Here is a 54,655-nt window from a genome sequence, read left to right as displayed (position 1 = left end):
GTCGAAGATGTACAGCCGCGGCCGCATAGCCAGGACCGCGGCTAATGCGGTACGCTGCCGCTGCCCGCCGGACAGGCTCCGCACCGGATCAGATCGACGGTCCGACAGCTTGACCGCCGCCAAAGACTGCACGACCCGCTCCTCAATCTCCTCTTGCGGGACGCGCATATTCTCAGGGCCGAACGCCGCCTCATCCTCAACGATCCCCTGCACCAGTTGGGCATCGGGGTCCTGCAGCAGCACGCATACCGCCGCCGCTACCTCAGATAGCGGAGCGACGGCCGGATCGAACCCAGCCAACAGTACTTGCCCGGATCGGTGCCCGCCCCCACTTCGTGGAAGCAGGCCGCACAGTAGCTGGCACAGCGTAGACTTGCCGCTTCCGCTGGCACCTACGATTGCTACACGCTCGCCGGCCCTCACTTGCAAATCAATTTCATGAATGATCGGCTCTTCTTCCTCGTCGTACCGATAACCAAGCTCTATGCATGACAGCATGGATTGTTGCATCGGATTATGCCTTCGTTCCAACGGCAAAGCGCCGCAGCAAGCCCGTCTTCACGAGCGCATCGCCCAGCACTTTCGTTAACAGCCCGCACAGCACCACGCCACTCAGAATCCGGACGATGAGCGCAATGACCAGCACGGACGGTGCCCAGGCGGTGTAACCAAACATATTGGCGGCGAACAAGAACCAGAGCGGCACCATCGCACCGCCGACCAGCATCATGACCCCTGCATTCCATCGCTTGTGACGGTATAGCGCGAAAATTCCTTCTGCGATAACCATATAACATGCTGCGGCGACAAAACACGCCGCAATCCCGTATACCGGACCGCTTAAGGCTTGAATCGTTCCGCCGATCGCGAAGGTGACAACCGCCGTACCCGGCTTGCGAATAATGTAATAAGCTAGTAGGCCATAAATCATATATACGCCCGTCGTGGTCGATGTAGCAATCGGACCGCCAACACTGCTAAGCATCTTGTTGATCGGACTAATGTAAATGGTAATTACAGCATTTACCGCAGCCAGCATGGCCATCAATATAATCTCCTGGGTCGTAAAAGCAAACCATTTTCGTGTCGATGATGAATTCAATGTAGTCCTCCCTCTCTATTTAAAGCCTAACGCTTGAACTATGTATGCGCGCGACGCTTCATTTATATTGACATACTTCATTCACAATCGTCAACCAAAATATATTTGGTTTCGGTTGACAATCTAGACAACCCACCACACCCATAGCGTGAACAAGGCGTACATAATCGCTGATATTAGACACCAGCGCGGAATAATCACTTCCAGACGATACGTCCGATCTGGATATGCGCCAAATCCCTTCGACTCCATCGCCCCCGCCGTCTGCTGTACGCGCCGGAGCGCATTGAGGAGAACGGCTGTTATGAACTTCAGCCCATACCGTACACGGTTTGCCAGCCCGCGGGGAGGCCGATGTCCTCTAACTTGTTGTGCTGCCTTAATATTACGGCCCTCTTCTTCCAGGAGCGGTATGAACGTCAGCGCTGCCGATAGACCAAAAGCAAATCTGTAGGGGACTCGCAGGCGACGGGTTAATTCGGCCACCAGCTCCCTCGGGTCCGTGGTCACGATGTAGATCAACGACGACAGGAACAACGTAAACATACGGAGCGTCATGACCGCCGCCGCCTGAATGGCTTCAACTTTCAAAGAGAGCAAGCCCCACTTGAACCAGACGGTATCTCCTGTAGCCGTCAAACTTGTCAGAATAAAATAAGGCACGGCTACAACGGTAATGATTCTCAAGCCCTTCAGCAGCTTGCTCCACGCCATCCTTGCTCCAAGCAGAGCAACTGCGGCACACAACAACAATAACGCCGCCTGCTGCCAGACCTGGTTCAGTACCATCGCAATGATGGCGGTACTGAACAGCATCATGAGTTTGCTCAGAGGGTCATAGCGATGCACCAACGTCCGCCCTTTTTCATATTGAATCAGCATATGATGAATCCTGCTCCTCTCTTGCCTGCTCCCATTCTCTTCTCAACAAAGCGTAAGAATTGACGCTCACGAACCCCTCCAAGGTGTGCCGGTAATCGCGCAACAAACCTTCCCGTGAATATCCTAGTCGTTCGAACAAGCGGGAGGCTCGTTCATTCCTGGGGTCCACGAGTGCTTCGATCCGATTTAACCCCATCACTTCAAAACCAAAGGCTGCTACCACGCCAGCCGCTTCCGTCATATAACCATAACCGGAATGTTTGCTGGATAGCTCACAACCGAATTCGCCTCGAAAGGCTCCTTCCAGTTGCCAGAAATTAAAGCCACAGCTGCCCAGCAGTTCGCTTGTGTCAATGCGTTCAATTCCCCAGCGGATGGTTTCTTCATGCAGTGCCATGTCATTGAGTCTCTGGATCAAGTGCCCGGCATCACGTACAGACTGAACGACGGGGATGTCGGCGAAAGCTCTGGACGCAGGTTCCATCCAACAACGAGACATCGCATAAGCGTCTTCGGCGTCCATTCTCCGAAGCCGAATTCTTCGTCCTGCCAAGTTAGGAATCTCACCTTTACAGACGTACATAGTTAACTCATCCTTTACAAAAAAATGGACTGAAATTCATGGTTTTCGGTGATACTACCTACGTGTAATTAATGTATATCACATAAACTTTTGGTGATCATCGACTCCATCAAAACCTTAAAAGCCCTTAGCAGTTGGTTGTCTATATATTGATGGATTCATCAGTGTCCCGTCAATATCGGACTCCGCTCCCTTGCACAGCACTGAAGAAGGAGGAACGATACTGCAGTATGTATATTACGATGATTATTCTCTTAGCAGCCGTTGTTATGGCCGTCGCTATTACGCAAGTTGGTTACCTGCAGATCACAAGGATGCCAGTCAAAAAAGACTTTAAACTGTTTAGCGTGTTGGAGCAAGCTGGCCTATACAGCCGCGAACGCTATGAATCCTTGCCGAAACAGGAAATTGTCATCAAAAGCTTCGATGGATTGAAGCTGTGCGGCGCTGCGATCGAGTCCAATTCAGGTTCTAATCAGTGGATGTTGCTCGTCCATGGTTATACAGGTTCACGTGCGATTTCCACGCAGTTCATTGATATGTTTACCGATAAGGGTTACAACGTGCTGCTCATCGATCAGCGTCGACATGGGCAGAGTGAAGGACGCTATACCACCTACGGTTATTACGAAAAGCATGATGTGGCTGCCTGGGTGAACTGGATTACCCAGCAATATGGCTCGGACGTATCGATCGGCCTGCATGGGCAGTCCTTGGGAGGCGGGACGGTACTTGAGTATTTATCGATCGCGAAGCCACAAGTCAAGCTGGTCATTGCAGATTGCCCTTATTCGGATTTAACGGAGCTTATGAGGCATCAACTCTCCCGCCTGAACAAGATTCCCTCTGTCCCCTTCCTATCCTGGGTCAATGCCCGTATCCGCCGTAAAGCTGGCTTCAGCCTCCATCAGGTGAGCCCGATCCGCGCGGTTCGCGGCAGTTCACTGCCGATCTTATTCATCCATGGTACGAGAGATAATTATGTGCCCACACGGATGAGTATTGACATGTTCGAGGCCAAACCGGAGCCGAAGCGACTACTGCTAATCGAGGGTGCTATCCATGCGAATGCATATCATATCGATCCCAAACACTATAAGCAAGGCGTACATGATTTTCTGCTGGAATATATGGGTGAGCCTGTTGAATCCCCGCAACCGGAGCAGGCAGAGCCCATCAGTTTGAGTCCGCTCCAACTCGATAGAAGTCCTTTCTGAACAACGCAAAAAAGCAGCCCCGATCCGCACTTGACTGGGTGCAGATTTATGGGGCTGCTTTTATATTTCAGGGCATTAAGCGATGGTGTTCGCCTTCTTCGGTTTCACCGGGTCTAGCACTTCGTTGCAGAGATCCCTAAGCTTGCCCTGAATCTCCTTGAACTCCTGTATTCCGGCTCCGGTCAAGCTGTAGCCTTCTCCATGCGCCGTCAGGAAATTCTCTTCTGTCAAACGCTCAAGCTCTTGCTTCACCTCGCGGTCACCCACCCTGTAGCCGTGGCGTTCCAGTTCGGGCTGCATCTCACTAATGGTAAGATCCCGCTCATGGGCGTGATAAAGCATATGAATACCGATGAATAGATTCTGTACGTCTGCCCGCATTCCAATCACTCCCTCCACTCGTCAGGCGTAAACCTGTTCTTGTCCATTCATTACCCTTGCATCTGGAAGAGGAATCAGTAGTTTGCCTGTATATAGATGGGAGACCGCCACTTGACGTATCTCCCGCACCTATAATAAGGTGAAGAAACGAATGACAGCTCAAGTCAAATGAACAACCATATAGAAACGTCACAGAAAGGGGATCTCCATGTTTGAGAACATCGCCTACGAAGGTACTCGAAGCGAGCAGCAGGCCCAAGTCCTCGCGCAGTTAAAAGCACTTATACATGACGAGCCTAATGCGATTGCCAATCTGGCTAACGCGTCGGCATTATTGAAATTCTACATGCAGGATACAAATTGGGTTGGCTTCTATCTATACGACGGCCAGGAACTCGTTCTTGGCCCGTTCCAGGGGCTTCCCGCCTGCATTCGCATCCCCATGAACCGCGGAGTGTGCGGTACAGCAGCCTCCAAGCAAACTACGCTGCTAGTTGAGGATGTCCATGCCTTCCCTGGACATATCGCATGCGACGCTGCCTCCAACAGCGAAATTGTCGTGCCTATGATCGTGGACGGGGCACTATACGGCGTGCTGGACATTGACAGTCCACTGAAAGCGCGGTTCGATCGTCAAGATCAGGAATTTCTGGAGGAGTTCGTCCGGATTTTGGAAGGCAGCCTCTCCCTCTAGCCCTACCGCACGACAACCAGATAAAGGCTCCTACGGTAAAATCATTCACCGTAGGAGCCTTTATGGATTACGTCTGTAAGCTTTTACTTCACCGCAAATGTGATTTCAGCTTCGATCTTGTAGCGTTCTGTCTCTGTGTCGCTACGTTCTTGGTCTGGATATGACGAAGGATCAATGACAAAATCAGCTGATCCGTACACTACATATTCGCCGGTTGGATAACCTTCGCTCAATTCGTGGACGAACTCCTTGAATTTCTTGTCGTCGTGCTCGCTATAACCGCCCGCACGGCCACTTTGCTCGCGCAAGGGTTCACCTTTTTTCAGGGTGGTCGTAATGTAGGGTTCATTCATTCCATAACTAATATTATAACCCCTAGTCAGTTCCTTCATCGGGAAATAAAACGCCGAGGACGCATGTCCAATCGTAATTTCCCCCAGTTCGCCTACGTATTCGAGTTCAGCGTAAACATTAACGTTATTTCCGGACTCATACGTCTCGCTCTCGCTTACCAAACGGTATACGAAATCCCCTTGTGCCACTTCTGCATGATTCGCTCTTGGGGCATGATCTGATGCAACAGCAGGCTGATCGGCTCCCGTAGCTTCTTGCCCCCCGCAACCGGTCAACATCAACATCAATATAAAACCCATATACAGGTATTTGCTCATCTTGATTATCACCTCATTCTCCAGACGCTCTTGGAGATGACGAAGTTGCATGCTTACGCAAAAAAAGTTGCCTGCAGCGGTCTCATTACAGCGAGCCGCCGGTCAACTTCATTTCATGCAGATCCAGTATGTACAATAAGCGTATCTTACTGTTCGCTGAGGATGTTCTGTACCCGCCCAACCTGGCCATCTTGAAGACGCACCTTAATTCCGTGCGGATGGTTCGGGGAATTCGTCAGAATATCCTTCACGATCCCGCGGGTAAGCTTCCCGGTTCGCTGATCCTGCTTCAATACAATATCCACGGTAAGCCCCGGCTTGATATTTGCGCGTTGTCCGCCATTCATCGATAATCCCCCCTTGTCGTTATGATGATCGTCTTACCATACATAAATCCGTTGTCAAAAGCAAATCGAAGCAGCAGGGGCTGTCCCATCAACGCAAACACGAAGTTACGTTGACAGAACAGCCCCTGCTAAGTATCATTAATCTTTTTGTGAAATACTTATGAATTACAATGCACTTCCGCCATACAGGAAGCGATGCTTCCAGGAGTTCCCGAACTCACCTACGAGCACACCGCCGGACTGCTTCGAGTAAGTATGCAGCAGCTTGTTGTCGCCCAAGTAGATGGCAACGTGCGTAATGCGTTGATTCGCTTTGTTGATACCGGCGTAAGCCGATGCAGAATTCCCTCTGTAACTCATGAAGAATACTAGATCCCCACGCTTCAACTGGTTGATGTTCGTGACGGCGTTTCCTTTATTCTTCACAAACTGGCCTTGAGCTCTGGAATCACTAGGCAACGTGATGCCCGCACCATCCAGGAATGCACGGCGAACGAAAGCCGAACAGTCAAAGGTTCTCGTTGAATTGCGGTTAGAACCGAATTCATACGGGGTTCCCAAGTACTTCATGCCTGCTGCGATTACTTTCTCTACAGAAGCATTCGTCGAAGGCGTCTGGCTGCCAGAGTTGTTAGAAGAGCTGTTGCTTTGGGTAATAAACTTTGATGAAGCATATCCTTGTTTGCCACTGGATGTCTTGATCTTGTACCAGCCGGAGCTGCTGCCCAGGATTTGGACCCGGTCTCCTTTATATACGCGTTCAACGACTTTGCCAGAAGTCGAAGCTTGACTGCGCATGTTTACATTGGAATTGGCCACTCCGTTTTGTACAGATTGTACGCTTGCTGCAGCAACTTCATTCACAGAACCATATCCGAAAGAACCAAGAACAGCTGTGGATAGAAGCGCTCCGGCCATCAATTTTTTCATGCTTGTCTTCGAGAAAATATAAATCTCTCCCATCAGATGATTGTAGATTACGAAATTGTCATTTTTCGTGATCCCGCAATCATTATAGACAGGCTGCGTCTCGGGACGCATGCTACTATGATCATGAAAATACATGCCAATGATTGGTAACAAGAAGGACTTTAGTCTCTTTTTATCACTCGATTTAGTATAAATAGATTATTTTAGTAAATATAAAAACCAAAATAACCCAACTCGTCCGATGTTAGCAAGTCCGGAATCCGAGATTGGGCCTATCTGCTTATGAATAAAAAAGCCTGTACAGGAAATTCTCCTCCTGACAGACTCAGTTTATCTCACTTCTTAAAGTGCATTCCACTACAATATTGTCATAATTTCAGCTCAAGGTCGCTTGGAATACAGCGGATATCCAGGGTTTACCGGAACATCGATCAGAAGAATTCTGACATTCTCTTGTGCATCAAGGGTCAGCGTCTCCCCCGACTCCGTATCGATTACCATAAAGTCCCGATGCCCAAATGACAATGCGTCCCCTCCACTGCGGAAACTGCCTGAACCTCTGACCGCAAGCGCCGCTGCACGTCGACCTGATTCCAACTCATAAGTCGCCTGATTGCCGGCTAAAACCTGATAATCCAGCATTCTGACGTCCACAGACAGATCCGGGGGGGCTCCATGGCCTATTACCGTTTTGATCAAACCGCCCAATACCCGGCTTACCGGAAAAGAATCCGGACGATACTGACGAAAGGCAGGATTCTGCTTTAAGGAATCGCGGAGATACGGTTCGAACCAGATTTGAAATCCTTCCACGTCAGGCCCTGTCATCCGTTCTTCATGCGTAACGCCCGAACCTGCTCTCAACAATTGCAGACCGCCTGGCCCCACATCACTCTGGGTACCGTGGGAGTCTTTGTATGCACTCTTGCCTTGAATAATATAGGTCACAATCTCAAAGCCTTGATGGGGATGAGGGGCGATGTATCCTTCTACAGAAGAGCGGAACCATGACCAGTAAAAGAGAGGTCCTACCCGTGTCACAGCTGATCCTTCCCCCGACAAACCAATCGGCTTCTGCTCCGTTATCCTTCCTCCATCCAGTACGCTGCTGCTCTGTGATTCAGGTGAATGCAACGTTCCTATCATGTCCGGCCTCCTCCTTTCATCCATCCCGGATACAACCTCAGGTTATGCAGTTCTTCCGTAATGGTCTTTCGACTTTCAAATAGTATTGACGATAACAGAATATATATCAACATCCTTATTTTCCCTATTTGTATATTCGTATTTACGAACTGCATTCAGCTAATTTTCAGCCAGCATTCAGTTGTCATTCAGTTATGGGTTGTATGATAGAATTCTTGGAAAATAACGAATAATGTCTTAACCAATTCATGAGCGTTGAGGAGAGTTACGGATAATGGAGCTTACGAAAGGGATTCGCATATTGCTGGTGGATGACGAACCGCATATTTTGCAGTTTCTTCAATTGGGATTAATGAATGAAGGGTTTGAGGTACAGACAGCAGTTGATGGAGAGCAAGCTACCGCTGTCGCTGCCTCCTTCTTCCCTCATATCATCATACTGGATGTCATGATGCCAGGGATGAACGGCATGGAAGTATGCAGAGTATTCAAGGACTCCGGGCAAGATATGGCCATTATTATGCTGACGGCTAAAGATGATGTCGACCATCGGGTGAAGGGGCTGCGGATCGGGGCCGACGATTATATGGTCAAGCCGTTCAGCTTCGAGGAACTGCTGGCTCGCATTCAGGCGCGGCTGCGCAATCAATTCCCGGGGCTGCTTGGTGAAATCCGTTTGGGCCATTTCACGATTGATGACCGTAAGAAAGAGATCACCTATATGGAGACAGCCCTTGAGTTATCACCAACCGAATATAAGCTGCTCAAGCTGCTCATTACGAAGCATGGGACCGTACTCAGTAAGTCCAACATACTGAACATCGTGTGGGATTATGATTTTGGCGGTGAAGATAACATCGTTGAGGTGTACATTCGATCTTTGCGTGAGAAGCTTGGCGATAAGGAACACCGCATTATTCGAACGCTGCGCGGTGCTGGCTATCGGGTGGATCTGTGATGAAATTCAATCCGCTAATATCCTTATCTCCAACCTCCAAGCGTTCGTTGCGAACGCAGCTGCTGGCCCGTTCACTGCTCGTATTGGCGATTCTGTTGATCTTGATCGGCGCGTTTCAGTATGTGTTAATGAAGAATGCCCTCTTCCGTAATCAAGCCGAAACCCTGCAGCTTCAGCTGCGCTCCATGCCAAGGGAATTGTGGGCGCCTGAACACGCACGCCGAGGTGATCCGCCTTCAATGGTTGGCGTAATGCCGCCAGCCGGCAACAGCAAGGAAGGGCTCAATGGACCAGGAGAACGTCCCGTGTTCTTTCTGCCGAACATGTCGCTTGCGACGATCGATGCGAACGGAGAATTCGTCGATCTTGCAGTCGAGAATAATACTGCCGCTCCGCAGCTTTCTGCTGACGCTTATACAAAGATTATGGAGCAGTTAAAGCTGAGACAGCCCGGGAACTATGAGGTAGTAGATAATCGGAACGGCACAGAGCAATTAATCGTCTTCCGTCCATCCGGCAGTCCGGACAACCCTACCGGGCTGCTGCAGCTCGGAGTAAATACGGAATCGCTGCATGCAGTATTGTCGCGGCAACTGCTCATATTCGCGGCGCTCGCCTTACTGGCTATGGCCGGTGGAATCGCCCTGTATTTGCCTTTGCTTCGGCAAACGCTCAACCCATTGAACAGGATGGTGGAAACCGTCAAGAAGATCGATGCCGGTAATCTGGGTAATCGTTTCCCTTCTGTGCAAGGACAACTGGAGATCGACCGCTTGAGTGTTTCCTTCAATGGGATGCTCGAACGGTTGGAAGACGCATTCGAAGCCGAGCGTGAGGCCAAGGAGCAGATGCGGCGTTTTATCGCTGATGCTTCGCACGAGCTGCGGACGCCACTTACCTCCATCCACGGCTTCCTCGAAGTGCTGCAACGTGGGGCAGCGAGCCATCCCGAGCAGCTCCAATCAGCCTTATTCAGCATGCATGGCGAGTCTACTCGCATGAAGAAATTAGTAGAGGACCTGCTCCTGCTCGCCAAGCTGGATCGCAAGCCTGAACTCCAACTTGAGGTTATCCGTCTCGATCTGCTGCTGTCAGAGATGGAGCCCCATCTACGCATGCTTGCCCAGGACCGGGACGTAACGTTTCATGCTATGCAGATCCAGTGCCTGTGTGATCCTGACAAGATCAAGCAGGTCATCTACAACCTCTTCCATAACGCGGTACAACATACCAATGGTACAACAGGCTATGTCACTGTCGCACTCCATACAAATCAGCACGGCCAATGGGCCGTGCTGTCGGTTGAGGATAACGGCTCCGGCATCTCAGAGGCCCATCTTCCCCATCTATTCGAGCGCTTCTATCGCGTTGATGAATCTCGCGGCAGGCAGCAAGGCGGTTCAGGTCTTGGACTGGCTATCGCCCAGTCGATCCTCTCTGCTCATGGCGGCAATATCAGCGTGGTCAGCAAGCTTCAGGAGGGCACTGTATTCCATGCCGAATGGCCTGTCGGGATCATATCATAAGCGGAGCATGATCTATTCTTGCGCCCCGAACACACCATTATGCACCAACTCGTTTAAGGGCAGGCGTCCTGTAGGAATATCTCGCTCCCGAAGCGAGTCGGGCAATGACGATGGATCCCCCCGGTAACCAAGCGCAATGACTGCATGCAGATCGTATTCCACGGGAATGCCAAGGGCTTGGCGGGCCGCTTCCCGATCGAAGCCGCCAAGCGCGCGCGTGTTGAGTCCAAGCAAGGCTGCTTGGGCTGCGATGGTCCCCCAGGCCGTTCCCGCATCAAAGGCATGGCTGCCGCTTGGCTCGCCCTTTGCGTTCAGGTTATATGAGATCAGCAGAATAAGTGCAGGAGCATGGTCACTCCATCCGCGATTGCCGGGAAGAATAAACGTCTGAAACCGTTCGCGCTCTGCTTGCGTCCTTGCCACGACGAACCGCCATGGCTGTCCGTTGCCCGAGGACGGTGCCCATCTTGCTGCTTCCAATACCGTGAACAGCACCTCTTCCTCAACCGGGCGCGAAGCAAAGCTTCGTGATGACCATCGGTTCACAAAATGAGCGTGTACGGGGTATCCGGGCTGTCGTATATGTTCCACTTCTGCAGCAAGTGACTTCGTAACGATTACGGATGGATCGGGCTTTGTCATATCTCAATCTCTCCTTACCTTTTAGGAATGATAATGGTGCCGATTATGGTTGGATCAACCAGTCTTTCAACTCAAAATCTGTATCCGCCAATTTCTCTTCGATCAGAAAGGCCTTCGTTCCTTCCAGGAGCTGCAATCCTTCGTCCGTGAAAGGAACCTCCTTGATTGTTTTGATCGGGCTGCTCTGCTTCACATACTCAACCTTTGCATTCTGAACCTCGGATAAGAACGCATAGTATTCGTCAGGATGTTCCTTCACATCTTCAAGAGCTTTGGATCTCGCCTCGTTCCACACCTTGGCGAAGTCCGGATACTTGGCCAGATACTCCTCGGAAACAACGGTCACGCTCGTACCGTACAATTCAGGATGCTTCGTCGCATCATCGAGCAAAACATAATCCCCTTCCAGTTGCTTCAGCGTGTAGACGCCCGTGTTCGTCATGGCGTCGATCTCCCCGCGTGCCAGCGCCGCTTCCGCATCTACCCTAAGCAGATGAATGACTTTAACGTCATCGGTTAACCCCTCCTGCTTGAGCAGACCGGCCAAATAACGATGATGGAAGGAGCCCTTCTGCGTAGCGACGGTCTTGCCTTTCAATTCAGCAAGCGTTGCAGGGCCGCCCTTCTTGGCAACGAGATAACCGATGCTGTCCGTAGATCCCTGTGTAATCACCTTCGTCTTCGCTCCCGTTGAACGAGCCAAGATGGCTGGCGTATCCCCTAGGCTGCCGAAATCCAATCGACCGCTAATGAGCGATTCGCTCAGATCCGGGCCGTTCGGAAAGCCCGTCAGGTTAATCGTCTCGATTCCGTGCTTCTTAAGCTCTGCTTGAATAATGCCTTTATGGAATCCCCACCCTTCTGCACCCGCTGGCAGATTCAACGCATTCGTACCAATATAGCCGTAGTTTAGCACTTTTGGAATACCGCTTCCCGAAGCTTCCGACGTCTGCTCATTGGCCGCGCACCCTTGCGCGAACATCAATGCTGCCGTTACTAGCGTAAGCAGGATGGCATATCGCTTGCGTTTGTGTCTCCTGATCTTTGCATTCTCCATTCATTCTTCTCCCTCGTATCTTCTTTCTCTTTATTGGCAATCGGTGCGGCATTCATGTGCTATATTTTCGCCCTTTAAGGCACCACTCGCTTCGCCAGTTCTGCCAGATATACGTGGCTCGATACCGGGGTTCTCCCGGCTCCCCATCCGACCTTCTCACGGTATCCGCCGAGCAGCTCCGCCTGCTCCAGTTCATGTTCGCTCTGTCCGCTGAGTCGGTCGGGATGCGGTGCCACATACATCGCATCTGCAGGACAATACAATTCACACATAAAGCAGGTCTGGCAGTCGCTCTGACGGGCAATGACCGGCACTCCGCCCGGAACCTTATCAAATACATTGGTTGGACATACCGAAACGCACAGATTGCATTGCACACACTTGGTGTCGCTAATCAGTTCAATCAATGGGACACCGCCTCCTCATGAACCCTCTGCGCGCGCACCGAAATCTCATCCAATCCCGATGTAATCAGTCGGTAGCGCTGGCTAGCATCCAAATCGGGATAGTCGATGCGCTTATGCATCCCCCGCGTCTCCGTTCTTGCCTGCGCCGAGCGGTACATCCAGCGGGCTGTAGCAAGCATCGCCTGCGCTTCGCGGCGCTTCACTGCCGTGACCTCTCTGCCGATCGGCCCCTGACGAATTGCTTGCCACAGCTCATCCAATCTGGATAGTGAATCTCTTAAGCCTTGGTCCGTTCGGAATAAATTACGATCATAAGGCATGACCTCGGCTTGCACAGCCCGAATATATTCCTCCGTGGCAAGGCTGTCCTTGGCCTCATTCGCTCCGGCTATCCCTGTCGCCATTGACGCAAACCCCTGCACATCTCTTCTGGTCCCACTAGGGCCTAGCGATTGCGCATAAGCAGCCGCACCCTCACCCGCGAAGCTGCCCGAGGACATCGCCCAAGCCGCATTATGACTGCCGCCTCCGGTAAATCCGCCGCATATTAGTTCTCTTGTCGCCGCGTCGCCTGCGGCATACAGTCCCGGCACTCTGGTGGCACATGTGTCGTCAATGATGTGAACCCCCCCCGTACCGCGAACGGTCCCCTCTAGTCTCAAGGTGATCGGGAACATCTCCTTAAACGGATCGATCCCCATGCGATCAAAGGGAAGAAAAAAATTGGTCTGACCGACACGCAGAAGCGGCTGCAAATCAGCCGGAGCCTGATCTAAACGAGCATACACTTGCCGGTTCTCCAACAGTTTCCTTGCAATGACCGATCGTCCCTTGGTCGAGCCCGCGCCTTCCACGACTGAACCATCCTCGTAATAAAAGCTGGCATAACGGTAGTACGCTGTCTTGGTAACGGAAGAGAAGGTAGGCGAAATCGCATAGGCGTTGGAAAATTCCATTCCTGACATTTCGGCGCCCGCCTCTGCCGCCATCAAATACCCGTCGCCCGTCAAGACGTTGCACCCCAGTGCCTTGCTCAGGAATGCACATCCCCCGGTGGCGATTACGACTGCGCCTGCCTTAACTCGCCACGGATCGCCGCCCTGTGTGCTTACTCCGGCTGCCCCGCCGACGCCATCGGCATCGCCGATGAGTTCCAGCGCGGGGCTGTGATCCAGAATTTTGACTCCTGCTCTCTTGACCAATTTGCGCATTAAGCGCATATACTCCGGACCCTGCAAGCCTCGCCGGAATAACCCCCCTTCCTGGTCAACAGGAAATGAATAGCCGAGACGACCCAAGCGGTTCATATTCTCATAAGTCTGATCCAGCACCCGGTCCATCCACTCATTCTCCGCCAGCTTGCCCCCCATCGCATATCGGCTTAGCTTAGCCTCCTGCCGCTGCTTCGCTTCAGGCTCGACATACCATACGCCCGTTCCCGACGGTGCCGTAGCTCCGCTTGATCCGCAAAATCCCTTATCCGCCAGCACTACCTTGCTCCCTTTCGCAGCAGCCGCTAGCGCAGCCCAAGTGCCAGCCGGCCCGCCGCCAAGGACGAGCACATCCGCCTCCAACTGCAGCGTGTTGCCCGTTTCATTCGTCGTCATGGCTATTCCCTCCTCAAATAAGTAACCATATGAATGAGACATCCACTTCCACTAATTCAAACTAGCCTTTATAGTTATCCCGCCATTTCAATAGTCTTCGTTCCAGATAACGCACAAACTGATCGACGATCATGCCAACGATGGCAAAAACGATGACGCCTACAAAGATCTGCTCTGTTAAAGAAGACTGTTTAGCCAAATTAATCAGAAAGCCTACGCCCGATTGCGAACCGATCAATTCCGCTACAACAAGTCCGAGCCATGATACCGCCAGTGACAGGCGAAGCCCCATTAATATGTTCGGCAATGCCGACGGAAGCACAAGCTGAATGATCTGTTGCAGCCGACTGAATTGCAGCAATCTGGACACTTCGAACAGCTTTTTGTCCACTCGCCGAATACCGAGAAACGTGTTGACATACAGCGGAAAAAAGGCTCCCTTCGCAATAATCAGCACCTTCGACGTTTCGCCGAAGCCGAACCACAAGATAATCAGCGGTGCAATCGCCAGGTGCGGTATCATCCGCAGCATCTGAACGGTCGGATCAAGCACTAGCTCCGATTTGCGAGAAAATCCTGTCAGCAGTCCGAAGATCAATCCCAGACTACCGCCCAGAGCGAAGCCCGCAGCAGCGCGGTTGATGCTGATCCAAAGATGGGTGGCCATATCACCCGAAGCTACCAGCCCGCGCAGCGACTCCCAGATCGCAATCGGCGTAGGCAGGAAGAAGGTATCGATCCATCCGCGATATCCTGCGATCTGCCATAAGACGAGAACCAGAATCGGTAGGGCTGAGCCAAACCCGAGAAGACGTAAATACGTCAGCCATCGCTGAGTTGCCACACTATTGGCTGAATTGGACACCACACGAACGGAAGATAGGGATCGCAGCTTAACCTTCATAACTATCACTCCATCTCATCAGCCGACGTTCCATGAAACGGACGACCGCATCGGCCGTTTTGCCAATCACAGCAAACAGAATGATGCATACGAAGACGGTGGACGTCTTGCTGAATTGTCTGGCATCGGTCATAAGATAACCGATACCCGAAGTCGAGCCCATAATCTCTGCAACGACAAGCCCAAGCCAGGCAAGACCAAGCGATAACCGGATCCCTAGAAAAATATAGGGCAGTGACGAAGGAATGATCAGCTTGAATATTTGCTGCATTCGGGTAAATCCGAGTACCTTCGCTACCTCAAACCACTTATTATCCACGCCACGTATGCCAAGATAGGTCTGTATATACAGCGGGAAGAACGCTCCCTTGGCAATGAGCAGGATTTTGGACGATTCTCCGATACCGAACCACAGCACGAATAAGGGTGCAACTGCCAAATGCGGGATCATCCGAATCATCTGAATCGAAGGATCAAGCACCTGCTCGGACAAGCGGAACAGCCCGACCAGTATGCCGAATATCAGCCCCAGCGTCCCTCCGAGAATAAATCCGGCTGCCGCCCGAAGCAGACTGATCTGTATGTGCCCGCCTAGGTCGCCTGAGCCGGCCAGTGCTATGAACGCATCAACGATTCGCAACGGCGTCGGGAACAACAAGGGAGAAATATAGCCCAGATCACCGAGAAGCTGCCATCCTGCAAGCAAGAAAACAGGTAAAATCGCGCCTACGGCAAACGTCGCCAGTGATTTTCTCCATATACCAGCCGCCTTCCTTCCCACGAATGGACCCGGTAATTCTTCCGCAGGCAATAGAGCCGGCCCCTTATCCTTGGGCGTTACCACGGTATCCTGTCGGTATATTCTTACGGGGTCGCTCATGAGCACCTCTCCTTTGATAACAAAAAAAGACATCCCCTGGAAGCGTACGCTTCGGAATGTCTCCATTAGAATGGTTGACAATATAAGTGCTATCAACAGTTTCCAGACGCATTCATGAGCTTGGAAGAATACGGTCGATGAACGGCGTTTCATCGATCTTCGCCAAGGTCGTCCTCCCCTTGCCCCAACCAATCGTTTTTCTCCAGCTTCCAAGCAGGCCGACAGCCTCAAGCTCCTGTTCCGTAACATCTTGCTCCATATCGGCAAACGGGGATACATATAACGCATCCACCGGACAATAGGCTTCGCATATGAAACAGGTCTGACAATCTTCCTGCCTAGCTATCACAGGGAGTCCGCTCGCTATCTGGTCGAATACGTTCGTGGGACAGACTTTGACGCACAATCCACATGCAATGCACCGCTGCTCGCTCACAAGCTCAATCAAGCTTCCTCCTCCTCTCCAACTGTGGCTGCCCTTCTGGAAACACCTCGATCTCATCCACACCGCTCACGGTCAGTCGATGTTGTAAAGCAGGATTCTGCGTCTTATACTCCAGCAAGGTATGCATGCCCCGCGTTTCCCGCCTGGCTAGCGCAGCGGAATACATCCATCTTGCAACCGCAGTCATAGCAGCCGCTTCCCTGGACCTCACCCGCTCCCTCGCACTGCTAGGTGCCAGCGTGTATACGTCGGGCCACATGCTGTTCAGTCGCTGCAGAGAACCCTGGATGATCGGCTCGCTGCGAAAATAATTAATATCTAGCGGAAATACTTCACGCTGCACGGACTGGATCAGCTGGTTCGCTTCCAGCGACCCGGACTGCCCATCGCCATGCGACTCGCCCATCATACCCGCCCGTCCAGCGCCATGCAGGCGGCGGTTCTCCACAGATGAACGCAAACCATTGGCATGCTGCGCCGCCGCTTCTCCAGCCCAGGTTCCTGAGCAGATTGCCCAGGAAGCATTGAAGGCACCTCCGCCCGATTTGGCTCCAGTAACCCGCTCCCGAGTAGCAGCATCACCCGCAGCATAGAGTCCCGGAACGGTTGTTGCGCAATCCGGGCCCGTGATACGGATGCCTCCTGTTCCGCGGACCGTTCCTTCATAACGAAGCGTTAGCGGAAACCGTTCCGTAAACGGATCGATTCCTGCCCGATCATAGGGTACGAAGAATATCGCGTGGGATTGTCTTAATATCCGCCGCTTCTCCGGTGTATCGGCATGATTCAGCATGGCGTATACCGGACCCTTGCGGAGCATCGTCGGCAGAAAATCATGCGGTCTTGGACCTCCCGGACTATGCAGAATCCGTCCATCCTCATCGTAATACGTCGCCCAGTTCAGCAGTCTCCCGCGGGTAACGGTGCCAAATGCGGCACTCGGCGCATATTGTCTGCTGAACTCCATGCCGGATAACTCTGCCCCGAGTTCGGCAGCCATGAGTAGCCCCTCACCTGTCAGCACATTACAGCCAAGCCCCTTGCTCAGAAACGCGCATCCACCTGTAGCGATAACAACCGCCTTGGCGCGCACTTCCCAATTCTTGTTCTTTTGTCGCGATATGCCACGAGCGCCGCCTACCCCATACTCGTCAGTCAGCAGCTCGAGCGCCGGTGATTGATCCAGTATCCGAACACCCGCTCGGCTTACCGCACTGCGCATCAGCTTCATGTATTCCGGACCTTGCAGATGGTCCCTCATCGGCGTTCCGTTCTCATCGCGCCGGAACGGGTATCCCCAGTCTTCAACCCGCTGCAGATTGACGTACACCTGATCCAATACCCGATGAATCCACGCCGGCTCCGATAAGTAGCCGCCTTCCTTCATCCTTTGCTGCACCGCTTGCTCGCGCAGCTTATCATCCGGTGGCAAATACAGCAGGTTCGTTCCGCCCGGAGCGGTTGCTCCGCTGGAACCAAGGAATCCTTTGTCCGCCAGGACCACCTTCGCGCCTTGTGAGGCTGCGCTCCAGGCAGCCCAAGCCCCAGCCGGTCCGCCGCCAATGACAAGGACATCCGTCGTCAAAGTGATTTCATCATTCGCAATCATCTGGTGCCCCCCGCTATCCGAATAGGTCCTATCAACAACAAAAGGAGATCACAAGCAGCTAGGCTCATGATCTCCAGTGGACTGGTCGATTGCATTTATCATAGTTATTCGATTGGAATTATCAGTATACTATCAGCTACTTGTTCTACCGTCAAGATTTTTTTCATTGGATTTATGCTCGTCCTCCGTCTGCTTTTCCTTATTCTTCACCAATTTGGTACAATACAATCGGCAATAAAATGTCATGTAGAAGGGACTTGTCACGCTATGTTTAGAATCTTCATTGTTGAGGATGATACCGCTCTTGTCGGCTTGCTAAAGGATCATCTCCATAAATTCGAATATATAACACAATCCGTATACGACTTCGAGACGGTACGCAATCAGTTTGAAGCCTTCGACCCGCATCTGGTACTACTCGACATCAACCTGCCGAAGTATGACGGTTATTATTGGTGTCGTCAATTCCGCAGCATGTCGACCTGCCCGATTATCTTTATATCCGCTCGCGACGGGAAAATGGATCAGTCATGGCGCTGGAGAATGGCGCCGACGATTATATTACGAAGCCCTTCGACTACGAGATCGTGATGGCAAAGGTGAAGAGTCAACTTCGCCGTGCTTACGGGTCCTACGCATCCGCTCAACAGGAACATTCGCCCAGCCTTGCCGGGCTTACGCTGGACATCCAGCGTTTATCGCTCACCCTTCATCAGAGCCAGACGGAAATCAGCCATACGGAGGCGATTATTCTTGATGAACTTATCAAGAAACCGGAACAGGTTATCAGCCGTGACCGGTTACTGGAGAAAATCTGGGACGATCAGGCTTTTGTAGACGATAATACGCTGAACGTGTACATCACCCGTGTGCGCAAGAAGCTCGCCGTGCTTGGCATCGAAGACGGACTTCAGACCGTACGTGGACGCGGCTACCGACTTATGCCAACCTGGGGGGAGAAACCATGAAGCTGTTCCTGCAAGAACAACGGCCACTCATCTTTATCTATATCGCACAGTTGCTGCTCATTACGCTGATTTACAGACTCGACGGCTTCCGTAATCTCACGGTCAGCCTCTATGCCGGAGTCGTCAGCCTCTTGCTTCTGCTCGGCTACTTGGCGTTCCGTTATGTCGCTAACCGCTCTTTCTATAAGCGGCTCGAGCAGCCTGAGCCCCATGATACGCTCACCGGTGAATCCTCGGCAGAATCCTCCCATACTCCGCTTGCCGAAGCGCTGCATCAGCTGCTCAAAACCCAATTTCGCCACTACTCAACAGATCTGCATAATTACAAAAATAAGATCGAAAGCCATCTTCAATTCGTCAATCAATGGGCACACCAGATGAAGACCCCCATCTCGGTCATTCACCTGATTGTGCAGAAAGAGGACGACCCTCGTTTTGCAGCGATTGGGGATGAACTGGACCGACTGAAGAAAGGACTGGATCTTGTGCTATATACCGCGCGGCTTGATATGTTCGAGCAGGATTTCCATGTCGAGCAGTTGTCCCTGGAACAGGTTGTCCGAAACGTGACCTCCGAACAGAAACGGCTGTTTATCCGCCGTAGAATCTATCCTGCCCTCCAGATCGAATCAGGTCTAACCGTGGCCTCAGATGAGAAATGGCTGACATTCGTCATCACGCAGTTGTTGACGAATGCAATCCGTTATACGTTGAAAGAACAGGGAACCCTGTATTTTAACGGTTATACGACAGCGGATCAGATCGTGCTGGAAATTCGCGATGAGGGCATCGGCATTCCTTCGGGAGATCTACCGCGCGTATTCGATCCTTATTTCACCGGCGAGAATGGCCGAAAGTTCCACGAATCGACAGGAATGGGACTCTTCCTTGTGAAACAAATATGTGACAAACTCGGACATGCCTTTGAGATTGAATCGAGGGTAAATGAAGGAACAACCGTACGGATCAAGTTCGCAAGGTAGGGAAGGAACCTTACAACGTTGTAAGGTAACTGTAAGCTAAGCATGTGGCAACGGTCCGGGCAGATTAACTACAATGAGATCAAGGTCGAAGGAGGAGTAAGGTTATGTCCATCTTGAGCGTCAAGCATTTATCCAAAATCTACGAGGGCAGCGTGGCGTTTCAAGCTTTAAATAATATTAACTTCTCTGCGAACAAAGGAGAATTTGTCGGGATAATGGGTCCTTCCGGCAGCGGCAAAACCACGCTGCTCAACCTGATCGCCACCATCGACCAGCCCACGGCCGGCGAGGTCATCATTAACGGAGTTAATCCGCATCTTCTGAACCGAAATGACACCGCCCTGTTCCGTCGCCGAGAGCTCGGATTTGTCTTCCAGCATTTCAACCTGCTGGATACCCTTACGGTGGAAGAGAACATCGTGCTTCCATTAACGCTGGATCGCATCCCGCTAACCGAGATGGAGCGCAGGCTGCAACGTGTCACGGACCAGCTCGGCATCCAGTCGCTGCTGCGTCGACGTACATATGAAATCTCCGGCGGACAACTGCAGCGGACAGCTATCGCAAGGGCTCTCATTCAGGAACCAGCTTTAATTCTGGCGGACGAACCTACGGGTAACCTGGACTCCGCAGCTTCCAAGGAAGTGATGCAGACCCTCTCTACATCCAGCAAAGAGGATGCCGCAACTGTCTTGATGGTAACACATGACCCGGTTGCAGCCAGCTATTGCGATCGCGTTCTGTTTATTAAAGATGGTCAGCTATACAATGAGATGCACTGCGGCGACAACCGCCAAGCTTTCTTTCAGAAGATCATCGATATGCTTGCTCTGCTGGGAGGAAGAAGCATGATCTTTCGACAATTCGTTTTTAGGAACGTAGTGCGCAACAAGCGGACATACGCAGCGTACTTCTTAAGCAGCTCGTTCTCGGTAATGATATTTTTCGTGTGCGCTCTGTTCCTGTTCCATCCGGATCTAAAGGGGATGCTGTTCTATCCGGCTGTCTTTCAGGCGATGGCGGGCGCGGAAGTGATCATGTATTTGTTCTCGCTGTTCTTCGTCTTGTATTCCGTCAGCGCCTTCCTGAAGACGCGTAAGCGGGAGTTCGGCATTTTGTTCATGCACGGCATGACGGACCGCCAGTTCAACAAGATGGTCTTCTTGGAAAATATGATGATCGGTATCAGCGCTATTATCACCGGTATCCTGTTCGGAATTGTCACCGGCAAGCTGTTCCTGATGGCAGGGTCCGCATTCCTCGGCATCCCGCCGCTATCCTTCAGGCTGACCCTGCAAGCACTCGGCATGACTGCAGCAAGTTACATGCTGCTATTCATTATCATATCATTCAGCACTTCGTGGTTGCTGCGGCCCAAGGCGTTAATCGAGCTGTTCCAATCCGGACAACAGCCTAAAAAGGAACCGCGGACTTCGCCCTGGTTATCCCTGACAGCAGCCATTCTGCTGTTATCCAGTTACAGTCTGGCTGCGACCACGACCGCAACCAGCTTGATGATTCGCATGTTCCCCGTTACGATCATGACGATCATCGGCACTTATCTGCTCTACTCGCAGCTTAGCGGTCTGCTCGTACGCCGGTTGAAGCAGCGTCGCCGCCATACCTGGAGCCGGACAAGGCTGGTTACCTTGTCCAGCTTGCTCTACCGCTTGCGGGACAATGCGCAGATGTTCTCCATGGTCACCGTCGTGCTCGCCGTATCTTTCTGCTCCGTGGGGGTCTTCGCTTCGATTCCGGTGTTAGCCAAACAATTCAATGAAGATTTTCCGGCCGCGATTGGATATATGTCTAAGGAAGGAAACTCATCTGAGGAGCAGCACCTCGCTGAAATCGGTCAAGAACTGACGGACAAGGGCATCCCGTACAAGACATTGTCCCTCTTCGTTAAATACGTGGAAGTGGCATCTGCTTCTTCAGAGGAGATGAACGGTTTCCCTCTGGCCCTGATATCCTTCACGGATTATCGAAACGCTGTTGTGGCCGCGGGGCTGCCGTTCGAAGAGCAGCCGCTTGTCGGCGAACAGGCCCTCGTGATGATCGCATCGCAAAATGACAGGACGTATATCGGTCAACGATCTGCCGTTCATTACCAATTGCAGTCCCCCCCTGCTGCACTGCACGAAATCGGTTATTCTCTGCATGCAGGTGTGCCGGAGTACCTACTGCCGGAAGTAAATGATCATATTCGCTTCGGAAGAATGATTGTCAGCGACGAAATGTTCAACTCGATCACGGACCCGCTTCGTCAGGAACGATATACAGGGTTCTACGTCGACGACTTCACGACGACCGAGGGGATCGCTTCCCACCTGACAACGAACGGCACGATTCGTTATGACATCGATCGCTCTTATGCTCTAACGGTTAGCGGCTCCATATTCACCTTTCGGGCCAGCTTGTACAGCATGCTGCTGTTCGCTGCCCTTCTCGTCGGAACCGTCTTCTTCATCGCAGCCGGAAGCTTCCTTTACTTTCGTTTATATGCCGATCTGGATTATGATCGGAGGCATTATGCCACCCTTTCGCGCATGGGTATGACCGACCGGGAGTTTAGGCGGATTGTGACGGGGCAGCTCGCGCTTCTGTTTTTCGTACCGATCGGCCTGGCGATCACCCACAGCATCTTTGCCTTTATCGCGCTGCAGAGTTACTTCTACTTATCGATTGCCGCCGAGATGGGGATCGTGCTGATCAGTTTCCTCATGATGCAAGTGCTGTACTTCTTCTTCATCCGCAGCCAATATTTGCGAAAATTAAAACAAAGCTTAGTTTGAATTATTGCACACAACATTTATCAATCATGTAAAGAGGTGCACCAACATGGAAAACTGGATTACGGATATTATGGAGCGGTTTGGTTATTTCGGCATCATGCTCATGATCGCCATCGAGAACGTGTTTCCACCGATTCCGTCCGAAGTGATTCTGACCTTTGGCGGATTCATGACCACCTACAGCAGCCTCACGGTGCCAGGCGTTATTATTGCAGCTACCATCGGTTCGATTGTCGGAGCCGTCATCCTGTACGGAATCGGACGTATGCTCGACGTAGAGCGGCTGGAGAAAATCGTTGAGCGCTATGGACATATCCTGCGTGTGAAAAAGGAGGATATTCGCAGAGCCGATGCCTGGTTTGATAAATACGGCTATTGGACGGTGCTCTTCTGCCGTATGGTTCCGCTAATCCGCAGTCTCATCTCGATCCCAGCGGGCATGTCCAACATGAAATTCGGCATGTTCCTGCTCTTTACGACGATCGGCACCCTGATCTGGAACGTCATTCTTGTGTGCGTCGGAGCTGCTGTCGGGGATTCGTGGGAGAGCATCGTAGCCTTTATGGACGTGTATTCCAACATTGCCTATGCCTTGATCGCCATTGCGGCCATCGCGTTCCTGTTCTTCTTTTTCCGTAAGCGAAGAAAATCAGCGTAAATTGGGTTAAGGCCATACATCATTCAGAATATTAATTTATATTTTATGTAGGGGAGAGAGGCTAGGTCATGGATTTTTTAACCATCCTCAAAGCTATCATTCTGGGAATCGTCGAGGGATTGACCGAGTTCGCCCCGGTTTCCTCCACCGGACATATGATTATCGTAGATGACATGTGGCTAAGATCCGAAGAGTTCCTTGGTAAATATGTGGCTAACACATTCAAGGTTGTTATTCAACTGGGCTCCATACTCGCTGTTGTCGTAGTGTTCAAGGATCGGTTCCTCGATCTGCTCGGACTCAAGCGCAAGAAACCTGAAGCCGGCGTTCCTGTTAGTACGGGCCGACTGAAGCTGAGCCAAGTTATCGTTGGCTTGATACCAGCCGGGGTTCTGGGACTCTTGTTCGAGGATGTTATAGATGAATACTTGTTCTCCATCGAGACGGTGCTGATCGGTCTTGTGATCGGAGCCATCTTCATGATCATCGCGGATCGGGTCGGTTCAAAGCAGCCACCCAAGGTCATCTCCGTTGATCAGATTACGTATATGCAAGCGTTCAATGTGGGGCTTATTCAATGCTTATCCCTCTGGCCAGGGTTCTCCCGCTCGGGCTCAACGATCTCCGGCGGTGTCATGCTCGGCATGAGCCACCGTGCCGCGGCGGACTTCACGTTCATCATGCAGTCCCGATTATGTTCGGCGCGAGCTTCCTGTCCCTAATTAAGAATTGGGAGTATTTCACGATGGAGCTCTGCCGTTCTTCATCGCCGGGTTCATCGCGGCCTTCGTATTCGCCCTGGTCTCGATCCGCTTCTTCCTGAAGCTGATCAACCGCATCAAACTCGTGCCGTTCGCGATCTATCGAATCGTATTGGCGGCAGTTATCGCACTTGTAATATATATATAAGTTGTAATGCAACCGTTAAATTATACTTATAGCAAGACGCAAAGAAACCGCTCTTTAGTAAGAGGGAGATGTCGCCCCAACCCTTTACGAAAAGAACGGTTTTTTTGTCTATTCCATACACCTGTTATTCAAGCGAATCTCTTGAGTAATACCGCACCTTTTTCCCTAGCTGCAGCGTATACTCGATTTCCGCCCTCGTGCTATCTCCAATATAACCATTTACGTCAATGACAAAAATCTCGTCCGCCATATCGATTTTGCGAAAATGCAGCGCTTTGAGCAAGCGTTCCTGTGCTGCTGTTAGCTCAAAACCATCACTCTGTTCAAAGAAACCAACGCTAAGTACGATATGACCCTGCAGCGTAAAGGCTGCCTCAGCTTCACGAAATTGTGGTTTAAACTTTGTCGAACCGCATAATGTAATGACAGCCATAATCAGTGCTCCTTTATAATGCCACCTATTGGTTTACTCTTCAAAAGACAAGTTGGCCGGTTCCTCAAGCAGTTCGTAGTGAAGATCCAGGTTCGTGGTGGGTACGCTAAGATCGACCTCTTCAAACCGGAAGCTGTCCACCCATACCATACCCGTCCCCATAAGCAGGACCCCGATCGAAATCGTATCGCCGGCTTCAGGCACGTCCAGGACGATGGAATAATGATTCCAGTGCGTCGTTCCCTCAATCCGCCGATTATGCATGTTATCGAACTGAAGCACGTCCTGCGCACGATTGTCGACACGCATCCACAGTCCGCAAAATTCCTTCACCTGCTCGGTTTTGACAAATCCGGAGAATCTCATCCGTTTGCCTGTATATTGGTCCGCCTTAAACTGCTGCATCATCGTCGCAAAAGCTCCATCCGTCATCGGAGTGAGCGCTTTGAGGTATCCCGACGTGCTACCTTGATGAACGGTCGTCCGATCGACGTCGATTTCATAATCCTGCGGATGGCTTCCGCTCAGAAACCAGCCTTTCAATGATGAATTCGTTTCTTTATGCATGAGATCATCTCCCTTGGAATCACTGGATTTTGTATGAAGGGCGAAGACCTTCCTGTAGCGCCCAGGGGGCATGCCGTACATTTTCTTGAACGCTCTCGTAAAAGCTTCCTGACTCTCGAAGTGACCGTCAAAGGCAATATCAATAATGGCAGCCTCGGTGTAGAGCAGCCGCTGCGCTGCATGGCACAGTCTCCGCGTTCTCAGGTAATCCGCGATGTTCATCCCGACTTCCTTGCGAAACAATCGGTGAAAATGAAATCTGGAAAAACCGGCCTGGGAAGCAATATCCGCAAGGGTTAGCTGCTCATCCAGATGCTGTTCCATATACGTAATACTATTTTGAATGATGCGATGCTTGCTCAAGATGTCCTCCTCCTTCCTACACATTCAGGATACCAAAGGGACTCGTCACGTTTTTGATCTGTTTTGCCATCATAAAAGCCTCCCCGAATGGAACTCAACAATCGAAGAGGCTTGTTTCATTATTTAAAACTGGCACTGCGGCTAAGGCTGCAGCTTCAACTTCACGGCACGTTTGGTGCTTGCCGACTCGTAGGCTGCGATAGCGACCCGGGCTGAATTATAACCGTCCTCACCCGTGATCTCCACGGGCTTACCGTCACGAATACTGTTTACGAAGCTGTTCACCAGTCCGCCATCCATATCATCGCCCCAGAAGCTCCACGCTGCCGCCTTACCTGCAACGTCACTGAAGACGTCGTTCTTCTGTGCAAAAGAATCGATGTTCAGCACCCCCTTCGTGCCGACGATCTCCAGCGTCACATCGCCCCAGGTCGGGAAGTTACGGTTACGGGACCAGCTTGGGTCGAGCACACCGACAACACCGTTCGCGAACCTGACGTGAACCATTCCCGCATCATCAATATCCGTATCGTGATACAAGGTCTCCGCGTGGGCGTATACTTCCTCCACTTTGCTGCCAGTTAGCCAGTGCATCAGATCCATTACGTGAACGGTATGGTCCAGCACGGCCCCGCCACCGGATTGTTCACGGTCGATAAACCAGCCGCCTGGCATCGTGCCCCGGTTCGTGCCTTTCATCGCCAGAATGTCACCAATCGCTCCGGCATCAATCGCCTGCTTCGCCTGCTGAACCGACGTGATGTAGCGACAAGGAAAGGCCGTCATAAGCTGAACCCCATGGTCCTTACATGCCTGAATCATCTCCAGCATCTCAGACTCGGTTAGCCCCAGCGGCTTCTCGCACAGAATGTGCTTGCCAGCTTGTGCGGCGCGCTTCGTGATCTCTGCATGGCGGGCATTCTCCGAGCAGATGACCACTGCATCGAGCGGTTCTGACAAGAGCGCATGATAATCGGCATAATACGGAATGCCCCGATCAACGGAGAAGGGGCGTACGCGCTCTGCATCTTCATCGGCAATACCGACCACCTCAACATCTTCACGGTCTAGCATGACCTTAAGATAACTTGCGGCATGCATATGCGCAAAGCTGATAAATCCAACCTTGATCTTGTTCATGACACTGTCCCTCCCATCATTACGGGTTGTCCGGTTTGAGCCGACTGCTCGGCCGCGCGTGCGATGGTTACAGCATAGGCAGCATCGTCGATGCTGACGAGAGGCTCGCCGCCGCTGCGAATGCATTCGATGAAATGTTCCACCTCATAATAATACGGATCATGAAGGCTCGGACTTGAAGGGACCTGCACGGCGGATGCTTGCTCATCCGCTGCCCCGGCAGCCAGCTTGATATCCAGGGATTGGGCCTGGTTACTGTCAAATCGAACGATACCTTGATCGCCTGATACTTCGAATTGCGTCGTAAACGAACCGGGATAACCCCAGTATCCGGTCAGATTGGCAATGGCCCGATTCTTAAACTGAATCGTTACCTGTGCATACTCGACGGCAGGCTCTCCCCGTTCCACTAATGTGGCGTATACCGATTCGGCCGCGCCGAACAACCAGCAGGCAAAATCAATATCGTGGATCATGAGGTCTAGAATCACACCACCGCTTCGACTGGCATCATGATACCAGGCATCCATTCCCTTCGGATAAGAGCCGTATCGCTTCAAGTGGGCCATCCGAGGGATTCCAATCTGCCCGGAATTCGCCTTCGCGTAAGCATCCTGATAGTTCGGGAAGAAACGAACGACGTGACCGATAAAGAGCCGGACGCCGTGCTTCTCACAAGCTTCTTTCATCTCTAGTGCGTCCTCCGAACTTAGGGCTGCCGGCTTCTCGCATATGACATGCAATCCTCGCTCCGCGAGTTTCAATACAAATGGCTTATGCAGATCGGTAGGTACGCAAACCAGCACCGTTTCCAACTGCTCCGCTTCTAGCAGAGCATCCACGTCGGTATACCATCTCGCTCCTGTGCGTGCCGCCGCTCGCTCCGCACGTTGGACATTAGTATCCACCACAGCCGTTAACGTTACCCCCGGCAGCTTCGCCAGGTTTAACGCATGCGTCATCCCCATCGTACCGCAGCCAATAATGGCAATATTCATCGGTTAATCCCTCCAATATTAAACACCTCTTCTTGTACTTCTTCACGCGACTCGTCATTCCTGCCGCATCGCCGCGATTCCATCCGACTCTTTGAAGTTGAGTCGCTAACTTGATAAAGTGTATATAGGAGAACAGACATATTCCTTCAAAGCGACAGATTAGGAAACGAGAGAGAAAGGATGTAGGAGAGATGACAGATCTTATCATTCAGACCCACCATGGCAAAATTCAAGGTATTGTTGAAGACGGTGTTCGGGTATGGAAAGGCATCCCCTATGCGCAGCCCCCATCAGGTGAGCTTCGCTTCAAGGCACCGGTTCCGCCTCACGCCTGGGAAGATATCAAAGTAACCGACCGGTATAGTCCGATGTGCATTCAGCCGATGGAGTCCACCTCAAGCATGCTCGGCGGTGGCGTACGCAAGACGGTCTCCGAGGATTGCTTGTATTTGAATGTCTGGGCACCGAGGAAGACCCCGATTGAGCCGCTGCCTGTTATGGTATGGATTCACGGCGGTGCGTTCGTATCAGGTTCAAGCAGTCTTCCCACCTATAACGGTGCATCCTTCGTCTCGCGAGGCGATGTACTGATCGTAACGATCAATTATCGACTCGGGCCGCTTGGATTTCTGCATCTGGCCCCTTTTGGAACAGATTACGATTCCAATGCCGGTTTACTGGATCAGATCGCAGCCCTCCGCTGGGTTCAGGACAATATATCTTCCTTCGGCGGTGACCCTGGCAACGTCACGTTATTCGGAGAGTCGGCAGGCAGCATGAGCATTGCTGCGCTACTCGCAATGCCATCTGCCAAGGGTCTATTTCACAAGGCGATTATGGAGAGCGGCGCTTCACAGATCATGCCCCCGGAGCAGGCTATGAAGATCACGGGAGGCGTCCTACAAGAGCTTGGTTTATCTCCGGAAACGTTAGATCAGCTGCGCAACCTCCCTGCTGAATCCATATTCGAAGCTGGTGAACGACTGAAGAAACGAGTGGGCGCCGGCGCAAATATGCTCTTCCAACCAGTGATTGACCCAGACACAATGCCGCAAGAGCCGCTGCAGGCCGTACATAACGGTTCTGCCCAAGGAATTCCGCTGTTGATCGGAACCAATCAAGATGAAGGTTCCTTATTCTTTCGTCCCGAAATGCCGCTTATTAAAGAGCAGGATCTAGTACGAGCTGTCGAGATGATGACGGGCATCGAGGATGCCGCTCCGATCACCCGGGAGTATCCGCACACCATTGACGGTCACGCCCAAATCATGACCGACCTGTACTTCTGGCGTTCAGCGATCCGGTTCGCCGACGTTCATAGCGAGCATGCGCCCGTATGGATGTACCGTTTTGACTGGAAGCTGCCGGGGCACCCGGTCCTGGGCAAGGCGATGCATGCACTTGAAATCCCGTTCGTATTCAATACGATTCATATCTTCGAGAACATTGGTTATCACGCAGATACCGCCGCGCAAAGATTAGCCGCACAGATGCAGGACGCCTGGGTCGCATTCGCCCATCATGGGTCACCGTCAACCCAAGCACTGCCTTGGCCGGAATATGCCGAACCCGGGCGAATGACAATGATATTTGATACGGACAGCAGCGTGATCCAAGACCCTGATCCGGACAAGCGTCAGTTGCTGGGTTTATAATTTCTGGGGAGGAGTGATTTTTAATTGATACCCCCTTCTTCGTCGCGCTCGCTCCCTGAATCTTTAACGCTATGGCTTCCCGAGCTTAAGCGTTACTGCCTGAAACTGACTGCGGGCTCCAATTGGGACGCCGACGATCTCATACAGGAATGCCTGATCAAGCTTCATAACACCCTGGCGGCTTCACCGGAAAGGACATTATCCAAGGCCTACGTATACCGGGTGGCTCGCAATGCTTGGATCGATCAGTACCGGAAGGAAGTACAGACACAGCCTCTCCCGGATGGTTATGAAGGGGAACGATATACGGAGAGCAGCTATCTTACACGAGAGAATTTGGAGATTCTGACAGCTGCGTTGACCGCACATCAGGTTGTGCTCATTGTTCTGGTCGATGTCTTCCGATACACGGCCAAAGAAGCCGCCTTAATGATTGAGAGCACGGAAGGCGCGGTGAAGGAAACGCTGAAACGAGCGAGGAAACGACTTCAATCAATTCATGCCAGCACGAAGCGTGAAGGACGAACGATCAGTCCTCCAAGGACGGGACGTATGTCCGGCGAATGGCTGGACTCCTTCATCCATGCTTTTCAGACAGCCAACGGCTTCGCCGTCGCCAATACGTATCTCTCCATGCGCGAGGCTGATCTCACTCTGCAGCAGGTGCAACGGCTCGGCAGGACACTGTACTTCACGTTTCAGGACCCAGACGGACATTGGCTTACCTGCACTACGGCGATTTTGTTGCCACCCGTTTCTTTTTCTTAACTTCTTGCGTTTATTAGGGTGATGAAAATCATTGCTAAGGAGTGTGTCTTATGACAACAACATCGCATCGAATCGCTGTTATTCAATGGCCGGTGAAAGACGTCGAGCGGTCACTGAGATGGTATCAGGATGTGCTTGGCCTCTCTCTTACTTTTCCTTATACACCGGGGGACCCTGCCGCATGGCTCTGCCTCGGTGAATCCGGTTTCGGCCTTGTGCAGGCCAAGGAGGTTCCGCGACTCGCGTTCACGGATATTCAGGGGCAATTGCAATCCATCGTCCAGTTTCAAGTGAATGACATTCACGGAATATACCAGCAGTTGCAAGCCAAGCAAGTCAAAGTCAGCGCCATGAAGTTCATTGAAGATGGAGGTCACAGCTTCAGCTTCAATGATCTGGACGGTAATACCGTTAGTCTGTGGGGCGGCTGGCCACAGCCTGCAGAATAATAAATCGATACATTTCCAGCAAAAAAACAGGGTTGGTGCGATTTGATGCACCAACCTGTTTGTCTCTCTAAACAACTATGACTTCCGTAACCGAATATCTCCTACGTTATAGGCATGCAGGAGCGTATACCGGTTGAACCGCACCTTATGGGCTTCCCGTAAGCTTCGATTCAGTAGCTCATCGCCAATCGACAATTCCGATACAGAAGCCGGCCCCCCAGCTATCCGCATGAGGTCACTAAGCTCAGAGGGGGGTGGAATCGCTGCGATGTTCCGCCGAATCACATCCCAGTGGCGGGCTATCCGCTCCGAGTATGGACGCTGAACGTCCGCATGATCCGCGGTATGGATCAAGCCGTTCTCCCCGATATGATGATACAGCTTGGCAATTTCAACGCTGGCGGCCCCTACCTTCGCCCCGTGCAGCAATTGCTTCTCGCCCTGTCTGATATACTCCATCTCCCAATAGTGCGACAGATGGTGTTCCGATCCCGAGGCCGGGTGCGATTGACCGAACAACAGCATAGCAAGACCTGATTGAATAAGTGCCTCCATTAAAATCCGTATGCCTTCTTCACTTCTTCCAGCGATCTGGTCTACCGCCTGCACGCAATCGCGGAGGGCGGCAGCCGTCATGTCCGCAGCTATTTGCAAGTGAGGCTCCTCTGCCGCCAGATGACCGAACATCCAGTCGAACAATGACGTATGCTTGCCCAGAATATCACCAAAGCCTGCGGCGGTGAGCTCCGTCGGCGCTTGCATCAAAATATCAACGTCAGCAAAAATCGCGCTCGGTCCTATTGCGGGGATGGTCTTCTTCTCTCCCCGAACGATGATCGGAGCTCCCCTTGAGGTAAAACCATCCACGGATGCAGCCGTCGGCACCGAGACAAAAGGGATACCTGTCGTATAGGCCGCATAACGGCTAATATCGTGAATCGTCCCTCCGCCTACGGCCAGCACGACTTGGCTTCCGCTCTGCTGGATATCCAGCAGAGCCTGAATCAGGGAAGCCTCATCGGCGATGACATCCCCTTTGCGATCTGGCAGAAGCTGAGTGACCTGCGTTCGTATTCCCGCCTCCAACAGCAGCCGCTCCAGTTGCCGGCCTGCTGCGTTGTATGTGTTCGCGTCAACGACCAAGAGAACGGAGACCCAGCTTTGACTATCGAGAAAATCGGCGATTTCCCGGAGGGCGGCAGCCTGGACTTGAACCACCTTCACTTCATCCAGGACCGTCAACTGCAAGGATGGCAGTGATGACGCTGCCCAATTCCGGATGCTGGTAAGTATAGAGGTCATATGAAGCTGTCCTTCTCACCACGACAAAGCGCAAGTGCAGGTAACGGATCGTTACAGGTCATACCGGTGACCCCGCATTCCAAAGAACGAACGACGCCATCTTCCTGATCGGGACAATAGCTCCAGACCAGCAGGCCTTGATCTTGATAGCGGTCCACGGACTCTGGCGTCAGCCAAGACATCTCGATTCCGATGGCCCACATCTTCGAGTACGTTCCGTTGTCGCCGGAGCGAAAGTTGGACATTTTCTCGCCGGGGAAGCCTTGCGTCTTCAGTCCGTAGGTATCGTAAATGTAAGTCAGGACCTCTGCATCAAAGCATGTGAACACGCAGCGGGGCAAATACTCGTATCGCTTCAATATCGCAATCGCCAGATCGGCCGTTTCCCTAGCGTCAGGGCTTGGCTTGATCTCCACATTGCACAACACGTCCGGGTATGCCTTCAGCAGCTCACACAATTCCGCGAACGTCGGGATCTTCAGCCCTTCGAATTCCGCTGCGAACCAGCCGCCCGCATCCAGCGTCTTCAACTCGCCCAGCGTGTGGTTGCGAACCTCCCCGCTGCCGCTTGTCGTACGCTCTAGCGTAGCGTCATGAATGACGACAACCTCTCCGTCCTGAGATAGACGCAGATCGAATTCCAGCATATCAACGCCAAGTTCAAGTGCTTTGCGAAAGGCCAGCAGCGTATTCTCGGGATAGGCTGCTTTATATCCCCGATGGGCTGCCACCATGGGACAGGATGGCTCCTGTAGTCGTTCGATCATATGGATTGTCACTCCCCTACCTAGTTATTGTCCTAAAATCCGCTCGGTTTCTTTTCTGAACGTATCGATCGTCGAATCAATATCTTTGCTGTCATACATGATCGCTTCGATGGCGGAGAAGAACTCGTGCATGATTTCCGGCCACGCTACATCCTTATTCGTATCAATGGCGTGTTCTAGCTGGTCGTACGCCACCTTGCGGTTAGGCTCTTCGGCCCACAGCGCCTGCATCTTCTCGGATTCTACCATCTTCTTCGTAAACGGAAGATAACCTGATTGCAGGATGAATTCGAGACCTCCCTCTTCCTCCATCTCCATCCAACGAATGAATTCCCAGGCCGCTTCCTTATGCTTGGAAGCCGCCAGCATCGTCACATTCGCCCCCCCGGTCGGGTTCGCAAATACTTCGTCTTTCGGAAGAAATGCCGTTACATAATCAAAGTCAACGGTGCTGCTAAGACCGCCAATCGACCCGGTCGACTGGAACATCATGCCGACCTTACCTTCAACAAACATGCTATTCACAATATTACCCGAATCCTGAGCCGGCGGATAATAGAGCGCACCGGAGCTTTGCAGATCCTTCAGATAAGAGAATACCTTGTGCCCGGCTCCGTTATCACCGAAACCGATCGTCGTCCCTTCATCATTGAAGAATTTACCCCCTGCCTGAGTAATCATCGCAATGGGATACCACGTATCATATGGCATTGTAAGGCCATACCGCTTATATTCATTGCCTTCCTTCACCGCTAACTTACCCGCCACTTCCCTCATCTCTTCCCATGTCGTCGGAATTTCCAACCCTGCCTCATCCAGCATTGATTTATTGACGTGCAGGATTGGAGTCGAGCGGTTAAGCGGCAGGGATACGAGTTGATCATTAAAGACGGAATGCCCCATCAGACCCGGTGTAAAATCATCTGCACTGATTCCCGATCCCTCCATATACGGCGTCAAATCCTCCAGTACTTCAGAATCGGCGAACATCTGAACGTAAGCCCGCTCCAGCATGCTGACGTCCGGGCCAGTGCCTGAGGCAATCGCTTGCTGCAGCTTGGTTACGGTCTCATCATACCCCCCTTGAAACGTACCTACAACTTCGATATCGCTATGGGCAGCATTAAAGCGCTGGATTAATGCATCGGTATACTCGCCGTTCTTGCCTCCAAGCGAATGCCAGAATTGTACGGTCGTCTTGCCTTGGCTGGCAGGCGGAGTTTCTGCGCCGCCGTTCGTTCCCGTTCCGCCGTTGCCTGGCGTTTCGCCGGCCGAACCTGTACTGGAGCCTCCACCGCCACATGCGGCAAGCAGACTAAATAGCAGAATAATCGAGAGCAGCGAATACCATTTCGTGTTCATTGATTTCATTCCTCCATTGATTATTATTTAATACCGGAATAGACGAACGCCTTCACGATATGCTTGGAGCAGAAGAGATACACCAGTAGAATCGGAACCACGAGAATCACATTGCCAGCCATGATGATGTGCCAGTTGCTGATCCCTTCCGTCTCCCTGAGCATCGCAATCCCGAGCGTCAGCGGACGTACAGCGGCGGAATCGGTCATGACGAGCGGCCAGAAATAATCATTCCAATGACTCACGAAGCTGAATAGTCCGATCGTGGCCAGCGCAGGCTTTGACATCGGAATCATGATTCTCCACATAATCTTGAATTCATTCGCATTGTCCAGCCGGGCCGCTTCGATAATCTCCTCCGGAATCTGCATGAAATATTGCCGCAGCAAGAAGATGCCAAAGGCGTTCGAGATAAACGGTATGATCTGCGGCAGCAGCGTCTTCACCAACCCCCAATCCGCCATCATCAGATAGACCGGGATGAACGTAACCTGACCCGGTATCATAAATGCCAGCAAGATTAGGCCAAACAGTACGGTTTTTCCATGAAACTTGTATTTGGCAAAGGAGTACGCTGCGGGAATCATAATCATAAATTGCAAAATAATGATCGAACCCGTGACAACGGCAGAGTTCCTGAAATACGTCAGGAAAGGCCCTGCATTCATCGCTTCGGCGAAGTTGCCCCACTGCGGCGTGGCTGGAATCCACGTAGGCGGAAACGACATCGTCTCGCGGAACGTCTGCAGCGACGTCGAGATCATCCACAGGAAGGGGAATATAAAGATCATTAGCGTCACTGCCTTCAGCAGATAACCAAGCCATTGCGATACGGTCTTCCATTCAAAGCTTCTCAAACTGTGGCTCCTCCTTTATCCAAATGCTCATCGAACGACTTACTGATAGTGGACCTTTCTTGACAGCAGCCGGAAATAAACGAATGTAAGCAGTCCGATGATGGCCATTAGCACCACGCCCGTCGCTGCCGAATAGCCGATATTGGTCGTCCGGAACCCGTAAATGTAGTACACAAGCGTAGTGGTTGCATTGTTAGGCCCACCGCCGGTCATAACCTGAACGGTATCAAACACCTTGAACGAGCCGATCGTCATGATAATTAGGATAAAAAACAACTGCGGTGATATCATGGGCAAGGTAATCTTGAAGAACACCTTGAATTTACTCGCGTTATCCAGCGCCGCTGCCTCATAAATGCTAGGCGAAATGCTCTGAAGAGCAGCGACGATAATGAGTGTATAATAGCCGATCGCCTGCCAGACGGAGACGATGATGACGGACAACAGCGCCGTCTTGGAACTTTGCAGCCACGCAGAGGGCGGAAGGCCGAGCAGCTTGAGGATATAGTTCAGCATCCCTTGATTAGGCTCCATCAGCCACAGCCATACGAGCGAGATCGAGACGATCGACACTACATGGGGCGTGAAAATTCCCGCCTGCACGACCTGGTTGAATCTTCCCTTCTTATTCAGCCAAACGGCAATCAGCAGCGACAGCATCATCGTCAGAACCACAACGCCAACGGTATATAGGCTTGTATTCCAGAGCGCTTTGTAGAAATCACCCCGACTCAGAATTTGTGTAAAATTATCAAGCCCCACGAACCTGCTCTTGTCTTTGTTCATCAAATTGTATTTGAAGAGGCTCAAATACATCAAATAACCGACCGGATACATCACGAACAGCAGAATGCCTGTCATCGCCGGTGCAATCAGCACGTAAGGCCGTATCCCTTCCCATATCCGCTTCTTATCCATGCGCTGTTCCCCATAGACGCTCCAGCAGTTCACGATACCGTGCATCCTGCTCATCGATCCGGTTCTCATCGGTTCCGAAGAAATACAGCTTATCTGCGGGAACGCCGAGGTACACGACTTGATCGACATGGAATCGATCATCCGGACATTTCACCATAAACGCTTGCCCATCGACGGTCTTCACTTGATAGATCGTCTCCGAGCCCAGCATTTCGCGGGTAACCACGGTCCCCTTCACCGAGTAGTGATACTCTCCAGGCTCCGTCGTTACCACGGCGCTCTCCGGTCGAAATCCAAAAGTCGTCTTGTCTTCCCCAATCGGAGCGATGTTCATCGGGGGCACACCGATAAATTGAGCCGCAAACAGATTGTTCGGTTTGCGGTAAACAACCTCCGGTGCTGCCTCCTGTTGGATCACACCGTGATTCATCAATACAATCGTATCCGCCATCGACATCGCTTCCATCTGATCATGGGTTACGTAGACGAAAGTCGAACCCAGCTTCTTATGCAGTTCGATCAGTTCAATGCGCATCTGGACGCGCAGCTTCGCATCCAGGTTAGAGAGCGGCTCATCCATGAGAAATACCGACGGATTCTTGACCATCGCTCTTGCCAAGGCCACCCGCTGCCGCTGCCCACCGGATAGCGTCGAAGGCTTACGGTCGAGATATTCACCGAGTCCGACCGTTGTCCCGATCGTCTCCACCAGACGCGTCCGTTCATCCTTGGGAACTTTGTTGTTCACCAGACCGAATTCGATATTATCGCGCACCGACATCGTCGGATAGATGGCATAATTCTGGAACACCATGGCTACGCCACGCTTGCCCGGTGCAATTCGGGTCACATCCTTGCCGTTAATCAGGACCGAGCCCGAGGTCTGCGGATCAATGCCTGCAATCATACGCAGCAGCGTCGTTTTGCCACAGCCTGACGGTCCTACCAACACAGTGAACTTACCGTCCTCAATATTCAGATCCAAATCTTGAATGACGGGTTGACGGTCAAATACCTTGCTTACTTTTACGAATTCAATCGATGCCAAGAGCGATCCCCCTCACGAATCGTATTATGATGCTGTCATTGCATGATCCATAAAAAACGAACAGACGAACCATAATTGAAATCCCTTACACACATCTGCTAATAACTACGCATGAAATGCACAAGTAATGATCACTTTTGCTCATTTTTTATTTAAATTGATTGTATGGCCATATCATTAGCGGAGTGTTAGAGCATCGTACTTAGTTTGTAAATGTTGAGCTGGCTGGTTTTTAACAATCTCTTAACATATGGGGGATAAAATGTAAGGGGCTACATTTCTTAAGCATAAAAGAACAAACTTGAGCATTGAATGTAAAAACGCACATACCCAATGAGATGTCCGAAATGGAAGGAGTTATTGCGAATTGCTAGCACATGAACGAAAGAAGAGGATTATTGATTATGTACGTCAATACCGAACGGCAACGGTCGCTGCCTTGGCCGAGGAGTTCCAGGTTCATTCAGCCACGATTCGCCGTGACTTGGCCGATATTGAAGGCGAGGGCGTACTGAAGCGTACTCATGGCGGAGTAATTATGGAGCAATGGACTCATAACGAGCCTTCATTTAATGAGCGTACGAGCGTTCATCGAGATGAGAAAATGCGAATCGGCCAACTTGCTGCCTCCTTGGTTGAGGACGGAGAGAATATTATAATTGATTCCGGTACGACTACGCTGCATATCGCTGCCCACTTAGTCCACCGGTCCAATATTACCGTCATTACCAATGATCTGAATGTCGCAGTCGAGCTGCGCGATGCGCCGGGAATCAAGGTTATTCTGACTGGCGGGGATCTTTACCCATCCAGTTATATGCTCAATGGGATGTTTACGGATCATGTATTGAAAAGCCTGCATGTGGAGAAAGCCTTTATCGGAACTCCAGCCCTGCACCCGCAGCACGGCCTGATGCATCCTGAAGCACTGCTCGTGCCTGCCAAGCAAGGGATGATCGCAGCCGCCGGGGAAATCATCGTGGTCACCGACCACAGCAAAATCGGTAAGCTCTCGCTGCATACGGTCGCTCCGAACAGCGCCATCCATACCATTGTCACCGGTACCGAAGCTTCAGAATCCGACATTAAACCATTTCAAGAAAAAGGCATTACCGTTTACCGGTCGTGATCATGTCATTGTCTGTATATAACAAAAAAACACCCGAAGGGGTGCACACATACGCATTAAAAGCAGAGGCTGCCCCGAGTAGAAGAAATCTACTGCTGGAACAGCCTCTGCACCAATCTTTATTTAACTTGCGTTACGGAATGACCTTCCATACATCCGCATTGCCCGGCGTCTCGCCTAACGTCCACCACTTGGCTTCATAATTCACGCCATTATGCGTAACTTTATTGCCACCGACATAGACGGTCGTCGCGCTCCATGCCGGATAGGTCGTCGCATTACCTGACGTGGAGACCGTTAGCGGCGACGAGGCCGAAGATTTACTGCCCGAACTGTTAACGGCGATTATCGTGTAGGTATAGGACGTACCTGCGGTTAAGCCGGTATTCGTATACGAAGTTGTGTTGGAAGTACCAACCAGCGATCCATTGCGATAGATTTCATAGCTGGAAGCTCCAGAAGAAGCAGACCATGCCAAGGAAATGCTATTGCTTGTTTGAGCTGGGGATGTCAAACCTGTTGGAGCAGGCACTCCAGGATTCGGGGTACCACCGCCGCTGCCAAAGTTAACGTCAATTGCGTTATAGAAAGCGTTAGCCGTGTCTGCAACTTCCCATACCGCCAGAATGACATGATATCCAGTCTTGGCAGGAACGTTACAAGTGGATGCGTAATTCGCTGGAGGTTGAGCCCCTCCGTAGTTGATGGAGCAGAAAGGCGTCAGGTCGAAGGATGCTCTGCTCAGTGGAGCGTTCGGATTCCAGCCGTCTTTCGTAATGTAGTATTTCCAGCTTGCCGTTGAATGCCTTGCCGTAATCACCCACTGGAAGGTGTTCGTACCCGCAGAAATATTAACTTTACTCCAACGAGTCGCGGACTGCTCATCCAGCTTAGGGAATGCGCCAGCAGCGCTGGCGATCTTACCGTCTGCAGGGCCTGAATTCGGCCATCCCTTCGGCGCTTCCAAGCTCTGTGGCTCATAGATAATCGCTCCACAATCGGAGTTCTGTCCTTGTTTACACAGAATAGCACGGCTACCCGGGGAATCCACATACCCGTGGGCAGAAGCTTTGTCGGCAAATAAAACCATCAATAAGGTCATCAGCAATACAGTGGCACCCGTAATGATTAAATTCTTGAGCCAAGCATTATTCGGTAAACTTAAAGTCATACAATAATTCCTCCTTTGATAATTGAGATAAACGATAATTCCTAATCCCACAGCCTCCCGGTTGTGCCCATCACCTTCCTTCTTCGATCATGGAGAATCTTAATCTCTGGATGAAACTGAACCTGGTGTGAATAAATTACAAATGTCCAAGCTTTACCAGCACTACAATTAGTTTATAGTATCTGAAGACGGTATCCCATAATACTAATCAACGATTTTTTACACATTGCAATGAAATTGGATAATAATGTAACTCTCGATGTGATGGTTATGTTAAAGCCTTCAGCGACCGATAAGAACGAGTCATATAAAAAGCATGGCTCCTCAACGGAACCATGCTTTTGTCCGGCTATTTCATAGTTTCATTCCACACCATCCTTGAAATGTTTCTTATAATGTTTGTCGCCCTTGTGCTCCAAATCCTCGATGGTTAGCTCCAGGGTATGAACAATCTGCTCCTTCACCTGATTCAAGGTATCGAAGTACACATTCTCCTCCGTCCCCACGATGCGCGTACCGCTCAGCGCTTGTACAGCTTGATAAATCCGGTGTTGTTCTGCCAAATCATCAACGGCTTGAAGGGTATGCAACATCTGAAGAAACAAATCCTTATGGTGCTGATTGATCAATCGCTTTTCCAATTCCTCGATTCTGGCATTCACAGCAGATCTCCCCTTTTCAATGAGATGCTCCGATTATAATTCCATCGGCGCCAATTTTCCAATAAATACTTTATATTAATTGACGGGAATCTTGACTGCGAAACAGGAAAATGACCATGCTTCCTCGAACTATGATAACGTTAACAATGTTATGGCTACACACTACAGGATCACGAAAAAATGATCGATTACTTGGAGGTCACAATGGAAAACAATGGACTCGGGGGAAAAAGCATTATCCTCAGACTTGAAATGAACACGCAGGAGATTAAATTCGGTCAAGTTGCATCCGCTATCTTCGAAGCCGGCGGTGACATGGTCGCCATCGACGTCATTCAAGCGAGCGGCCATACCACGGTTCGGGATATTACCATTACCGTAACGGACAGCGTTGATATCGCGAAAATTACAGATAGAGTCAAGAACCTGAAGGGTGTCCGACTAGTCAACGTCTCCGATCGCACCTTCCTGCTGCATCTGGGCGGCAAAATCGAAACTCAGCCTAAGATCCCGATTCAAAACCGTGACGATCTCTCCCGTGTCTATACGCCTGACGTGGCCCGCGTATGTGCGGCAATTCAGGAGGATCCAAAGAAAGCCTATACATTAACCATCAAAAGAAATACGGTAGCCGTTATCTCCGACGGAAGCGCCGTGCTAGGTCTTGGCAATATCGGTCCTTATGCGGCGATGCCGGTTATGGAGGGTAAATCGATGCTCTTCAAGCAGCTCGCAGGCGTAGACTCCTTTCCGATCTGTCTGGATACACAGGATACCGAAGAGATTATATCCTGCATTAAAGCGCTCGCTCCTGCTTTTGGCGGCATTAACCTTGAAGATATTTCATCTCCGCGCTGCTTTGAAATCGAACAGCGTCTGCGTGATGAACTTGATATTCCCGTGTTCCACGATGATCAGCACGGTACCGCTGTCGTCCTGTACGCCGCGCTCATTAATGCCTTAAAAATCGTAAACAAACCGATTGATAAGGTTCGCGTCGTTGTATGCGGCATCGGGGCTGCTGGGGTAGCCTGCACCAAGATTCTTCTATCTGCCGGCGTAACCGAAATCATCGGCGTAGACCGCGAAGGCGCGCTCGTATCCGGAAATTCATACAACAATTCCATGTGGCAATGGTATGCGGAGCATACGAATCCGAACCGTGTGCAAGGCTCGCTGCGTGAAGTCATTCAAGGAGCGGACGTATTTATCGGTCTCTCCGCCGGCGGTATTCTGCGCCGTGAAGATGTGCAGGCGATGGCCGCAGATCCGATCGTATTCGCGATGGCCAACCCTTCGCCGGAGATTAGACCCGAAGAAGTGGAAGACATCGTTGGCGTGATCGCGACCGGTCGTTCTGACTACCCGAACCAGATTAACAACGTGCTGTGCTTCCCGGGCATATTCCGGGCCGCCCTCGATTGTCGCGCTACGACGATCAACGAAGAAATGAAGCTTGCGGCTGCGGAAGCGATTGCGTCCGCTGTATCCGATGAAGAGCGTAATCCATCCTATATCATTCCGAGTGTATTCAACCAGAATGTGGTGAAAGCAATCCGTGAGCTTGTTGTTAAAGCAGCGGTCAAAACAGGCGTCGCTCGGAGAATACCGCGTGAATAAACGCGCCCTGATCCGCAAATTCGACAAGCAGGCCGCGATGTATGAGCGGAATTCGCGGCAGCGCAGTCTCGGTGTATGGAGACAACGGTTGCTACAGGATGTGGAGGGCCATGTGCTTGAGGTAGCCGTTGGCGCCGGTGCAAACTTTCCCTTCTATGATAAGGACCGTGTACATATTACCGCGGTCGATTTCAGCCCGGAGATGTTGCGCCGTGCCGGTCAGCTCGCTTCGGAGCTTGGTATTGCAGCGATCTTCCATGAGCATGATATCGAATCCCTGGAGCTCCCGGAGCGTTCGTTCGATGCCTTGGTATCCACGTTATCGCTATGCGGCTACAAAGATCCGGCAGCAGCTTTGAACAAGATGAACCGCTGGGTGAAACCCGGCGGGCGCATCTATTTGCTAGAGCATGGACTTAGCGCCAACCGGCTGTTAAGGTCAGCACAGCATGTCGTTAATCCGTTAGCACGGCGGATATCCGGCTGTCACTATAACCGGGATATGATGCGGCTTGTGGAGAACTCTCCGCTCGCCCTAATCAAGAGCGAGCGACACTGGAACGGAATCATACACTTGATCTGGGCGCAGGCCACCTGATAGTTACCCTCATCCAGGGCAAGTAGAACTAAGAAATGAATTCATCTGGGCTAGTCTGCATAAAGATTAGATATACGTCTCACTCAATTCATGATCCGGAGGATACCCATATGAATACGATGAATACCTACCCTGATTCCAGCGAATACTCACCGCACGCCGAGGGCTACGTCCGTCTTGTATCTGAAGGCAATATAACGCAGATCTTGCTGCAACAGCATGATGACACGCTCCAGGCATTAAGCGATTTGACTGAGGAACAAGCCGATTACCGCTATGCCCCAAACAAATGGAGTTTGAAGCAGGTGATTGGTCATATCGCCGATATGGAGCGCTTGTGGAACTATCGTATCCTCTACATTGCTCGCGGCGATGCCCGTGAATTTAGTGGATATGATCGTGAAGTCTTCGTTCAGAACTCTCCCTTCGCAGCACTCCCGTTAAGAGAAGTACTTAAGGACTATTCTGCGGTGAGGCAATCCACGGCCACGCTGGTGGGCAGTCTACCGGAGGAAGCGCTCATACGTCAGGGCATGTTTAACAACTACCCTCTCTCTGCCCGCGCTGCTGCGTATGTCATTGCTGGGCATGAACTTCACCACATGAATATGATACGGGATCAATATTTAACTTGATCAACGATAAGGATGCTCTCCAAGCCGCAGTGCTGGAGAGCATCCTTTCTTTATGCGGCATGGCACGAAAGCACGCGGTGCCTGCCATCGTTCAATCCCAGTTCCATACCTCGACCCGGCCCAGGCGGAATTCCTTGAATTCGGGACGCTCTCCAAGTTTCTCGAGTTCCCTGACGGGCCCGGTCACCGTCGCACCGTAAATTTGCATGCCGTGTTCTCTAATATACGCCAAGCGCTGCCTATCGACGTCCGCCCAATCGTAAGCGGCATTCGCGGTCGCCCATGCCAGATCCCCAATCATTCGCTCCATGTGTTCTTCGATGTCCGGGTCGGGCGTCGTAAAGTATAGGGACCACATGGAGAGTCGTTGATCATCCTCATACACGGTCATCGGGCGGAACGTCAAATGCGGAACGTAATAATCGCCACCTCCCCCGATGGAATGTCCCCCAGGTTGAACCTCCGTTAACTCTCCCGCATAGACCGGCATCCCGGTCACACGCAGGTCGTATTCCCCCAGCAGGTCGAGCAGCTCCGCTGGCGACAGCAAGGCATCCGTGGAAAAGGACAGTTCCGCCACGAAGCCGTCTTCGATCCGTCTTACTTGCTCCATGTCACTTTCCGGGCGCTCCCCACCTCCCACCGTTTCATCAAACATGACGGAGTAAGGCAGAACGAATGCAGGGCTGTTCTCATTCAAATAGGCGCCCGTTGGATTGATGGAATAGGAAAGTTTCCCGGTCACGGTTAATTTCGCATGGACCTCGCCCGTAACGACTTCCCAATCGCCCACCATCCGGTACAACTTAAACGTACCTTTTTGCGAAAGGAACGGCGTCACTTCGAATACCGTATGCATCGGCTTCTCCACCCGAACGCCGTCTCCATGCAGTTCCACCGCCGTTACGACGGAACGTATGAATTTTCCCCTCACTTCATTCGTATCAAAATAGATATGAATGGCGGAAATATAGATGGTATAGATCAGCCACAGTACAATCGCCCCGCCCACGGCATTCGCTAACATCTTGTATCGTGTCCGCCAGATCATCTTATTGAATTCCTTCTCACTCCACTGTGGCGGTTCTGTGGAAAAATCATCGTTCCGCAGAACGTATTCTTGTTTTTCCTCCTTCTCGTCATGCATAGCTATATCTCTCCCTCCAGTTGCTTCAGCCGATACAAATACAGATACAGATAGGATTGATACGTCTTGAATAACTCGGTATATAGATCACGCCGCATCGAATCCTCTCCCCCTTCACAACAGACAACGGTTTGTTCCGTCAAATGTTACAGTTATTTATGAAAAAATAACTCCACGATAAAAAAGCCCTCTGCATCATATCGTGCAAAGGGCTTGATTACTAGCTTCATTAATCTTATGACTCGCTTTGTCCTGTATAGATCAGAATGGCATCACGAAGAAACTCGGCTGTGCCAGGCTGCTTCTCGTCGTAATGAGCCGTGAAGCGCTCATCGGAGACGTACATTTGGGCAAGACCCGCATGCGCTTCCTTGCTGTAGTCGCTCCAATAGAATGTGAGCCACTGCTTATGAAGAGCTGCTGCCGTTTGGGCAAGTTCGCTGCCTGGGTCCCCTTGCTTGACGGCTTCGGCCAATGTCCCGTATAACTTCTCCGTCAAACGGGTCAGCTCCTCGTGCTGCTCTTGGGTCATATTCTTTAGTTTGGCGTTCGATTGATTGATCGCAACATCGCCATACTTCTCACGAATCTCCTGGCCGTATTTTTGCTCGTTATCATCAATCAGCTTCTGCTTGAACCCTGCAAACTTCTGTTGGTCTGTCATCGTCTTTCTCCCTTCGGCGGAGGCGATCGTGTTCTCCACATTGGTAATCAGCAGATCGAGCTGCCTTCTCTTGTCCAGGAGCTGTGCATGGTGTTGTTTCAGTGCATCGGCCTTACTCCAGGTGGGCGACGTCATAATTTCCTTGACATGGTCCAAGGATAGTCCGAGCTCACGATAGAATAAAATCTGCTGCAATTGATCCACCTCATCCTGCCCATAGATCCGATATCCTGACGAATTGATTCTGGCCGGCTTCAGAATGCCAATCTCATCATAATATCGAAGCGTACGCGTGCTGATTCCTGCTAGCCGTCCCAGCTTCTGCACTGTATATTCCATGGTTTCACCTCCTGACATCCCAAATGTACACCTTCACGTAACGTTAAGGTCAACACTTTTAACGAAAAAAATACCAAGAAAAAACACCCTTACTCTGTAACATTAAAGGTGTAGGAAGTCCACTAAAACCAATAACAATAGCAGTTGAATACAATGTTAGACATTATATGATTTGATGGGCAATGCAGAGGGGGAAAACTCTTTGTGTTGCTCATTCTTATTTATTGCTGATATGTGATATGTAAGTCCATTTACTGCCATAATGTGACATGGTATGATGTGGATATAGATGGGGGATTAGGTTACACAACAGTCAAAAAGCAGATGTATATCGTAAAAGTCTGTGATGGACTTTTTTTTACTCCAACAAATAGAACATATATTCCCCTACGATGTTACCTTCTTAACTGGATAGAGGTGTTAAATGACTACAAAAACATCAAATCATTATTATTACGTTTATTGTCCAGAAGGTGTCGAAAGTCGTTATGAGTTGTTGGTGTTCAATGAAGATAATCCTTTTCTTCCGTTAACCGATTTCTATCATGATAGCAAAGGAAGAATCAGCCAAAGCTCTGCACTCTCCTACTTGCAAACACTACTTCCTTTTTTTACATGGCTAAATAAGCACAGCAATTATCAAGGTAGTCGTGTTGAGTGGAGTGATCCACCAGAAGCCATTCGTGTTGCCATTGAAGATTACCTCATGAACGAAATGTTATGTAAAGTGAAAGAAAAGGATACGTTTCGTTTTGTAAATTTAACTCATAAAAGTCCGAATACGGTGAATCGATTTCTATCGTCTGTGAAGTCATTTTACAAGACTATGATCTATCTGAGACAGTATTCCTTCTATAACCCTCTAATCGATTCACAAGCCATTTTGACCGATTACAGGGGCCATACTGAGGGGGCAAGGACAAATAAGCCACGAATGCCGTCCATGAGCGGAACAGAAGACCCCATCCCAACACGCCGATTAACAGACTCCTTTTTTAAGTTAATCAACGAAGAATGGCAACCCCAAATTATAGACGATCCTGATCTACCCTATCAGGTATATAAGGCGGGTAAGAGAGCGAATTGGTCAGATCGAGAGATGATCATCGCTCGTATGTTATTTGAAACAGGAGCCAGAGCTTCGGAGGTCATAGAGCTTACAATTGGCGATTACCGTGCAAGGAAGAGCTTCCAAGAAGTCAGCACTTTCAATAAAGGTAGCCATGGCCGCAAGGTGAAATTCTTGCGGTTCGGTAAAGACACTGTAAAACATCTGAATCATTACATTAACACTGTACGAAAACAGCATGATCCGAACCATTGGGGATTTGATGAATTGCCTGATAACGCACCTATATTCCTTACGGAGTGGGGAACGCCTCTTATGTATGAAGCCTGGTATTATCACTGGAATAAAGCGATGCAGATAAGCCAGCTCAAGCTAAACCCCCACAAAGCCAGACATTGGTTTGTAACAACAAGACTAAGGGAAATTTATAACATATCAAAAACGGAAGTCGAATTTAAACAACGTAAAGATGAACTCATTAAGTACATGAAGTGGAAAAACCAAGACACAATCAAAGTGTACGAGCATTATTTTGACGAAGAAAAGCATCGGAAAGCTCACGATCAAATGCTTGAAAACATGGAACAAAGAGAGCAAGAGTACATTTCCAATCGTAAAGTAAAACGTAAGCAGGAAACACAGCTAACGCTCATAAAAAACTCAGGCGATTTAGAATTTGATCAAGATTTACAAGAATTATTGGATGGATTGGAGTGATCGTTATGAGCTTTATCAGTGTGAAGCCTAAATCCGAGTATTATTCAGCATTGAAAGAAAAAATAGATCACATTATTTTACATCTGAAAGATGCAAGAGGTGTGTTCTTACTGGATAAAGTGGATGAACGCAATCAAAAGTATTTTATGAATCAGATCATCGAAATGCCGTGGTGTAACCATATGTTGTTTGCCTTACTAATTCAAGCTGATAGAAACTTAGATCCAAAAACTACTGATAATCAATTAAAAAATATTCATCCAAGAATGAAAGATATATTCCATTTCCACTCGCTCCAAGAGATGAAGGAGTTCAATACAGAAGTTCACTTGTACAGCTATCTCAAGGGAGAGTTTTGTCCAGAGCATTCAAATAATATGCGGTCGGAATTTTTGCGTCGTTATAAGTCGGATGCATACCACACCAAAAAATGGATCATGCAGAAATTGAATCAAGAGCAACAAGCCTATTTTGAGCAGTTTTTGTTCCCTATACCGTCATTTGACTCAAGAGATTTTTCTTTTAGTAAGCTGGCTCTCGAAAAGCGTCAAAATAACCGTAAAGATGAGACGGATGCCATTGTCCCCTATTTACCTGAAATCAGAGCGACTTCACGTTTTCGTTGGAATCAAATGAAACGCCTTCGGGATGCCTTCTACAAAGCCATAGACGAGGCACAGAAGCGTCCTGATTGCCTGCCGTTAGAATTTCACTACGATGAACCTGAACGCATTGGAGAACGTCTTTATTTCCGTTTGTGGGACAAGCCATCCTTTGTCTCTCACTACCAGTATCAATTCACTGAAACGGTTGTTCAGGTTGCTAATGATCGCAAAGGTGCGTATTCAGATGATAATAACCACTTCTATGTTGAATATGTTAAGGCTGAACGGATCGATGATGATGATGATGATGAAGCCGATGGATTATGGTTCGCAGAGATAATTCAAGAAGGCATACTGGGTCATGGAGTCAAAACGCAACGAAAGAAGAAATAAAATTAAAGCGTACTCTCTTAAAATCATGGGGATACGGTTCAGAAGAATCTGAAGAGAATCCTATCCCTTTCTGGTCAGGACATAAAGGAATCCTGTACCAAAGCACATTTGTTTCTTTGCATAAAGATAAGGTAGAGGGCATTTTGTTTGACGTAGAGCCGATTTATGTCGCCTGCACCTTTGCTTTGTTGGCGATTGATGTTTTTACGACAACTGGAGCAAGACTGAACGAATTGTTGCAGATCAACAGCACCAGAGAGTGTATTCAGATTAAAAAGGTAAAAGAAAAACTTCATTATTCCTTTCGTGCGATCCCCAAAGGACGTGACAAGGTTGAAGAATTCTACATCAGTAAACAAACAATGGAATATATTCAAATTGTACTTCGGATGTTAAAAGAGCATTATCAAAGCGACAAGATTCCAAGTGTTGAATATCGCTATAGTCGAAGACATCTGTTTCCAGAACCTAAACCATATTACTTTCAGTATCAAAATAAGGCAATGAAACATACATGCCTCTATTCATGCATAAAATTCTTGCTTCATGCAATGCGATTTGAAACTCAAGAAGGAACACCTGTGACGGTGAAAAGCCATCTCCTCCGTCATGCATTCGCTACTGAGGCGGTACAACGACAAAAGATACCACTCGACATCGTTGCAAAAGTTCTTCACCAAAGGGATGTAAATGTTACGAGCTATTATTCTGCCCCTACACCTACACAGATAGCTCAAGCCGTTGGTGAATTACATGATGTCATTGCAAGCTATGTGGACATTGATGAAGCAATTCTGCGTAGTCCAGAGGAGCTACAAAGAGAATTGGATGATCACAATAGTAAAGTCGGTGTTTTTAATAAGGTGTTAGGTGGTAGTTGCGTTACAGATTATATATGCCCTACGAAAATGGCATGTTTAGGCTGTAAAGCGAAAATCCCTGAACCTGAGCAAGAACATGAATTACATGAAGTGATTAAGCTTTCTAAAGATATGGAGGAACGCTTTACGAAAATGGGGCTTGATGTGGAAGTTAAAAAGGCAAAAGAAATGCGTAAGCAAGCCAGAATTGAACTTAAAGAAATTGAGTTGATTAAACAACACAGAGAGGAACTGCACTATGAACCAATTATCCGTACCAACAAATGATGATCGTCCTTGGCTTCATACTGCTCATAAAAAAAATAAAAATCGCTCCTTCCAGTTAGGCAAATCTGCTATCGATTCTTTGGTGAAGGAAGGTAAGTCCGTAAGCTTAAATAGCATTCATAATAAATCTAAAGAATTTGATCCTACAGGTAAAGGAATTCATCCGAATACAATAAAAACGAACGAATTGTTATTTGATTATTACAAGCAACACAGCCATACGTATAAAAAAAGACAAACAAATAAACGAGCTTCTCAATTTAGCATGACACATGATACCGATCTAAGACGCATTAGCCTAATCGTGATCTTGTACAGCTTCGTCAAAAATACATGAAGTTAACGAAACAGGAGCTTGTAGATAAGCTGATACAGACGGAGCAGTTCATTGCCGAAAACCATAGCAAATGGACTGCAAGTATATTTGAGCAGTTTAATTGAGTTTAAGCTCACGGACATTTTAGTTATTTTTTTAATCCGTTCTCAACACTTTTTTCACTTTTACTTCATTTGAAAACAAGTTGGTAAAGGTAATGATATAGTAATGGTAAGGAGGGTTATGCGGTCCTTCAAAGGTCGTTACTTTCAAAGTTGTCTCCCAATAATATTGACCTTGCTCCAAACGTTTGACTTCAACGACATCATCGACCATGAATTGTCGTTCATCCTTGTATTGTCGAAGCACGTTCCCAATCGGTTTGAATAAAGACCACACGAATGCGTCCCTGAGCACATCGCATGAAGATTGTTCTTGACGGCTTGGATGGTGGGCTGTTTCATTAGCAACCGTATGTAACGGCGTGGATACAGACAGAGAAGCGGCAAGTACGGCATTTGCCAATAATGTTAGCCGCATGATAATAACCCCCTTTCAAGGAGGTATTCTTCCCCCGATTTAACAAGTTTATAAATCCATTGCACTAACGAATACGATGTTTCAAAAGAGCAAATGTACAAAGTAAAATTGTTGTTGTAAATAATAAAAAGAAATGGATGGAGTTCAGATTTTCTCTGTAGACTCTATCCATTCTTTTTTTGCCAATAAAATGTCTAACATTATATTCAATCACTTATGCTTATTGGTTATATTGGACTTCTTGTCACTTTTAATAAAATACTTCAGGGTGTCATTGATTCATATTTTCATTAACCAGCCGGGTACGGTTATGAATGGCAGCAAGATCCGCGGGATGCTCGCGGATATACCTCTCGAATCGATCTGAATTCAAGACTTTGCACATAAGATACATATTGCCGTCCCCGTTCTTGGAATCGAACTCCAGAATGGATTCATAGCCGCTTCGCCGGTACATCGCTGCCAGCCACGGATGCCGCTCCGCGGTTGCCAATGTAACAGCAGGCCATTTGTATTTCCCGAGGAGTATCGTTTGCTCGACATAGCGGATCAATCGCGCTCCGAGCCGGTGACCCTGCAGCACCGGATCGACCGCGAACCACTTGATGAAGGGAAGATCGGTCACGTCGCGAACGTCGCCCTCCAGCGAATACGTGATGGTTGCCGCGATCGAACCATCCTTCTCCAATACATAGCATTCATTCCGCTCGATATTCGCCAGCGCCGCATCCTGCGTAACATATGCCGCCGGCCACTTGAGATTCAACATGCGGATCGGTTCGTAGGCCCGGTATAGAAGATTCCTTAAAGCCGGGGCATCCGCAGCAATAGCCAGGCGTATGACTTCATGCTCCTTATCGTCCATCTTCTACGATCCTCCACTTCAGTCCTAAGATGATAACTCAACAGGCAATGGCTCGAGGCTCTCCTGTGTCCCGTTCCACAAATGGCATCGTACAGCATGACCTGCTCCGACCTCCGACCATTCCGGCATCTCGGCGGCACAACGCTCGAACGCATGCATGCATCTTGATCGGAAGGGACAGCCCTGGATGGCGGTCGAGGGGTCGGGTAAATCCCCGCTTAGAATGATGGGCTCTCTCTTCTCACCGCCCCGTTCGGCCGGAATCGACGAGACTAACGCTTGTGTGTAGGGGTGCCGTGGATTGTTATACAGATCATTCACATCAGCAATCTCTACAATGCTTCCAAGATACATGACAGCGACTCGATCACTCACATAGTGCACCACGTTCAGATCATGGGAAATAAACAAATAAGTCAGAGACAATTCACTTTGCAGCGTTTTGAGCAAATTCAAAATCTGCGCCTGTACGGAGACATCCAATGCCGATACGGGCTCATCGAGCACCACGAATTCCGGATTCAGCATCAGCGCCCTTGCAATGCCTACCCGCTGCCGCTGCCCGCCGCTTAACTCATGGGGATATCGATCCATATAGGAAGCATTCAGACCTATCCGGTCCAACATCTCCAGAACTTCGTTTTTGCGCTTCTGCCGGTTACCCAGCCGGTAATACTTCAGCGGTTCTTCCAGAAGACGGCCAATCGTGAATCTCGGATTCAACGAAGTATAGGGATCCTGAAATACATATTGGATTTCTTGACGTAGCTCTCGTAAGGGCTTTCCCTGTGCATTCGTAATATCTCTTCCTTTATACCAGAGCGAACCACCACTAGGCTCAAGCAGCCGCGCGGTCATCTGGCCGACGGTAGACTTGCCGCAGCCACTCTCTCCTACCAACCCAAGCGTTTCTCCTCTTCTGATGGCAAGCGATACACCGCGAACAGCACGGAGCTTCTTGCTCACAGACAGAGAACCTTGTGAGTAGGTCTTCTCGATATGCTTAAGCTCAACCAGAGACTCCTCATACGACAGCATTGGCATCCACCTCCTCCGCCAGAAAGCATGCAGCAGCATGCTGTTTCCCTACATGGACAAGGGGCGGCAGCTCCTGTCGGCAGCGGTCCGCAGCGTATGGACACCTCGAAGCGAATCGGCAACCGCTTCCTCTCTCATGCAGCGCGGGCACCGTACCCGGTATGGAATACAGCGGACTGCCTTTCTTCGCTGGCGTGGGAACGGAATTCAAGAGACCTATAGTATAAGGATGCCTTGGATGGTCAAAAATCTCTGCAGCCGTTCCCTGCTCCACCACCTTGCCTGCGTACATGACGATCATACGATCACACATATCTGCGATCATACCAAGGTCATGTGATATGAGCAGGATCGCCGTCCCATCGTCTTTACGGATACGTTGCATCAGGTCCAGAATTTGGGCTTGAATCGTAACGTCGAGCGCAGTGGTCGGCTCATCAGCAATAAGCAGCCCCGGATTACATGAGATCGCCATTGCATCATGACCCGTTGTCGCATGCCGCCGGACAATTGATACGGATATTCATGAAGCAGTTTCTCCGGTCTTGGTAGACCCACCTTACGGAACAGCAACACCGCCTGCTCCAGTGCCTCCCTCCTTCCATATCCCATATGAAGCCTTAAACTCTCCATCACCTGATGGCCCACCGTCAGACCAGGGTTCAATGAACTCATGGGATCTTGAAAGACCATCGATATTTCCTTTCCCCGAACCGATTGCATGTCGCGGTTGTTATACGTGTGCAGCGGCAGCTCTTCCTTATACCAGAGATCTCCTGCACCAATCCGCATTGCTGGAGGCAGCAACCCGAGCACGGAAAGCGCTAGAACGCTCTTTCCGCAGCCGGACTCGCCGACGACACCCACGATCTCCCCTTTTTCAATCCGGAAGGATACGTCATCCAGTACATTCACAGCCTTCCGACGAGACACTTGAAGCTCGACTTGCAAGTTATGGACTTGAAGTACAGTCTCATTCCCTTCGATCCGCTGATGAGTCTCCTGCAACTTCCTCTGATAAGCCTTCTGTTCCATCTCCATCACCTCTATCCTCTCTTGTCCCTTACATCACGGATTCCGTCACTAAGCAGATTGAACCCAAGCACCGTTAACGTGATGACAAGCCCGGGAGCAAGCGTGAACCATGGAGCCTTTCCCAGATAGCTCTGTGATTCATTCAGCATTCTACCCCAGCTGGGATCGGGTGGCTGTACACCCAAGCCCAAGTAACTTAGTGCAGCCTCAACCAATATGGCCGTTGAGAAACTGAGCGCTGCTGTCGTTACGATGGAAGATGCAATATTAGGCAGAATCTGGACGAATATAATGTTGGCATGCCCTGCGCCTATTCCCCTTGCTGCCTTTACATATTCTGCTTCTCGATGCTGCAGCACGCCGCTGCGAATCACGCGAGCGAATGAGGGAACGGATAGAATGCCGATCGCGAGCATCGTCTGGAACATGCTGGGCTGGTAAATCGTGACCAGCAGCAAGGCGATAAGGATACCGGGAAACGCCAACAATGCATCTGTTCCCCGCATCAATAGTTCATCGAGCCACCGTCCCACATAGCCGGCTAATGTCCCAATGATCAGCCCGCCGCTTAACCCGATAGCTACGGAGACCGCTCCAACCATAAATGCCGTCTGAGCGCCCACCATAACCCGACTCAGAACATCCCTGCCAAAATTATCGGTTCCCAGCCAATGGCTCCAACTCGGCCCCTGCAGCCGATCGGCAATGTTCATGACATTCACTTGGTGCGGGGTATAAAACAGGCTGACCAGCATCATCAAGAGAAGCAATGTAATACATGACGCGCCCAGCGCCAGACTGAAGCTGTAATGTCTCTTCATCATCGTTAACCCCTACTTCAAACGGATTTGTGGATCCAGCCAGCGGTAGGATAGATCGACTATAAAATTTATCATGATAACCGTAAAAGCAATGATTAGCACTAAGCCCTGTACTAACGGATAATCCCGATTTCCAATCGCAGTAATGAGCAAGCTGCCAAAACCCGGCAACGTAAACACCTGTTCAATGACCAGACTGCCGGCAAGCAGCTCACCAAAATGGATACCGATGATCGTAATAACGGGAAGCAGCGCATTCTTCAGCACATGACGGTAGTGTATCGACTTCTCGGGCAACCCTTTACTTCTCGCCGTTCTCACATAATCCAGATTGAGCTGCTCCAACATCGTCGTTCGCAAATACCGAACCACAATCGCGATCTGTGGAATAGCCAGCGCGATGGCGGGCAGCAGCAAGGACCGGAGTGCCAGCAGCGGGCTCTCCGACCAAGGGATATAGGTGCTGACCGTTACCCATTTGAGGCTCAGGCCGAAAATGAGAATGAGGATAATCCCCATCCAGAACGACGGTACCGCCAGTCCGATCTGGGTGCCGATCGACACGGCCATGTCTATCGCTTTTCCCTTCGTCCTGGCTGCCAAAATACCAAGCGGGATACCAATACCAACCGTAATGGTCATCGCCAGCACGGCAAGCGTAATGGTCACTGGCAATCGAGCACCAATCAGCTCAAGGACCGGTTCGGAGAACCGCAAGGATTCTCCGAAATCCAGTAAGGCAATCCCCGAAATCCAGTCGATGAATTGATCGAACAACGGACGATCCGTCCCTAGCTTAGCCGCAAGCATCGCAATTTGCTCATCGGTTGCTTCTACACCAAGAATGGTGAGCGCAGGATTACCAGGAATGATGCGGAACACGGAAAATGTCAGGATGACCACGAACAACATCGTCAGAAATAGCGTGAGCGTACGCCTTGTATAATAATTCATGTTGGGCAAATCACCTCCGACTGTCCTACTCCGTAAAATAGACACTCGACAGATCTTGGACATAGAGCGGATACTGCTTATACCCTGCTAGTTTCTTGTTCAGGGCCACATTGGAATTAGGATCCATAATATAGATGGCAGCCGCGTCATCGGCAAGTATGCGCTGAGCTTTCTTATACAGTTCCACGCGCTTGGCATCGTCCACTTCGGTCGCTGCGGAGTGAAGCGTCGTATCAAACTCAGCATTGTTATAGTTGAAGA

The 54,655-nt window shown here is 50.3% G+C and carries 55 protein-coding genes and 3 pseudogenes (1 of these 58 running past the window's edge); 20 read left to right on the top strand and 38 right to left on the bottom strand.

All coding sequences use genetic code 11. The features are described 5' to 3' along the window. From JCM10914_RS17055 to JCM10914_RS17040, 4 genes are all read right to left on the bottom strand, one after another. The coding region (locus tag JCM10914_RS17055; protein ID WP_036718674.1) for an energy-coupling factor ABC transporter ATP-binding protein at window positions 1-510 on the bottom strand (510 nt) is incomplete at its 3' end. A 4-nt stretch (window positions 511-514) separates the two neighbouring features. Beyond that, window positions 515-1,102, bottom strand: coding sequence for an ECF transporter S component (locus JCM10914_RS17050; RefSeq protein WP_023963264.1), 588 nt, complete (start codon window positions 1,100-1,102; stop codon window positions 515-517). Window positions 1,103-1,225: 123 nt separating this feature from the next. Beyond that, window positions 1,226-1,984, bottom strand: coding sequence for an energy-coupling factor transporter transmembrane protein EcfT (locus JCM10914_RS17045; RefSeq protein ID WP_023963262.1), 759 nt, complete (start codon window positions 1,982-1,984; stop codon window positions 1,226-1,228). Further along, on the bottom strand, window positions 1,968-2,537 hold the full coding sequence (locus JCM10914_RS17040; RefSeq protein WP_231638689.1) for a GNAT family N-acetyltransferase: 570 nt from the start codon (window positions 2,535-2,537) through the stop codon (window positions 1,968-1,970). Before JCM10914_RS17040 ends, JCM10914_RS17045 begins: the two co-directional genes overlap by 17 nt. A gap of 260 nt (window positions 2,538-2,797) precedes the next feature. Between JCM10914_RS17040 and JCM10914_RS17035 the strand changes: the two genes are divergently transcribed. Beyond that, entirely contained in the window at window positions 2,798-3,784 is a 987-nt protein-coding gene (locus JCM10914_RS17035) for an alpha/beta hydrolase (protein WP_023963258.1), read from the top strand. Window positions 3,785-3,859: 75 nt separating this feature from the next. On the opposite strand, the gene JCM10914_RS17030 is transcribed toward JCM10914_RS17035, so the two are convergent. Beyond that, window positions 3,860-4,165, bottom strand: a complete 306-nt coding sequence (locus JCM10914_RS17030; RefSeq protein ID WP_023963256.1) for a hypothetical protein — start codon at window positions 4,163-4,165, stop codon at window positions 3,860-3,862. A 208-nt stretch (window positions 4,166-4,373) separates the two neighbouring features. Between JCM10914_RS17030 and JCM10914_RS17025 the strand changes: the two genes are divergently transcribed. Next, complete coding sequence (locus JCM10914_RS17025) at window positions 4,374-4,859, top strand: GAF domain-containing protein (RefSeq protein WP_023963254.1); 486 nt, start codon at window positions 4,374-4,376, stop codon at window positions 4,857-4,859. An 83-nt stretch (window positions 4,860-4,942) separates the two neighbouring features. Here JCM10914_RS17025 and JCM10914_RS17020 read toward each other — a convergent pair whose 3' ends face one another. From JCM10914_RS17020 to JCM10914_RS17005, 4 genes are all read right to left on the bottom strand, one after another. Continuing rightward, a complete protein-coding gene (locus tag JCM10914_RS17020) occupies window positions 4,943-5,530 on the bottom strand; it encodes a hypothetical protein (RefSeq protein WP_036718722.1) in 588 nt (195 codons plus the stop codon). Window positions 5,531-5,676: 146 nt separating this feature from the next. Continuing rightward, the gene (locus JCM10914_RS17015) at window positions 5,677-5,877 is read right to left on the bottom strand and encodes a YwbE family protein (protein ID WP_023963250.1); all 201 of its coding nucleotides are present in this window, start codon (window positions 5,875-5,877) and stop codon (window positions 5,677-5,679) included. 165 nt (window positions 5,878-6,042) lie between these two features. Continuing rightward, a complete protein-coding gene (locus JCM10914_RS17010; protein WP_036718719.1) occupies window positions 6,043-6,840 on the bottom strand; it encodes an SH3 domain-containing C40 family peptidase in 798 nt (265 codons plus the stop codon). A gap of 348 nt (window positions 6,841-7,188) precedes the next feature. Next, a complete protein-coding gene (locus tag JCM10914_RS17005) occupies window positions 7,189-7,953 on the bottom strand; it encodes a pirin family protein (RefSeq protein ID WP_023963246.1) in 765 nt (254 codons plus the stop codon). A 274-nt stretch (window positions 7,954-8,227) separates the two neighbouring features. Between JCM10914_RS17005 and JCM10914_RS17000 the strand changes: the two genes are divergently transcribed. Beyond that, window positions 8,228-8,911: a response regulator transcription factor gene (locus tag JCM10914_RS17000; RefSeq protein WP_023963244.1), complete on the top strand. Its 684-nt coding sequence runs from the start codon at window positions 8,228-8,230 to the stop codon at window positions 8,909-8,911. Further along, entirely contained in the window at window positions 8,911-10,437 is a 1,527-nt protein-coding gene (locus JCM10914_RS16995; RefSeq protein ID WP_023963242.1) for a cell wall metabolism sensor histidine kinase WalK, read from the top strand. Before JCM10914_RS17000 ends, JCM10914_RS16995 begins: the two co-directional genes overlap by 1 nt. Window positions 10,438-10,449: 12 nt before the next feature. Here JCM10914_RS16995 and JCM10914_RS16990 read toward each other — a convergent pair whose 3' ends face one another. From JCM10914_RS16990 to JCM10914_RS16955, 8 genes are all read right to left on the bottom strand, one after another. Further along, a complete protein-coding gene (locus tag JCM10914_RS16990) occupies window positions 10,450-11,079 on the bottom strand; it encodes a nitroreductase family protein (RefSeq protein ID WP_023963240.1) in 630 nt (209 codons plus the stop codon). Between the two features lie 43 nt (window positions 11,080-11,122). Then, window positions 11,123-12,136, bottom strand: a complete 1,014-nt coding sequence (locus tag JCM10914_RS16985; protein WP_023963238.1) for an ABC transporter substrate-binding protein — start codon at window positions 12,134-12,136, stop codon at window positions 11,123-11,125. Window positions 12,137-12,210: 74 nt separating this feature from the next. After that, the gene (locus JCM10914_RS16980) at window positions 12,211-12,543 is read right to left on the bottom strand and encodes a ferredoxin family protein (RefSeq protein WP_023963237.1); all 333 of its coding nucleotides are present in this window, start codon (window positions 12,541-12,543) and stop codon (window positions 12,211-12,213) included. Then, the gene (locus tag JCM10914_RS16975) at window positions 12,540-14,150 is read right to left on the bottom strand and encodes an FAD-dependent oxidoreductase (RefSeq protein ID WP_023963235.1); all 1,611 of its coding nucleotides are present in this window, start codon (window positions 14,148-14,150) and stop codon (window positions 12,540-12,542) included. Before JCM10914_RS16975 ends, JCM10914_RS16980 begins: the two co-directional genes overlap by 4 nt. 61 nt (window positions 14,151-14,211) lie before the next feature. Further along, complete coding sequence (locus JCM10914_RS16970; RefSeq protein ID WP_023963233.1) at window positions 14,212-15,054, bottom strand: ABC transporter permease; 843 nt, start codon at window positions 15,052-15,054, stop codon at window positions 14,212-14,214. Further along, the gene (locus JCM10914_RS16965) at window positions 15,044-15,934 is read right to left on the bottom strand and encodes an ABC transporter permease (RefSeq protein ID WP_023963231.1); all 891 of its coding nucleotides are present in this window, start codon (window positions 15,932-15,934) and stop codon (window positions 15,044-15,046) included. The genes JCM10914_RS16970 and JCM10914_RS16965 overlap by 11 nt, the downstream gene beginning before the upstream one ends. A 112-nt stretch (window positions 15,935-16,046) precedes the next feature. Next, window positions 16,047-16,382: a ferredoxin family protein gene (locus JCM10914_RS16960; RefSeq protein ID WP_036718665.1), complete on the bottom strand. Its 336-nt coding sequence runs from the start codon at window positions 16,380-16,382 to the stop codon at window positions 16,047-16,049. Continuing rightward, window positions 16,375-17,988 carry an FAD-dependent oxidoreductase gene (locus tag JCM10914_RS16955; RefSeq protein WP_023963227.1) on the bottom strand — a complete coding sequence of 538 codons (1,614 nt, stop codon included), beginning with the start codon at window positions 17,986-17,988 and terminating at the stop codon, window positions 16,375-16,377. Before JCM10914_RS16955 ends, JCM10914_RS16960 begins: the two co-directional genes overlap by 8 nt. A gap of 267 nt (window positions 17,989-18,255) precedes the next feature. Here JCM10914_RS16955 and JCM10914_RS16950 point away from each other — a divergent pair. From JCM10914_RS16950 to JCM10914_RS16930, 5 genes and pseudogenes are all read left to right on the top strand, one after another. Then, window positions 18,256-18,956 (top strand): annotated as a pseudogene (locus JCM10914_RS16950) (response regulator transcription factor). After that, complete coding sequence (locus JCM10914_RS16945) at window positions 18,953-19,939, top strand: sensor histidine kinase (protein ID WP_023963221.1); 987 nt, start codon at window positions 18,953-18,955, stop codon at window positions 19,937-19,939. Before JCM10914_RS16950 ends, JCM10914_RS16945 begins: the two are co-directional and overlap by 4 nt. Window positions 19,940-20,043: 104 nt before the next feature. Then, window positions 20,044-22,734, top strand: a complete 2,691-nt coding sequence (locus tag JCM10914_RS16940; protein ID WP_023963219.1) for an ATP-binding cassette domain-containing protein — start codon at window positions 20,044-20,046, stop codon at window positions 22,732-22,734. A gap of 46 nt (window positions 22,735-22,780) precedes the next feature. After that, on the top strand, window positions 22,781-23,392 hold the full coding sequence (locus tag JCM10914_RS16935) for a DedA family protein (protein WP_023963217.1): 612 nt from the start codon (window positions 22,781-22,783) through the stop codon (window positions 23,390-23,392). Between the two features lie 68 nt (window positions 23,393-23,460). Then, window positions 23,461-24,301, top strand: a pseudogene (locus JCM10914_RS16930) (undecaprenyl-diphosphate phosphatase). 124 nt (window positions 24,302-24,425) lie between these two features. On the opposite strand, the gene JCM10914_RS16925 reads toward JCM10914_RS16930, so the two are convergent. The 4 genes from JCM10914_RS16925 to JCM10914_RS16910 form a co-directional block, all read right to left on the bottom strand. Beyond that, on the bottom strand, window positions 24,426-24,734 hold the full coding sequence (locus JCM10914_RS16925) for a hypothetical protein (RefSeq protein WP_023963211.1): 309 nt from the start codon (window positions 24,732-24,734) through the stop codon (window positions 24,426-24,428). A gap of 33 nt (window positions 24,735-24,767) precedes the next feature. Continuing rightward, a complete protein-coding gene (locus tag JCM10914_RS16920; protein ID WP_023963210.1) occupies window positions 24,768-25,664 on the bottom strand; it encodes a helix-turn-helix domain-containing protein in 897 nt (298 codons plus the stop codon). A gap of 141 nt (window positions 25,665-25,805) precedes the next feature. After that, entirely contained in the window at window positions 25,806-26,804 is a 999-nt protein-coding gene (locus JCM10914_RS16915; protein ID WP_023963207.1) for a Gfo/Idh/MocA family protein, read from the bottom strand. After that, entirely contained in the window at window positions 26,801-27,802 is a 1,002-nt protein-coding gene (locus JCM10914_RS16910; RefSeq protein WP_023963205.1) for a Gfo/Idh/MocA family protein, read from the bottom strand. The genes JCM10914_RS16915 and JCM10914_RS16910 overlap by 4 nt, the downstream gene beginning before the upstream one ends. A gap of 191 nt (window positions 27,803-27,993) precedes the next feature. On the opposite strand from JCM10914_RS16910, the gene JCM10914_RS16905 reads away from it, so the two are divergent. The 3 genes from JCM10914_RS16905 to JCM10914_RS16895 are packed head-to-tail and all read left to right on the top strand — an operon-like array spanning window position 27,994 to window position 30,674. After that, complete coding sequence (locus JCM10914_RS16905) at window positions 27,994-29,457, top strand: carboxylesterase/lipase family protein (RefSeq protein WP_023963204.1); 1,464 nt, start codon at window positions 27,994-27,996, stop codon at window positions 29,455-29,457. Window positions 29,458-29,481: 24 nt separating this feature from the next. Continuing rightward, entirely contained in the window at window positions 29,482-30,225 is a 744-nt protein-coding gene (locus JCM10914_RS16900) for an RNA polymerase sigma factor (protein ID WP_023963202.1), read from the top strand. Between the two features lie 50 nt (window positions 30,226-30,275). Next, window positions 30,276-30,674: a VOC family protein gene (locus tag JCM10914_RS16895; RefSeq protein ID WP_023963200.1), complete on the top strand. Its 399-nt coding sequence runs from the start codon at window positions 30,276-30,278 to the stop codon at window positions 30,672-30,674. Window positions 30,675-30,749: 75 nt separating this feature from the next. On the opposite strand, the gene JCM10914_RS16890 is transcribed toward JCM10914_RS16895, so the two are convergent. From JCM10914_RS16890 to JCM10914_RS16865, 6 genes are read right to left on the bottom strand one after another with little or no spacing between them, the layout of a single operon-like run. Continuing rightward, window positions 30,750-31,976, bottom strand: coding sequence for a sn-glycerol-1-phosphate dehydrogenase (locus JCM10914_RS16890; protein WP_023963198.1), 1,227 nt, complete (start codon window positions 31,974-31,976; stop codon window positions 30,750-30,752). Continuing rightward, entirely contained in the window at window positions 31,973-32,743 is a 771-nt protein-coding gene (locus JCM10914_RS16885; RefSeq protein WP_036718662.1) for a glycerophosphodiester phosphodiesterase family protein, read from the bottom strand. Before JCM10914_RS16885 ends, JCM10914_RS16890 begins: the two co-directional genes overlap by 4 nt. A 24-nt stretch (window positions 32,744-32,767) precedes the next feature. Beyond that, window positions 32,768-34,105: an ABC transporter substrate-binding protein gene (locus JCM10914_RS16880; protein WP_023963194.1), complete on the bottom strand. Its 1,338-nt coding sequence runs from the start codon at window positions 34,103-34,105 to the stop codon at window positions 32,768-32,770. Window positions 34,106-34,128: 23 nt separating this feature from the next. Beyond that, the gene (locus tag JCM10914_RS16875) at window positions 34,129-34,962 is read right to left on the bottom strand and encodes a carbohydrate ABC transporter permease (protein ID WP_023963192.1); all 834 of its coding nucleotides are present in this window, start codon (window positions 34,960-34,962) and stop codon (window positions 34,129-34,131) included. 39 nt (window positions 34,963-35,001) lie between these two features. Then, window positions 35,002-35,880: a carbohydrate ABC transporter permease gene (locus JCM10914_RS16870; protein ID WP_023963190.1), complete on the bottom strand. Its 879-nt coding sequence runs from the start codon at window positions 35,878-35,880 to the stop codon at window positions 35,002-35,004. Continuing rightward, window positions 35,873-36,928 carry an ABC transporter ATP-binding protein gene (locus JCM10914_RS16865; RefSeq protein ID WP_023963188.1) on the bottom strand — a complete coding sequence of 352 codons (1,056 nt, stop codon included), beginning with the start codon at window positions 36,926-36,928 and terminating at the stop codon, window positions 35,873-35,875. Before JCM10914_RS16865 ends, JCM10914_RS16870 begins: the two co-directional genes overlap by 8 nt. 367 nt (window positions 36,929-37,295) lie before the next feature. Here JCM10914_RS16865 and JCM10914_RS16860 point away from each other — a divergent pair, with 367 nt between their 5' ends. Continuing rightward, window positions 37,296-38,057: a DeoR/GlpR family DNA-binding transcription regulator gene (locus JCM10914_RS16860; protein ID WP_023963186.1), complete on the top strand. Its 762-nt coding sequence runs from the start codon at window positions 37,296-37,298 to the stop codon at window positions 38,055-38,057. Between the two features lie 133 nt (window positions 38,058-38,190). Here the strand turns inward: JCM10914_RS16860 and JCM10914_RS16855 are convergent, their stop codons facing one another. Together JCM10914_RS16855 and JCM10914_RS16850 are read right to left on the bottom strand one after the other, a co-directional pair. After that, a complete protein-coding gene (locus JCM10914_RS16855) occupies window positions 38,191-39,228 on the bottom strand; it encodes a lytic polysaccharide monooxygenase (RefSeq protein WP_023963184.1) in 1,038 nt (345 codons plus the stop codon). Window positions 39,229-39,590: 362 nt separating this feature from the next. Beyond that, entirely contained in the window at window positions 39,591-39,890 is a 300-nt protein-coding gene (locus JCM10914_RS16850; protein WP_023963182.1) for a hypothetical protein, read from the bottom strand. 204 nt (window positions 39,891-40,094) lie between these two features. On the opposite strand from JCM10914_RS16850, the gene JCM10914_RS16845 reads away from it, so the two are divergent. From JCM10914_RS16845 to JCM10914_RS16835, 3 genes are all read left to right on the top strand, one after another. Continuing rightward, on the top strand, window positions 40,095-41,510 hold the full coding sequence (locus JCM10914_RS16845; protein WP_023963180.1) for an NAD-dependent malic enzyme: 1,416 nt from the start codon (window positions 40,095-40,097) through the stop codon (window positions 41,508-41,510). Further along, window positions 41,503-42,108, top strand: a complete 606-nt coding sequence (locus JCM10914_RS16840) for a class I SAM-dependent methyltransferase (protein ID WP_023963178.1) — start codon at window positions 41,503-41,505, stop codon at window positions 42,106-42,108. Before JCM10914_RS16845 ends, JCM10914_RS16840 begins: the two co-directional genes overlap by 8 nt. Window positions 42,109-42,227: 119 nt before the next feature. Next, a complete protein-coding gene (locus JCM10914_RS16835; protein ID WP_036718702.1) occupies window positions 42,228-42,743 on the top strand; it encodes a DinB family protein in 516 nt (171 codons plus the stop codon). A gap of 91 nt (window positions 42,744-42,834) precedes the next feature. Here JCM10914_RS16835 and JCM10914_RS16830 read toward each other — a convergent pair whose 3' ends face one another. Continuing rightward, window positions 42,835-43,890: an anti sigma factor C-terminal domain-containing protein gene (locus tag JCM10914_RS16830; protein ID WP_023963174.1), complete on the bottom strand. Its 1,056-nt coding sequence runs from the start codon at window positions 43,888-43,890 to the stop codon at window positions 42,835-42,837. 235 nt (window positions 43,891-44,125) lie between these two features. Continuing rightward, window positions 44,126-44,893 (bottom strand): MerR family transcriptional regulator, encoded by a 768-nt coding sequence (locus tag JCM10914_RS16825; RefSeq protein ID WP_023963172.1) that lies wholly within the window; start codon window positions 44,891-44,893, stop codon window positions 44,126-44,128. 424 nt (window positions 44,894-45,317) lie between these two features. Here JCM10914_RS16825 and JCM10914_RS16820 point away from each other — a divergent pair, with 424 nt between their 5' ends. Genes JCM10914_RS16820 through JCM10914_RS16810 form a run of 4 tightly spaced genes read left to right on the top strand, consistent with a single transcriptional unit; the run spans window position 45,318 to window position 49,162 of the window. Further along, window positions 45,318-46,679 carry a site-specific integrase gene (locus JCM10914_RS16820; protein ID WP_023963170.1) on the top strand — a complete coding sequence of 454 codons (1,362 nt, stop codon included), beginning with the start codon at window positions 45,318-45,320 and terminating at the stop codon, window positions 46,677-46,679. Window positions 46,680-46,684: 5 nt separating this feature from the next. Further along, window positions 46,685-47,677, top strand: coding sequence for a hypothetical protein (locus JCM10914_RS31920; protein WP_023963168.1), 993 nt, complete (start codon window positions 46,685-46,687; stop codon window positions 47,675-47,677). After that, a complete protein-coding gene (locus JCM10914_RS31915) occupies window positions 47,608-48,825 on the top strand; it encodes a site-specific integrase (protein WP_370570263.1) in 1,218 nt (405 codons plus the stop codon). Before JCM10914_RS31920 ends, JCM10914_RS31915 begins: the two co-directional genes overlap by 70 nt. Next, complete coding sequence (locus tag JCM10914_RS16810) at window positions 48,797-49,162, top strand: hypothetical protein (protein WP_023963164.1); 366 nt, start codon at window positions 48,797-48,799, stop codon at window positions 49,160-49,162. The genes JCM10914_RS31915 and JCM10914_RS16810 overlap by 29 nt, the downstream gene beginning before the upstream one ends. A gap of 135 nt (window positions 49,163-49,297) precedes the next feature. On the opposite strand, the gene JCM10914_RS16805 is transcribed toward JCM10914_RS16810, so the two are convergent. The 7 genes and pseudogenes from JCM10914_RS16805 to JCM10914_RS16775 form a co-directional block, all read right to left on the bottom strand. Beyond that, window positions 49,298-49,681, bottom strand: a complete 384-nt coding sequence (locus tag JCM10914_RS16805; RefSeq protein ID WP_036718656.1) for a DUF3888 domain-containing protein — start codon at window positions 49,679-49,681, stop codon at window positions 49,298-49,300. 271 nt (window positions 49,682-49,952) lie between these two features. Next, window positions 49,953-50,546, bottom strand: coding sequence for a GNAT family N-acetyltransferase (locus tag JCM10914_RS16800; RefSeq protein ID WP_023963160.1), 594 nt, complete (start codon window positions 50,544-50,546; stop codon window positions 49,953-49,955). Between the two features lie 24 nt (window positions 50,547-50,570). Further along, entirely contained in the window at window positions 50,571-51,584 is a 1,014-nt protein-coding gene (locus JCM10914_RS16795; protein WP_023963158.1) for an ABC transporter ATP-binding protein, read from the bottom strand. Beyond that, window positions 51,571-52,619 (bottom strand): annotated as a pseudogene (locus JCM10914_RS31910) (ABC transporter ATP-binding protein). The gene JCM10914_RS16795 and the pseudogene JCM10914_RS31910 overlap by 14 nt, the downstream one beginning before the upstream one ends. Before the next feature lie 11 nt (window positions 52,620-52,630). After that, window positions 52,631-53,443: an ABC transporter permease gene (locus JCM10914_RS16785; RefSeq protein ID WP_023963151.1), complete on the bottom strand. Its 813-nt coding sequence runs from the start codon at window positions 53,441-53,443 to the stop codon at window positions 52,631-52,633. 9 nt (window positions 53,444-53,452) lie between these two features. After that, window positions 53,453-54,394 (bottom strand): ABC transporter permease, encoded by a 942-nt coding sequence (locus tag JCM10914_RS16780; RefSeq protein ID WP_036718653.1) that lies wholly within the window; start codon window positions 54,392-54,394, stop codon window positions 53,453-53,455. A 25-nt stretch (window positions 54,395-54,419) separates the two neighbouring features. Further along, a protein-coding gene (locus JCM10914_RS16775; protein WP_231638686.1) for an ABC transporter substrate-binding protein crosses the window boundary here: on the bottom strand, window positions 54,420-54,655 show its end. Its footprint extends 1,243 nt past the window's final position; the window shows 236 of its 1,479 coding nt (coding positions 1,244-1,479); its start codon lies off the right edge, out of view; the stop codon is at window positions 54,420-54,422.

The sequence above is a fragment of the Paenibacillus sp. JCM 10914 genome (genome assembly GCF_001315105.1).
Classification (GTDB): Bacteria; Bacillota; Bacilli; order Paenibacillales; family Paenibacillaceae; genus Paenibacillus_AQ.
This window is presented reverse-complemented; position numbering and strand designations above follow the sequence as displayed.

Bases quoted from the DNA above. Each gene is read 5' to 3' on its own strand.
- JCM10914_RS17045 (WP_023963262.1), bottom strand. From the start codon at position 1,984: ATGCTGATTCAATATGAAAAAGGGCGGACGTTGGTGCATCGCTATGAC.
- JCM10914_RS17035 (WP_023963258.1), top strand. From the start codon at position 2,798: ATGTATATTACGATGATTATTCTCTTAGCAGCCGTTGTTATGGCCGTC.
- JCM10914_RS17030 (WP_023963256.1), bottom strand. From the start codon at position 4,165: ATGCGGGCAGACGTACAGAATCTATTCATCGGTATTCATATGCTTTAT.
- JCM10914_RS17025 (WP_023963254.1), top strand. From the start codon at position 4,374: ATGTTTGAGAACATCGCCTACGAAGGTACTCGAAGCGAGCAGCAGGCC.
- JCM10914_RS17020 (WP_036718722.1), bottom strand. From the start codon at position 5,530: ATGAGCAAATACCTGTATATGGGTTTTATATTGATGTTGATGTTGACC.
- JCM10914_RS17015 (WP_023963250.1), bottom strand. From the start codon at position 5,877: ATGAATGGCGGACAACGCGCAAATATCAAGCCGGGGCTTACCGTGGAT.
- JCM10914_RS17010 (WP_036718719.1), bottom strand. From the start codon at position 6,840: ATGGGAGAGATTTATATTTTCTCGAAGACAAGCATGAAAAAATTGATG.
- JCM10914_RS17005 (WP_023963246.1), bottom strand. From the start codon at position 7,953: ATGATAGGAACGTTGCATTCACCTGAATCACAGAGCAGCAGCGTACTG.
- JCM10914_RS17000 (WP_023963244.1), top strand. From the start codon at position 8,228: ATGGAGCTTACGAAAGGGATTCGCATATTGCTGGTGGATGACGAACCG.
- JCM10914_RS16995 (WP_023963242.1), top strand. From the start codon at position 8,911: ATGAAATTCAATCCGCTAATATCCTTATCTCCAACCTCCAAGCGTTCG.
- JCM10914_RS16990 (WP_023963240.1), bottom strand. From the start codon at position 11,079: ATGACAAAGCCCGATCCATCCGTAATCGTTACGAAGTCACTTGCTGCA.
- JCM10914_RS16985 (WP_023963238.1), bottom strand. From the start codon at position 12,136: ATGGAGAATGCAAAGATCAGGAGACACAAACGCAAGCGATATGCCATC.
- JCM10914_RS16975 (WP_023963235.1), bottom strand. From the start codon at position 14,150: ATGACGACGAATGAAACGGGCAACACGCTGCAGTTGGAGGCGGATGTG.
- JCM10914_RS16970 (WP_023963233.1), bottom strand. From the start codon at position 15,054: ATGAAGGTTAAGCTGCGATCCCTATCTTCCGTTCGTGTGGTGTCCAAT.
- JCM10914_RS16965 (WP_023963231.1), bottom strand. From the start codon at position 15,934: ATGAGCGACCCCGTAAGAATATACCGACAGGATACCGTGGTAACGCCC.
- JCM10914_RS16955 (WP_023963227.1), bottom strand. From the start codon at position 17,988: ATGATTGCGAATGATGAAATCACTTTGACGACGGATGTCCTTGTCATT.
- JCM10914_RS16945 (WP_023963221.1), top strand. From the start codon at position 18,953: ATGAAGCTGTTCCTGCAAGAACAACGGCCACTCATCTTTATCTATATC.
- JCM10914_RS16940 (WP_023963219.1), top strand. From the start codon at position 20,044: ATGTCCATCTTGAGCGTCAAGCATTTATCCAAAATCTACGAGGGCAGC.
- JCM10914_RS16935 (WP_023963217.1), top strand. From the start codon at position 22,781: ATGGAAAACTGGATTACGGATATTATGGAGCGGTTTGGTTATTTCGGC.
- JCM10914_RS16925 (WP_023963211.1), bottom strand. From the start codon at position 24,734: ATGGCTGTCATTACATTATGCGGTTCGACAAAGTTTAAACCACAATTT.
- JCM10914_RS16915 (WP_023963207.1), bottom strand. From the start codon at position 26,804: ATGAACAAGATCAAGGTTGGATTTATCAGCTTTGCGCATATGCATGCC.
- JCM10914_RS16910 (WP_023963205.1), bottom strand. From the start codon at position 27,802: ATGAATATTGCCATTATTGGCTGCGGTACGATGGGGATGACGCATGCG.
- JCM10914_RS16905 (WP_023963204.1), top strand. From the start codon at position 27,994: ATGACAGATCTTATCATTCAGACCCACCATGGCAAAATTCAAGGTATT.
- JCM10914_RS16895 (WP_023963200.1), top strand. From the start codon at position 30,276: ATGACAACAACATCGCATCGAATCGCTGTTATTCAATGGCCGGTGAAA.
- JCM10914_RS16890 (WP_023963198.1), bottom strand. From the start codon at position 31,976: ATGACCTCTATACTTACCAGCATCCGGAATTGGGCAGCGTCATCACTG.
- JCM10914_RS16885 (WP_036718662.1), bottom strand. From the start codon at position 32,743: ATGATCGAACGACTACAGGAGCCATCCTGTCCCATGGTGGCAGCCCAT.
- JCM10914_RS16880 (WP_023963194.1), bottom strand. From the start codon at position 34,105: ATGAACACGAAATGGTATTCGCTGCTCTCGATTATTCTGCTATTTAGT.
- JCM10914_RS16870 (WP_023963190.1), bottom strand. From the start codon at position 35,880: ATGGATAAGAAGCGGATATGGGAAGGGATACGGCCTTACGTGCTGATT.
- JCM10914_RS16855 (WP_023963184.1), bottom strand. From the start codon at position 39,228: ATGACTTTAAGTTTACCGAATAATGCTTGGCTCAAGAATTTAATCATT.
- JCM10914_RS16845 (WP_023963180.1), top strand. From the start codon at position 40,095: ATGGAAAACAATGGACTCGGGGGAAAAAGCATTATCCTCAGACTTGAA.
- JCM10914_RS16835 (WP_036718702.1), top strand. From the start codon at position 42,228: ATGAATACCTACCCTGATTCCAGCGAATACTCACCGCACGCCGAGGGC.
- JCM10914_RS16830 (WP_023963174.1), bottom strand. From the start codon at position 43,890: ATGCATGACGAGAAGGAGGAAAAACAAGAATACGTTCTGCGGAACGAT.
- JCM10914_RS16825 (WP_023963172.1), bottom strand. From the start codon at position 44,893: ATGGAATATACAGTGCAGAAGCTGGGACGGCTAGCAGGAATCAGCACG.
- JCM10914_RS16820 (WP_023963170.1), top strand. From the start codon at position 45,318: ATGACTACAAAAACATCAAATCATTATTATTACGTTTATTGTCCAGAA.
- JCM10914_RS31920 (WP_023963168.1), top strand. From the start codon at position 46,685: ATGAGCTTTATCAGTGTGAAGCCTAAATCCGAGTATTATTCAGCATTG.
- JCM10914_RS31915 (WP_370570263.1), top strand. From the start codon at position 47,608: ATGGTTCGCAGAGATAATTCAAGAAGGCATACTGGGTCATGGAGTCAA.
- JCM10914_RS16810 (WP_023963164.1), top strand. From the start codon at position 48,797: ATGAACCAATTATCCGTACCAACAAATGATGATCGTCCTTGGCTTCAT.
- JCM10914_RS16805 (WP_036718656.1), bottom strand. From the start codon at position 49,681: ATGCGGCTAACATTATTGGCAAATGCCGTACTTGCCGCTTCTCTGTCT.
- JCM10914_RS16800 (WP_023963160.1), bottom strand. From the start codon at position 50,546: ATGGACGATAAGGAGCATGAAGTCATACGCCTGGCTATTGCTGCGGAT.
- JCM10914_RS16795 (WP_023963158.1), bottom strand. From the start codon at position 51,584: ATGCTGTCGTATGAGGAGTCTCTGGTTGAGCTTAAGCATATCGAGAAG.
- JCM10914_RS16785 (WP_023963151.1), bottom strand. From the start codon at position 53,443: ATGATGAAGAGACATTACAGCTTCAGTCTGGCGCTGGGCGCGTCATGT.
- JCM10914_RS16780 (WP_036718653.1), bottom strand. From the start codon at position 54,394: ATGAATTATTATACAAGGCGTACGCTCACGCTATTTCTGACGATGTTG.